The organism is Vibrio sp. 99-8-1, from assembly GCF_013114595.1.
Lineage (GTDB): Bacteria > Pseudomonadota > Gammaproteobacteria > Enterobacterales > Vibrionaceae > Vibrio.
On record NZ_VTXE01000009.1, the window covers coordinates 1 to 57671 of the forward strand.

Below are 57671 nucleotides of genomic sequence, written 5' to 3' on the forward strand. Positions count from 1 at the left end.
CACAAGGAGGTTTTAACAAATTGAAAGGGGTTTTATAACTGACTCATAGCTGTAAGCTTTACGGAACCCCCAGCCTAGCTGGGGGTTTTCTGCATACAAAAAAACACCCCATAAAATGGGGTGTTTAGATGTATTAGTTTTGGCAATAATTTAGCAACGCAACTAATCGTAATCGTCAGTCTTGTTTTTTATTCCAATCTTTTGATAGATATTTACGAGCTTCACAGCAAGGACAATAAGGCAATACTTTGCTGTCATCGTCAATCACAACAGCCAATCTGCAAGTTTCACATACGTATGAGCCTTTACCCGGCTTATCTCCTGTTGAAAACATTCATACCTCCCCTGTAGAACATTATCCCAGCCATATTTGCATCTGGTATCATATTTATTAAAGCTATTGCTAATACTGCCTAATTTTATAGAATTAAAAATGATCCAGATCAATTTTCACTCAGTGTAAACGTTAACTCACAATAATTTTACAATTGCATAAGTTTTCACACTTACTTCTGACAATAAGCTTAATGCCACCATTGGCAGCATAAAATGCGAATAGTTATTCGCGCTAGATTAAAGGCAACACAACACCGGTTAACATTTCATTCACCAGAAAAAAGTGAAGACATTTTACTGTCTTCACTTTTTCACTAAGTTAAATCAATTAATTACGTGGCTTATTCTTGATACTCAAACTCATTAACGGTTACTTCTACACGACGATTTTCCATTCGACCTTCAGGGGTATCATTGGACGCTTTAGGGTTCATTTCCCCTTCGCCTGAAGAACTGATTCGTGACGATTCAACGCCTTGTGAAATGAGGTAATCAGCAACAGACTGAGCACGTTGCTCCGATAAGGTTTGATTATAGGCTTCAGAACCATTGGAATCGGTATGACCAACTATTTCCACGGTTGCTTGAGGGTATTTCTTCATGACCCCAATTAGCCAATCAAAATATTGTTCGCTATTTGCCGCTAATTGAGCACTGTCATTGTCAAATAACTCCACTCCGTACTCTTTAAAGAGCTTCATCGGTTTTTTCTGCGGCACTGGTTTCACAGGTTCAGGTTCTGCTTTAACCACTGGTTCTGGTTTAGGCTCTTCCTTCACTACCATTGGGACTGGCTTAGGCTCACTGCCACCAAACTTATAACTTAAACCAAGAAATACAGAATTGACATCCAAACTGCTAATAAAATCATCGGTAATATTATTGATACGTTGATACTCTAAACGAGCTGCCCAGTTGTCAGTAAATTCATACTCAACGCCGAGTGCCGCGAGTAGCGCGATATCATTGTTGTCATCGTAATCCACCCATGCTCCACCTACTTTGGCAAACAGGTCCCACGACCCCATAGGAATAGATAACTTAGGAGCCAAAGTAAAAGCTTTTAAAGTGTCATCAACGACATAGTTATTGCCAACATGAGTAAAGTTTGATTTAAAGTCACCAAAAATATCGTAACCCGCTTCTAATGCAAAAATGTCATTAAAGTCGTACCCTGCATAAAGACCACCACCAAACGCATCATCATCACACGAGCTGCTCGCACTCACAGAGCAAGAGTCATTTAACCACGTTTGTCCTAACTTGCCTCCTAAATACACTTCGGCAGACACCACTTGGGGCATCAATACCATAAGGCTTGACGTAAGCACTGCTAACTTTTTCATAAATAATCCTTTATAATTTTTACGTTGCTACAAATGCATAAAGAAGGTCACAACCAGTACCTTACAACTTGCTTTGTATTTTTTACGATAAACACCGTGGGCGAAATCAATACAATTAAAGAATCCGTCTGCACATAACTTATTGTAGGTTAGCATGTTAGCAATGCCACAATTGGCATTAATAAATTTTTTGGTTCAGTAATTTAGGTTATACAAAATGGCAAAACTAAGCTTACAAGAGCAGATGTTAAAAGCAGGGCTCGTTAACGAGAAAAAACTTAAAAAAGCAAAGAAAGGCTCTAAGAAATCTCGGGTTCAAGCCAGAGAAGCAAAAGAAGCTGTTGAACAAAAAAAGGCTGAGCAGCGCGAGCGAGATATTGAGCTCAATAAACAGAGAGCTGAAGAGCAGTTAAGTAAAGAACTTAAGGCTCAAGTAAAACAGTTAATTGAAATGAATAAAGTTGATACTAAAGATGGTGACATTAAATACAACTTTACTGATGATAAATTTGTTAAGTCTCTTTATGTTAGCCAACAAGTACAAGATCAATTAAGCAAAGGGATTCTTTCTATTGCTCGCAGCGAAGAGAGCTATGTTGTTATTCCGTCTTCAGCTGCCAATAAGATTGCAGAGCGCGACCCAGACTCAATTATTGAAAACAATACTGCTTCTGATGACGTTATGGATGAAGACGATCCTTACGCACAGTTTGTCGTGCCTGATGACTTAATGTGGTAAAAGCGTAAAAAGCCCTCTTAAAAAGAGGGCTATCTATCACCAGATTAGAGATGAGTTAAGCTAAAATCACGACTAACCTTTCTGACTAATGGCATACAGTCGTTGAGCTTGATCCATCGATTCTGAGCTAACGCTGCTAAACACTTCCGCATCCTCTACATTTTTATTAGAAATATGTCGTATACGTTCAGCCAGTTCATCAACACTGTCAGTAACTTTGGCTTGTTGTTCAGTCGCCGCCGCTATACTGGTTGCTCTATCACGAATATCATTGAATGCGATAACAATCTCTTCGTATTGAATTCGAGTCTCTTCAGAACGCTCATTGACTTTTTCTGACAATTCTCGACAGCCATCAATCACGCTGACACCATCTTTCGCCGCTTCCTGCAGCTTCTTAATCATACTTTCAATTTCAACCGCTGATTTTTGTGTACGGCTTGCTAACGTACGAACTTCATCAGCAACAACGGCAAAACCTCGGCCAGACTCCCCTGCTCTAGCAGCTTCAATGGCCGCATTAAGAGCCAATAAGTTGGTCTGTTCTGAAATATTCATAATGACATCCAGAACCGAACCCACTTCCTGAGAATCTTGAGAAAGCTTTTCTACAGCCCCAGAAGCATCACTCAAATTGGTGAATAACTGATTAATTGACTGACCACTGCTCTCTATCAACTTAAATCCACTATTCACCATTTCAGCCGACTGTTCAGTTATATTCGCGACAGAAATAACATTTTGGGAGACATCTGTTGCTGTCGCGGCCATTTCATTAATCGCGGTAGCAAGTGTATGGTTTTCATCCATCAATAAGCTTGCACGGCTGGAAGAAGAAGAGCTTAGTTGATTGATAGACTCAGCGTTATTTTTTACTTTCTCAGCTTCATTTTGAACTTTAAATAAAATATCGACAAGGTTATCACCATAATCGTTAATGGCAGAACAGAGTTCTCCCATCTCATCTTTACTTCTCACTTCCAACTTATTATCGATATTGCCATCCACTAACTTACGCACCTGTTTTGTTGTCGACTGAAGCTGAGCAATTAATCGATTTCCAGCAAACAGTAAGACAATAACAAACACCACAATGAGAGTGACTAACGAGCTATATAATGCTTTTGTTAACGAGTACACCGAGGCCATAGCAACAGAAGCGGGCAAAATAATCCCCGTACGCCAGCCTTGTTCTGGCAAAGTATATGTAACTAGAATGGATGAATCATCTGCAATCACCCCTTCTTCTAACTCAATAGGTTGGTTGTCTTTTTTGTTTAATGCATTAACGAAAGGTTGTAATGTTCGATCACTTTGAGCTACTTGATCAAGAGTTTGCATGGATAGGTTTTCAGAACGAAGCATCGGCATAGAGATCAACTGCTGCGACTGGTCAACAATAAAGCCAAAAGAGCTAGAAGCTTTATTCTCTTCCGTCAACAAACCATCCAGCCCGGCCAACTCAACATCAATGGTAGCGACGCCCCAAAACTGGCTGTCTCTTTCTATCTCTACAGAACAAGTCACCATCTGAATGTTAGAGACAGGGTCTGTATATACCGCTGACCAAACACACTCTCCAGGAGCCGTTCCTTTCGCATCTTGATACCAACTTTCCTGCTGATACGGACTGCTTGAGGCGGAGTTATAATCATCCAATAACTCAAATCGGTTTGGCCCAGCTTTTGCCCAAAATAGTGACGCTTTGTCTTGTCCTGCTATCAGCTTATTTGGCTCTGGCCAAATTCCACCACCGGCTACTCCCGTACCACTGGCAATAAGGGGTTCCAACTGGCTAATAAATTGTGACGTATCAATGGGTAATATTTGTGCTAATGAAGCCAAGTTTTTGGTTAATACTGCGGTTTTAGCTAGCTCTTTAGCAATACTTTCGCCTGTGGTTTGCGCTTGTAGTTCAGCATTTCGTATCGACTGTTGACGAATAACAGGGGTTGCAAAGTACTGGATAACCACAAACAGTATCAACAACGCTGCGACCAATAAGGAGAGACCTCCTGCTAACAATTTATGACGAATTAACACAATTATTTCCCTCTGGTTAAAGTATTCAATGAGTCCGGCTTCAATTATTACTTCAGTTTGAACTTCTTAAATAATTCTAGTTTTATCAGTTCAAGTACAGCAACAAGCTTTATATGCATCGGAGACTCTTCTATTCCACATTGAATAACTACTGAATTCAGAAGTAGATAGCGTAAAACGCCACCCCAAACAGCCAATGATGTATATATTTACCTGCATGTATAAATCGAAGTTATATTACCCAGTTAAAAAGAAAAAAAACTTGATGAGCACCTCTTTTAGCTTATTACGCAACCAGATAAAGTGAAATCAATTGAGTACATTGTCAATATAATCACTCTCTCTTTATTTTATAAATGAATCAAAAATGAGTTCTATGATCTATTTTTTAGCTATTGATTTATGTACCAAATATCGTTTAAGGAATGTATAATCACGATAAAATACAAAGAGTTAATAACATATAGCTCAATAATAATATTCTAATAAATTCATTCAGATAGGCCCTATAACAATGTCAATAAAAAAAATGCTCGTAACGATAATGGCTATTATCGTGCTAGGGATGCTTGCTCTAATGTTTAGCACCCAACAACTAGTACAAAAAATTGAATCCTCTATTGAAGCGTCTCGATATGTCGCCGATGTTAAGGCCGATATGCTCATACTGAGAAAAGATGAAAAAGACTTTCTCTCCCGAAAATCAATTAAATACACAACACAGTTCGACAGCCACTTTCAAGATCTAAACAATAACCTCAAATTACTGGAGTCTAAGTTAGCCGACGCTGAGATAAATTTTTCAGAAAAAGAAGATCTGGTAAATGCCTTTAATCAATACAAAGAAGGCTTTGAAGAGCTTACCAAAATACAACAGCAAATCGGGCTAGATGAAAACAGTGGCGCATATGGTAAGTTAAGAAATGCCGCTCACAACTTTCAAGTAATAACACAAGAAAGCAATGAACCAGAACTTGAGCGTCAACTGTTGCTACTTCGTAAATATGAAAAAGACTTCATGCTCCGCTATGATATCAAGTATGCAGAGCAGTTTTCTCAACAAGTCTCAAGCACATTATCTACATTAAAAAGCAGCCAGTACGCTGCCATCAGTGCAGATTTATCCTCCATGCTAAATGCATACCATGCATCATTCGAACAGTTTGTTTCTCTCTCTGAACAAAAAGGACTAAATGACAATCAAGGAGTGATTGGCAAGTTAAGAGCAACCATAAAGCAGACTGAAACTTTGCTGGCATTAGAGGCGGAAAAGCTACAACAAGAGGTGGCAGCGGTCAGAGACGAGACTAAATATACGCTAACAAGTCTAAGTATTGGTTTAGCCCTCCTCATCTCAGTATTGGTGTTGTTTATTGCAAATAGAATTACATCACGACTAAAACAAGTCACCGATACGATGAATGACATCGCGCAAGGAGAAGGAGATCTTCGCGTCAAACTGGATGAGTCAGGCAAAGATGAAATTGCCGAATTAGGCCAAGCATTTAATATCTTTGTTGGTAAAATTCATGGCACTGTAACCACAGTGGCTCATTCCGCAGAACAACTTGCAACGACTTCTGAAGAGATGTCCGTCGTAATGACACAAGCGCAAGAAGGGGCTTATAAACAGCAACACGACATCAGTCAAATCTCCGCTTCAATGGAAGAGATGAACGTGACAGTTCAAGACATCACGTTAAACTCAACACAAGCGGAAGAAGCGGCAACCAATGCCAGAAAAGAAGTTTACCAAGGCTGTGAAGTGTCTGATATCAGTATTAACAATGTCACTGAACTGGCAAATGATGTAGGTAGCACTACCGGAGTCATTAAGAAATTGGTGACCCACAGTCAGGATATTGGTGGCGTGCTTAAAGTGATTCAGGAAATTGCCGACCAGACTAACTTACTGGCGTTGAACGCCGCAATTGAAGCGGCTAGAGCTGGAGAGTCAGGAAGAGGATTCGCAGTGGTTGCTGATGAAGTCCGAACATTGGCGATGAGAACGCAGGAAGCGACCAAAGAGATCCTCACCATTACCGATGGAATTCAAGCGGATGCAGAAACCGCAACCAAAGTGATGGTCAGTAATGAGAAACAGGCCATGAGCACGGTAGCTCAAGCCAAACTTGCAAATGATGCGCTCATTAGTATTACTAGCTCAGTAGAAATTGTTACAGACATGAATAACCAAATAGCCGTTGCTACCGAACAACAGAGCCAAACCAGTAACGAAATTAGTCACCATATGGCCGATATTAGTCAAATATGTGAAGAGTCGGCAGCTGGCATTGAACAGCTTTCTACCGCCAACAAAGAACTGGTCGCAATGACCATGAACCTTAAGGCGCTAGTTGGACAATTTAAGCTATAGAGTATCTTTATAAGAACATAGAGTTACTATTCAATCTCACAAACCCAGCTATGCTGGGTTTTTTATTGGCTCCACCTATCCCCTCAGCTTATCGGCCTCAATTAACTCAACCAAGCCTTATTCGTCATTCTGTCTAAAACCAAGAATACCTCACAGTATAATTTATACTAAAAAGTATACTCCGTACTACCAAGTATCGAAAAGTGATCAGAAAATGACCGATAAAATCAAAAAAACAGACACACCTATAGTGCTTAATCAGCATGATATTGACGCACTTACTGCGCAATTAAACGTAACAGAGTTAATGGAGAGCTTATTTTTATCTCTAGCTGAAGGTAATGCCATTCAGCCAAGCCAAACTCTAACGCCATTTCCTGACAACAAAGGCGACTTCATTACCTATCTTGGTGTACTCGCAGATAAACAGGTTTTCGGTGCCAAATTGTCACCATATATTGTTACCGAGCAAGCACCTATCATCACGGCATGGACTCAACTCATGTCAATGCAGACAGGACTTCCTTTATTACTATGTGATTCAGGACAATTAACCGTTGAACGAACCGCCGGAACAACAGCATTAGCGATTGATTACCTAGCTAAACATGACAGTACACATCTCACCCTAATTGGAGCCGGTAATGTTGCCATGGCACATTTAAAGCATGTACTACCATTGAGGGAATGGCAGCAAATAAGAATATATGCACCTGAATTGCAACAAGACATACAACGAAAACAAGATATTTCGGCAATGGATGATCGAATCACTATTGTTACCTCATCAAGCGAAGCGACAGAAAACGCCGATGTCATTATGCTATGTACGTCATCGGCTAATCCCGTCGTCACTGAGCAGCAAATACCATCGTCTGCGCTCGTTACTTCGATTAGCACCAATGCCGTTAATGCCCATGAAGTACCACCAGCCATGCTAACCACTGCTGATGTTTATTGTGACTACAAGCTAACCACTCCGGATAGTGCAGGTGAAATGCGCCTAGCAGCAGAACAACATCAGTGGGATCAAACTGCAATTATTGGCGATCTTGCGGATCTAGTAGCAAAACGTTGCCCATTACCCGATTATGATAAACCTGTATTTTTCCGTTCTATTGGTTTGGGCCTTGAAGATGTTGCCATTGCCCATGGGATTTGGCAGTTAGCAACAAAAAATAACAAATAATATTTAAGGAACCACGATGAAAATTAAAGAATTTGGCGTTGAAATTTGGATGAATGAGTACGAAAACACCTGTCTCTATAATTTAGCAGAGACTTGCGTTGAATCATTAACCGTTGAGCAGTTGTTAGATATGGCAGGTAAACGAGACGTGATTCTCGATGAACTGCTACCAATGAAGCTCACCTATGGCGCAATTGAAGGTTCGGACAGACTAAGAGATAACATTACCCAAATTTACCGTCAGCAAAAAAGAGACAACATTCTTATCACTCACGGAGCGATTGGTGCCAATGCGCTCATACACGAAACCTTGGTGGAACCGGGAGATAGAGTGGTATCCGTTCTACCCACCTATCAACAACATTACTCAATTCCAGAAAGCTATGGTGCAGACGTACAAATAGTAAAACTGAAAGAAGAAAATCAGTTTCTGCCTGACTTAGAAGAGTTGCAGCAGGCCACAAACAGCAATACAAAATTAATTACCATCAACAACCCTAACAATCCTACAGGGGCGTTAATGGAAGAAGAGTTTTTACTGAAAGTGGTCGATATAGCACGCGCTTGTGATGCTTATCTGCTTTGTGATGAAGTGTACAGAGGTACCGATGCCGAAGGTGACGGATTCACAGCGTCTATTGCTGACTTATATGAAAAAGGCATCAGTACTGCCAGTATGTCAAAAAGTTTCTCCCTTGCAGGTCTTCGACTAGGCTGGATCGCCGCTCCTGTAGATGTTATCCATGCAGTAACCATTCACCGAGATTACAACACCATAAGTGTTGGTATGTTGGATGACCACTTTGCCTCTATCGCACTAGAGTGTCGCGATAAAATTCTGCAAAGAGGCCGTGATATTTGTAATACCAACCGTGAGGTATTAGACAAATGGATCGAAAATGAGCCATTAATCAGCTACGTTAAACCGAAATCGGGTACTGTTGCTCTACTCAAATATCATCTCCCTATGACTAGCCGAGAGTTTTGCGTCCAGTTACTTGAGTCAAAAGGCGTAATGTTTACCCCAGGTAGCGTATTAGAAATGGAAGGCTATGTTCGAATTGGCTACGCCAACAACCCTAAAGTATTGGTTGAAGGATTAGAGAAAGTCTCCGAGTTCCTTGCAGAACAACAGTCATAGATTCAACCTGACTGGCTAGGGTCTGTTGACCTTTCGCGACTATTTTTGCAGCAGTTTGTTGGTGTTTTATACAAGGCAGCACCTGTGCAGTGTAGTCAACTACACAAATCAGGTGATAACGCAGTAGAAAGTGCCAACAAACGCTGCCCGAAGGGTTCATCTGAAAACACCTTGAGCTGTGTTATGAGTCGCTTACATAGAATAACTATGCTGCTCTCCTCATGCCTTGCTCAAACCGCTTTCAGATTGAACAAAATCTGCTCTCGAAAGTTCAACAGACCCTAGATAGTTTAGTGGAATGAATATAATAAAATCCCCAAGTGACGTGCCATGTTACTTGGGGATTGTTTACTTTACCGAAACCGATAGAAAAACTCGTTGTTGCTAACGGCCACCACCACGAGACTGTTTTATTTCTCGCAGATAATTAAACACAGTTGCACGTCCCATACTTAATACACTAGCAATATAATCCGCCGAGCTTTTGCCATTAAACGCGCCTTTATCATATAGAGCTTCGACTAACTCTCTCTTCTCTTGACGAGACAAGGATGCAATGGTTAATTTCTTAGACGTTAACCAACTATGAGTAAAACTATTTACTTTGTCTTGCCAATCATCATGGAAGAGTTTTTCAGGTTGCGGGATCAACTTTTTAATAGGGAGCAATAATGCCAGTGCATCCTGAGCTGCTTGAATGGGCCCTGTACTCATATTGATACACAACATGCCAATGGGAATATCATCATCATTACGCAGTACTATACTGGTAGAACAGATTGTTTTTCCATCCCAATTTAGCTTTTCATATGGTCCAATAACCGTTTCAGTCTGCTCAAAATTCACATCGTCTAACGAAGAAGGATCACCAATTTTTCGTTTTGATATGTTATTGGCTATATGCACAACACTCTGACTGTGTAAATCATGAATAATCACTTCCACATAATCGGAAAATAGCAGAGCAACACCATCCGCTACCGAGGCATACCGCTGCAATAAAAGAGTCTTGTTTGCTGTAATTTCATTATCCATACTGGCGAGGCTATTGTCTGACTGTAGTAAGAGCTCGCATACTACCTAGCTCGATTAATCTTGTATAGCGGCAAATATCATCTAAATGATCGATGTTAAAACAATCCTCTACTACTGAGGTGAGAGTGTGATTTATAAACAAAAACCAGCGTAAAAACTACCCACGCTGGTTTGCAATTGATGAACGCTAGAGTGTTACTTGTCAGCTAAAAACTTGACTGCTTTATCGGTGAAATCGGTAAAGACACCGTCTACACCCACTTTGTAATAAAACACATTCAACATATCGTCGAAGTCCTTAGCATAGGGGGCGATGCGTCCTTTATCGCTACGGAAAGTATATGGATGAACCTGTAACCCAGCAGCCTTGGCTTCTGTCATCAATGGTTTAACAATAATATTGTCATAGCTTGACTTATCATCCACTAACATAGGCTTCCATGGACCGATACCATCAGCATATTTTGCAACTTCAGCCATCGCTCCTGTTTTGAACATCCAGTCATAATTATATGGTGTTACGTTACCCTTATCGTCGACAACCATGGTTTCATTCCAACTGGTCTCAGCCAGTAACTGCACAACTTTAAGGTCAATATTCATAGCAGGCATCAATACTTGAGCAATACGCTTAGTTTCAATAGGATCAAAACATTGCACATACACTTTGTCATCTTTATCGTCATAGCCATACGCTTTTAACGTTTCTAATACCGCTTTAGATATATCTTTGCCTTCTTTTCTATGTAACCAAGGCGCTTTAATTTCAGGATAGATACCGACATTGCCTTTTGTCGACTTATTCAACCCTTGAATTAACTCAATGGCTTCTTCAAACGTAGCCACTTCAAAGTTAGATTTCCATAGAGGGAATCGCTCAGGGTAACCAGCTTTAGAAAGATCCTGAACCTGATCGGCATCTGAGTTATCCGGAATTTTAAAGCCTTCAGTGACGCGCAGAGTCTTGATTTCATCTAAAGTAAAATCGATAGCAAACCAACGTTTTACTCCATCAATTACTCGGTAGCGATCTGGATATCTCTTCATCACATCAGTGGTTCTATCTAAAGTGTGGTCGTGTAATACCACCAGCCTGTTGTCTTTCGTCATGACAACATCTTGTTCAATATAATCTGCCCCCATAAAATATGCAGCTGAGTAAGCTTCTAAAGTATGTTCCGGCAAATACCCGCTCGCACCACGATGAGCAATCACAAGTTTGTCTTCATTTGCCAATGCTGGAGCGGCCAATGTTGCTAAAATAAGTGTAGTAAGAAGTTGCTTTTTCATTGTTATCCCTTTTAATTCGCACACAAAATAGATTTCACTGATTAAAATCTCATCCATTATTTCTCTGCCAATCACTAAACAAGCTGGCGTATTACCACCAGAAAACTCAAATACGAGCCAACATTACCAAAACCATCTCTACTAAAAATCACGATCTAAACAGCAAAAATAATAGCCATTTCTAGGTTGATTAACCCTAGATATCCTCTTTTTCGAGAGCCAAAAAACACTCACTCGAAAACAAAACCGAACATATAATGCTCATACGAAAATAAAGTTACTGTGATGTGCTTCTAACAAACATCTAAAGACTAAAGTTACACCCTTAGTTGCGAGCAACATCACCATAGGTACCATGTTGTTTTATATAGAAGTTATTCAGAATAAGATAAGTGAGAAGGGGAGATTAATGAGTACGGGTAACAAGAATACTTCAGACAGAGAAAGAGAATGGTGCGCGTTTTAAAAGTGTCGAACATTAAAGCCACTCTCTCGCAAATAGATCGTTCTACGCTCTAATTTACCAAAGCTTTCTACCTACAGTTCTACTTTTTATAAAACGTCGACATGCTCCAGATGGTAATTAGGTTAAACAGCATAACTCCAGACATAATAAGCGACATCCTTAACCAAGGATCCCCCATTGATATTCTAAACTGAGCAATATTTATGGTCGTTGGAATCCAGACTGCAATTACAGCAACAAGTAATCCCGCCTGCAATAGATAGACAACCATCCTGTGGCGAATAATGATTAACAGAGGTATCGAGGCAACAATTGCGGTCGGGAAAATACCGTCGTAGCGCAAAAAATGAGCCGCTAATATCCAATAAGAAAGAAACAGTAACACAGTCCGCCAGATCATAAGTAACTCACCGTCATATTGAAAAGTGCCGCTATGATAACAAGTTTATCTCGCGGCCACTAATTCACTATTGCGCTGCAATCACGGATAATTCAACCAATATCGAATCCCTAGCCATTCTAGCTTCAACACAAGCTCTGGCGGGTTTTTCTCCGCGAGCAACCCATGCATCCCATACTTGATTCATTGATGCAAAATCTTTGATATCTCGAATATAAATGGTCACCGACAAGATTTTATCTTTATCACTGCCCGCTTGCTCTAATAACGCTTCAACTTTATCCAAACAACGCTGAGTCTGCTCTGCGATATCCCACTTTTCATCACCCGCGGTTTGTCCGCACAAATATATGGTGTTGTTATGTTTTACAATGCGGCTCATACGTTCTGTAGAGTCCATTCGCTCAATATTCATAATGCTTTAATATCCTCTTATTACTAATAGTTACAGTACTTTTCGTTCAAACCGATCGACGCGAAAAGCGTGTAAGTTAAACTCACTCTTGCCATGAACAATCAGTTCACTCATTACCTGTCCGACGATAGGCCCCATTTGAAAACCATGTGCAGAAAAACCGAACGCATGATAAGCATTGCTGCTACGAACACTTTTACCAATAACCGGTAAATTGTCAGGCATATAAGCTTCTAACCCTGCCCACATTCGGTTTATGGAGGCTGATTTCATAATGGGGAAAAACTCAATGGCATTTTTGGCTCCAACAGCTAACTTACTGTAATCCAAGCGTGTTTTGTTCGCTTCTCGGTCGGCGAAACCTTTCGCTCCTCCCCCAATAAGTACTGTGCCATTTTCAAACTGTTTAAAAGAGAGAGGGCGACTCACTGCCCCCACTACAGGCCCGGCAAAATGTGGCATCCTTGAGGTAATCATCAACATAGGAGCGCTGTACGACATAGGCGCATTATCACCAATCATAACCGCCATCTTATCCGCCCAGGCACCAGCACAATTAACGATATGTCCCGCCTCAAATTGACCATTATGAGTATTGATTAACCAAGTTTCTCCAACTTGACGTATCTGTTTAACCGTTTGTCCTTCATAAAACACAGCCCCATACCGGTGCGCAGCGGTTCGAAATGAGAATGTCGCTTTATACGGTATGGCATAACCATCATTTTCAGAAAGAACACCCCCAACACAATCACGATTTACATGAGGCAGCCTTTCTCTTAATTCTGATTGATTCAATACCACTTCATGCTTAAAACCGAGTGGACTTAGTTCTCTCTGTCGCTGAAAGATCGTCTCCATGTCGCTTTCATCTGCCGCAATATTAATTAAACCACGACGTCGATAGCCTGTATCACCATCCAGCTCTTCATCTAAATTCTGCCAACGCTCCATCGATGCTAAGCTAAGAGGAATCTCCGCTTGATGTCGCCCGAGAACACGAACACCACCAGCATTAACACCCGATGCATGTCTAGAAACATGATCTTTTTCGATAACCGCGACTTTCACCCCTTGTTTTGCTAAATGGTACGCAGTCGAGCATCCTTGAATGCCAGCCCCTATTACAATGACATCAACCTTCATAGCTTGAATCCTGATCGTTTGAGTTGTGAGTTAACGGCAGGGATTGAGGTTCCCTTTGATGAAAGTGGCTTAACTCTTCTAGTGTCAACAGGCGCATAGGTGAACGAAGGCGATAATAACCAATATCCGAGACTGATTTTTGTTGCCATTTTGCCAATAATTCACTGACGGTATGACCGCATTGACGACCTTGGCAAGGCCCCATACCACAACGAGTAATACCTTTGAGTGCATTGGGCTCTATCGCACCTTGCTGAAAACCAATACGCAAGTGTGCGACCGTGCGCTCTTCACAGCGGCATACCACGACATCGTCGTCAGTAGGAATGCGATTTTGTTCTGCAGGTCGATAAAGTACATCAATAAATCGTCTAAAACGATTTAATCTCTCTAAACGAGCAATGGGTTCTTTTGCTAAACGATCCCTTTCAGTAACAGAGACCCGTTGCAATCGACACAACAAATTGAGCGCCGTAATCACGCCATTTTGTTCTGCACCATCCGCACCAACGATGCCACGACCATCACCGACAACGGAGATATTATGGATAGAACTTTGTCCCCATCCATCTATAAGTGGTTTCCAGCATAACTGTTGTTCGCACCACTCATGTTCGACCCCTAGCGCTCGGGTAAGATTTAAATTTGGTATCACACCTTGATGGAGAAATAGGTGCTGAACAGAGAGTTCAACACGCTTTGTTCCTTGATAGAATTGAAGTGACTGAGCTTTATTTTCCCCCGAAATAGACAACTTATCGGCAAACCGATAAAAAGGGGTACCAGAACGGCGAATTTCATTCAGTAACCCTAAACCTTTAAATATCATATCTAGTTGAGACAAACTGTCGGTTATCCGCACACCCGCTTGCAAGTAGTGTGCTTTCGGCGTGGTATCTACAACAGCATCAACCTTAACCCCTAGTCGCAAGTACTGAGCAACGATCACATACAATAAAGGGCCACTGCCGACAAACACAGCATGATCTTTTACTAAGCCATCTGTTTTAAGCATCACTTGCGCACTACCCGCAGACATCACTCCCGGTAAATGCCAGCCAGTAACCGGAAATGGACGCTCCATTGCACCAGTAGCAACAATGATCTCTTTCGCTTGTAAGCGATGAGTTTGATTATTCATTGAGAATAATACTTCACCATCATCACCAACATGCCATGCTGACGCGTTATAAATCACTTCCGCACTACATTGCACAAATTGCTCGACTAGAGTTTGCCCCTTAAGGTAATCAGTACCTAATGCCTTAATATCGGGTAACGAACTGTCGCTAACATTGCGATAAATCTGCCCACCAGCCGTCGCTTTATCATGAATAACCACCACCGACGCCCCATAAGAACTTGCCGTGATAGCCGCTTGCATTCCCGATGGTCCCGCCCCAATAATGGCAATATCATAACTTTTCATTCTCTTTGCCTCATTACTCGCATTTATCACTGACGGAGACCTCAGTAATTTGTTGCCGACAAATGACCATTCCGGGAGAAACAGTCGCAAGACACGCTTGCTGGTTTGGCATTCCATCAATCACGACTAAACATTCGTAGCAAACTCCCATCGCACAATAGGCGGAACGATTTTGCTCAGTGACCGGTGCTAATCGGGTCACAGTTTGATCATGCAAAGCCAAAGCAGTCCATACTGATATCCCTTGTGGCACCTGATAAAAAACATCGTTTATGCTGATCTCTACATAATCCGATTTAGGTGACGAAAGAACCCGAAACATGTCACTCTCCAAAGCTAACTTTTCTAAAAAATGCGCGTGCGAAACCGGTAGAGAATGTAGCTAGACTCTCTACTGGCTATCACAGCGCAGGTTTATTAGTGGTAAAAATTGATCACAGGTTTACTGATCAATTTGATTTAGGATCTGCTGTCCCCAGTCGGAACCAACATCATTTAGAATTTGCGGCCATACATCTGTACGTACTTTCTGTGCAACGTCTGCCAGTTGTGCATCAGACAGTTTCACGATGGTTGCGCCATAGTCAGCAAGCTTTTGCTCATATGCAGCCTGATCTGCTTCTGCTTTACCCCAACGTTTTTGCTCAAACTTTTCAGCTTGTTTTTGTAACGCCATTCGATCCGCTTCATCTAAATCTGCTAACGTCTCACTATTGACGATCATGTACCATACTTCAAAATGAGTGTTTACTGGGATATAGGTTTTCGTTACATCTCTAAATGAAGCATAATAACCTTCAGCTCCAGAACCTATAACACCATCCACAACACCAGTTTGTACCGCTGTAAATGCCTCAGAGAAAGGGATTGGTGAGCTGATATAACCCAGTGCATCACTTGTCAGCTGAAAACTTTTAATGCCAGGCACACGTACTTTTATTCCTTTAGAAACCGAAGGATCCCCCGGAGAAACCGCCTCTCTGTTTAGTGCAACACCACCAAAGTAAACAGGATAAGCAGCCAGCATTGTGATGTCTTGCTTGCTATAAAGATCTTTCATTGCGCTATAAATAGCGCCTCCTGGACCGTAAATTTTACGAGCTTGCTGCCAGTTTTCAGCAACATAAGGGAAAGCACTGATCTGCATTTTTCGGGATGCGGCAGTTGCGGCTGGCTGCACCGCCATGTCCACGGCCCCTACAGAAATTCTCTCTTGTACCGTTGTATAGTCGCCCAATGCACTCGCAGCGAAAATCTTCACTTTAACATCACCATCCGTTGCCGATTTCACATCCGCAGCAAACTCTTTAAGTTCTAAATCGATGATGGCGCCTTGTGGACGAATGTGGCTAATTTTTAATGTCTTGGCTTGAGCGATTCCACTCAACCCCATCGCACCAGCAATCACACTCGCTATTACTGCTCTCTTTATTGTTACACCTTGCATAAGGTTCTCCTTGCATTACCGTTGTGTTTCACGTGTTGGCAGCAATCCTGCTGCTATTTCTATTATTTTTGTAATTACTTTTGTACTGTGTATCTCTTTTATAATTGGCTTTAAATAACCAATGATTAGTTGCTAATTTCCCTTCACCACTTAATGGCATTAATAGCCAAAGAACGCCGGAAGAAAGAGTGATAAGTCCGACCAAAAAGAGGTCAAGAACACCACTGGAAGATAACCTGTTACGATGAGAAGAAGCGCTGGTTTAATCACTTTAGTCACTTCAACATTACCCACTCTCGCACCCAGATAAAGAATGGATGCGTATGGTGGCGTTACACCTCCCATAGCGGTATTCACTCCCATAATGGCTGCAAATTGAATTGGGCTAACGCCAATAGCTTGCATTAGAGGCAGCAGCAGCGGTGCAATCAAAATAATAGCGGTGACATCATTCACTACCATGCCGACAAAAAAGAGCAGGAAGTTAATAAGAATAAGTAAAATAACTTTGTTATCGGTGATTGAGAAAATCGCCTCAACTAACTCCTGAGGAACACTTTCTAATACAAACATTTGAGACAAAATCATGCTGAACAAAATCATTAGCATTATTGCCCCTACCGATGTTGATGCTTCTTTTCCCGCCCCTAAAAAGGTCTTAACATCGAGCCCCTTATATATTAGAAATCCGACAGGGATGGCATAGATAACTGCGACAGCAGCGGCCTCTGTTGGTGTCATCACACCACCATATATGCCACCTAAAATGATGATTGGCATTAACAACGCAGGGGTTGCTTTCAAACCGCGTTGACTTGCCTCAGCAACAAAATCAGCGCCTTTAAGTGGCTCTTCTAGTACCAAGGGAAACTTACGAGCCTGCCAAATATTAACAATTGAAAAGTTGGTCATGATTAATAAACCAGGCCCCAACGTTGCTAAAAAACAGGCTAAAATGGAGGTGTCAGTCACCCAGCCATAAACGATCATTGTCACACTGGGTGGAATGAGTAGCCCAAGCAACGAAGAATTAGCAATCAATGCTGTGGCATAAGCCCTCGGGTAGCCTTGTTTCTCCATTTCAGGAATCAACAATGGACCAATTGCCGCAACTCCTGTTAGACCAGAACCAGAGATTGCACCGATCAAAGCACAGCTAATCGTAGCCACAACACCGAGCCCGCCTCTAAGGTGGCCGACAAATATATTCACAAAGCGCAATAAACTGGCAGCAATGCCACTGACACTCATTATGGTTCCTGCAAGCACGAACAGTGGAATGGCGAGCAATACAGGGTTCCCCAGTTGTTGAAATCCCCACAACATATTTCCCTTCATAGTGACATCACCAAGAAAATACATCACCGCTAATCCCCCGCCAAAACAGTACGGTAAAGGGATACCCAATGTCAGTAAAATGACTAAAACAGCCACAGCTAATAATGCTATTTCTACCATTGTAAAATCGTCCTTAAGATGCGTTAGAAGTAGATAAACTACGGATGTGTTTAATCAAATGAATGGCTGTATAGAACATCATCAGCACTAATCCAACCAGCAAGGCAATATCAACGTAGAATGTCGGAATATATAAAGTTGGACTCTCTTTCCAAACTCGAAGTGAATATTTTGTAAAATCCCATGCCCAGTAAATTAACCACGAACAGACGATCAAACTGATCGTTTCTCCCACTATTGCCAGTACAGTTTTATGTTTTTCATTGTGTAGAAAAATATCCAGTACATTGGCACGAATATGGGAGTTTTCTCTCGATGCATTTGCAGCTCCTAGCACGTACAGCCATAGCGTTGGGTATAACAAAGTTTCATCCAACCCCATAACAGGAATCTCTAACACATATCGCGTTATTACCTGTACAAATTGCCCGACAGCAACCAAACAAATTAGTCCTGTAAGCAGCAGGCTCACAAATCGATTCATGGTTCCACATTGCCTTTTTGTTATTACGTTGTTAACAATGTTACAATTCGAAAATATAAAATCAAAACAATAATAATGATTAAACTATAAATAAATCTTATGGGTTACTGGCATAAATAACCTAACTTGAGGAAATGTAATGAATTTGAGTATTCGTCAGCTGCAAGCTTTTCGAGAAGTTATGAGAACGGGATCTATTTCTGACGCAGCTCGCGCTCTGAACCGAACACAACCTGCGGTAAGCGCAATGATATCAAGCCTTGAGGAAGAGTTAGGACTTGCTCTTTTTGAACGACAAAGAGGCCGATTGGCACGCACACCGGAAGCATCTTATTTCTTAGTGGAGACCGAAGCGATACTAGAACGTTTGGTACGAACATCCCGCACAATGCAAGAGCTTAGCAATTTACAAGAAGGTCAATTACGCATTGCATGTATGCCAGCTTCGTCACAATTTTTGATTCCTAAATTGGTCGCCGACTTTGTGAAAGACAAACCTAAGGTCAAAGTCTCTATTATGATGAGAGCATCATCAGTGATCGAAGAGTGGGTCGCTTCTCAACAGTACGATCTTGGCCTTGCTGAGATGCCAGCTCCTAATAGCGCGATTAATACTATTCCATTGGATATGAGTTGTGTGTGCGCTTTACGAGTGGATGATCCTCTCGCAAAGAAAAAACAGATAACCCCAAAGGATCTATGCGGCAAACCATTGGCAACATTACAAGAAGAGCACCCTAACTTATTGGCGACGAGAAAAGTATTTGAAAAACATGGTGCAAAGTTTAATGCGCGATTCGAATTGAGAAATTTTCAACCTGCGTTGAAACTGGTTGAAGAAGGGTTATGTTACTCAATCTGTGATCCTATGACAGCAGATAGCTATTTTGAGTATAAAATGACTAACCCAGAGTTAACCTTCCGTCCATTTACCCCAAAGGTGATGCTATCTGTCGGTATTCTCACCCCTTCTCAACGACCAGCATCACTGCTAACTAACGCGTTCATTGAAATTTTACATCAACACTTATTAAACATTGATAATAAATTTAGTAAGTAAGTCATTTCCGTTTTTCATAGCTAAAACTCATTGCCTTGTGGCTTCTCACTAAGGTAACTCAAGAGCTCGGCGTCAGGTAATGGTTTGGCAAAGTAAAAGCCTTGAATATAAGTAAAACCGATTCTTTGTAGAATTTGCAGTTGATATTGCTCTTCTACACCTTCAACAATAACCTTCATATTAAGATTATTAGCAATTATTAACATTGATTCCAACAGAGGAATGACATTTGAATCGTTATATAAACTCTTAATAAATACCCGATCTATTTTGACAAACTGAAATGGGTATTGACGGATAAAATCTAACCCTGAATAACCCGTTCCAAAATCATCAACAGCAATTTTAATTCCATGGCTCGATATGGCATCGAGATGCTGTTTCAACACCACCAATTCTTGAGTAGAAAAATTATTATCTTCTGTGATTTCAAAAACAAGATGCGGAGTTAAATGCGGAACCCGTTCTAAAAACACCAGCAATTTTTGCATAAATGAGTGTTTCAAAATGACCGAGCGACTAATATTGACACTAATATATTTATCGCTGAATAAGGCGTGATTTTTATCAATAAACGAGCAGGTTTTAGCGATAACCAGATTACTAAGCTGTTCGATTAATCCTACCTTTTCCGCCAATGGAATGAATATATTGGGCGCAATTGTACCTTGTACAGGATCATTCCAACGCAACAACGCCTCACAGCCTATCGTTTGCTGATCAAGAACGTTAGTAATAGGTTGATAATGAATATCAAAATAGTCGTTTTTTATCGCCTCTTGCAATGAAGCTTCTAAACTATTCTGTGTGAACTTATCTTGTCTTCGGTAGAGTAAGATAACCGACAAGACACTTGCGACTACAATACCGATCCAAGCTAAGCTTAAAAAATAATGGATATAATAATCTAAGCTAGTATTTGCAACGACTTCTAAAGGGTATCTCTCCGATCGAAAGCGGTAACTCTGTAACCACTTCTGTTGATTCTCTTCTACTAAATGTCGAGAAATAATACTAACGTTATAATTCAATGATGGTTGATTTAAGGTCGATTCAACTATTCTAAGAATATAACGAGGAGGGATAACTACACTAATGCCATTTCCTGAAGCGCCAGTAAACAGCAATACAACACTTTTTTGCTGACTTAATTTGGTTTTGGTATAGGAAAGAGTTACGTTATCGAGCTGCAATCTATCCAAAATTGTTTGGTACAAATAAAAAGAAACGACCCCTCTATTGCTATTGCAATATACGTTTCCGCGATCGTCAAAAAGTCCAATTTCTTTTAGGGTATCTGAACGAAAAACATACTGCCTTAACTCAGTCAGAACATTCGAACAATAAACTCTCTGTTCTGATGGCAACAGTAAAGGAGACAATTCATCAATGACAGCATCAAAGTGTGACTCTATATTCTCCAGCGCTTTCTTTGCACCAACTTCCGCATGACGTTTTGCCGAAAATAATGCACCTAACCACGCCATCAGCATGACAAGAATAAAGATCAACGCGATCTGAACTATCACCTTACTTCTATAGCTAACAATATTTGTTTTAAACAAATTAACACCTAGACATTGCACATATTATTATAAGCAATCACTGACACATACCAATACATATGACCTTAAATCGCTTCTTATTAACCAGCAGTCAAAATTGCTAGAATAACAAACTAATCACGATCATTTATTTAAATATAATTATTCTAAAAACAACCTATTATTAAAGGCTCTGTAAGGCAACCCCCTGAAGTAAGTTACATTTAACTATTTGATAGATCTCAAATTTACAAACAATAATAACTACATATCCTTAACTTTATGCTAAGCCATACGCAACCACCAGCTTTGCAAAAAACAGCCAAAAAACTGCATGATTATTCGAGCTATTGTTCAATTAAGTAGATTAATACAGAACATCATACTAGCGAATTCTAAAAGAGAGCTTCAAACAGATATTTTCATCTAAATATAAATTTAGTTAAAAAACAATATAACTTACAACAAGTTAATTATCAGCCAATTGTGCATTCAAACAGTAAGATAGAGTGAACTCCATAAAAGTAACGCCACCTGCTACTTTAGTAATCACTAATATCAATCGCTATACCTAACTAATTCGCTATTAACAATATCAACGACCACCATCTGTTCTAATATCCTCTTCCTATTTGATATTTTGTGTACAGAGTCACGCAATGCCGATCTAAATGATACTTTTAATTAACATTTGCATTACAAACCAGATAACATGCCGCCTACAAAGTAATCATTACATTCATACAAACAGGGAAAATTACATGCAGTCTATAGTTGATTTTTTGAATGGGATTATCTGGAGCCCGGTACTTATCTATTTGTGCCTTGGCGCTGGTCTGTTCTACTCGATTCTTACTCGTTTTGTCCAAGTTCGTCATTTCTTTGAAATGTGGCGCTTGCTACTTTCAGGAAAAAGTTCCGCAAAAGGGATCTCCTCATTCCAAGCATTAGCCGTTTCATTATCAGGCCGTGTAGGTACGGGTAACATCGCTGGTGTAGCAGCCGCGATTGGGTTTGGTGGTCCTGGCGCAGTATTTTGGATGTGGGTGGTCGCCTTCTTTGGTGCCGCAACAGCATATGCAGAATCTACACTGGCACAAATATATAAAGAAGAAGATGAAGGCGAATTCCGCGGTGGCCCTGCTTACTATATTGAAAAAGCGATGGGACAGAAGTGGTACGCATGGATCTTTGCTATCTCCACTATTTTCGCTTGCGGTATCCTTCTTCCGGGTGTTCAGTCAAACAGTATCGGTAATGCTGTTGAGGCTGCATTTGGTTCGGGCGCAATGATAGAAACAGCCATCGGTACATTCAGTTTCGCTAAAATTTTCACTGGTACAGTTGTTTCCATTATTCTTGGCTTTATCATTTTTGGTGGTGTTAAGCGTATTGCTAACTTCACTCAGATTGTTGTGCCATTTATGGCTCTTGCCTATATCATCACAGCTTTCGTTATTATCTTACTTAACATTGGTGAAGTACCACGTATCTTCTCCATGATCCTATCTGATGCATTTACTCCAATGGCGGGTTTTGGTGCAGCAATCGGTTGGGGTGTTAAGCGTGGTGTTTACTCTAATGAAGCAGGTCAAGGTACAGGCCCACACGCTGCCGCTGCAGCAAGTGTTGATCACCCTGCACAGCAAGGTCTAGTACAGTCATTCTCAATTTATATTGATACGCTACTCGTTTGTTCTGCAACCGCCTTCATGATCTTAATTACTGGTGCATACAATGTACACGGTGGTGCCGAAGGTGCATTCTTAGTTCAGAACTTATCAGCAGATATTGGCGCAAATGGTCCAGTATTTACTCAGCTTGCAATTGAGAGCGCGCTACCGGGCATTGGTAAACCGTTTATCGCTGTTGCGCTATTCTTCTTTGCGTTTACTACCATTCTGGCTTACTACTATATTGCAGAAACAAACATTGCCTACATTCGCCGTACATTTAAAGTTAACGGTCTCATGTTTATACTCAAGTTAGTCCTTATGACAGCGGTATTTTATGGCACCGTTAAGACGGCTAACCTTGCTTGGGCAATGGGTGATGTGGGTGTAGGTTTGATGGCTTGGTTGAACATTACAGGTATCATCATTATCTTCTTTATGTCTAAGCCAGCGATTAAAGCTCTTAAAGATTACGAAGAACAACAAAAGCAAGGTGTGACTGACTTTACTTTCAACCCCATTAAACTAGGCATTAAAGGTGCTGATTACTGGGAAGAAAAATACAAACGTAAAACGGGCAAAACACCGACAGCGGATAAAGATGAAACAACAGCGGTGGAGCAACCGTCGACTTAACTAATCTTTAAAACGTATCCAACTAGGGTTAGCCACAATGGCTAGCCCTTTTTTGTTTTCCTCTATATTTAAACTAGGGTCTGTTGAGCCGAATAGAAACTCATCAAGTTGACTAATTATCTGGTCAGATAAAGAGAGCAAAAGTATACTCATAGCACTAAGTGGTTGATCGGCCGGATTAACGTCAATGTGATGAGTAAAACGTCACAATAACTGTGATTACCTCAGAGAGAACTATGTCAAAACGCATGCTGAAAAATGATAGAAGAGAACAGCTACTCTCTGTTGCTGTTTCAATAATAAAGAACAAAGGAGCAGACGCACTCACTTTAGCTATGGTGGCAGAAGAAGCAGGGGTCACTAAACCTGTAGCTTACAATCATTTTAAAACCAAAGAGAACCTTCTTAAACAGATCTATCAAAATATTGATAACCGCTTAATTGAGTCCATTCAATTGGCTAGAGAGTCCGGTAAGCAATCATTAACTGAGGTGGTCTCTTTATTATGTAACTCCTATCTTGATTGCATGCTCATCAATGCGGAGATCTATGATCTAACAGTAGCGGCATTAAAAGGTTACCCTCATAATTCAGAACTATCTAAAGAGATTCAAGATTTCTTTGTTAATGCGTATTCTGACATTTTCCAGCTTCCAGTCACTGGCAGCAGTAATCAAAACCGGCTTAAGCTAATCGCAGTTTACGGTATCATCGAATCCATCGGAGCAGCCGTCGTCTCTCAACAAATACCGCGTGATCTAGCACTACCTTATTTAGAACAACAAGTTATACAGATCATTCAGCGCTAATATCTATAGCCAGCCTCCCCCAAGATACGGAATTGAGCGCCTTGCTCAATAGACTACTATTAACCTCATTCCTGTCTTATTTCGCTACTATTTATTGCTCATGTCTAATGATTTACTCATGCACTCTTAGATCGCACAAATGATCTAAAGTAAAAGTTTCAATCATGATTAAAATCAAAGAATACCTCATTATAAAATAGTCAATACAGAGACTCGCAAGTCATATTTTCAAAACATTGCTCACTTCACAAAATGCTAAAGTTACTAGTGGTAACCTTTGACGAAATACATGTTACCACTAGTAACTTATGGGAATTAATATTTCTATCAAGTTTTAATTTGACATATTTAAAAGTAGTGAAGGTTTAATATGAATCAATCCTCTTTATGGTTAGATATATTATCTAGCCATACCCTCTTACCATGGTTGTTAATTGCCAGTGTCGTATTAGTAGCAATAGTTATGGGGCTATTTGTACTAATCAATGGTAGCTCAAAACTAGATGACGGCTTTAGTGGCATTGAGATACAACGTTGGTCTATAAAGAGTGTCATCATACACTGGCTAGGAGCGATACCATGTATCACTCTAATCTTAAGCGGTATTTTCATTGGCTCTTCAAAGGTAATATTTTCACCAGGAAGTGACAGTTGGAGTAGTGCTGTTCACATCGCATCTACACTTCATGAAATAGCAGCCTTTCCATTTATCATTGGTGCCTTATTAATGATTGCTTTATGGTGGAAAAACCAAACATTTAAATCATACGATATAGATTGGTTTAAAAAGGCAGGTGGTTACATTAATTTTGGCACCAAACAACATCCTGATGCTGGATTTGCAAATGGTGGCGAGAAACTTTGGTTTTGGGTATTTGCCATTAATGTCGTTCTACTTTCTTTTACGGGAGTAATGTTATTTTTTCCTGAGTTATCCCCCTCTTTTAATAATGCTCCTTTTGTTATTTCTGTACACATTCTTTCCGCCATAGTCATTGGCGCTTTTGCCGTTGTTCATATTTTTATGGCAACCATAATTTCTGAAGGTGGCTTAAGCAATATGCTTTCTGGAAAGTGCGATAAAAACTGGGCAAAACAGCACCATAACCGCTGGTACAAAACACTAAACAACGATAAATAAGGGCGAATATCAGATGGATAGACGTAAAGCGATTCAGCTCCTAGCTGGCGGAACCACAGTATCACTGGTATCTGCATCTACTGTATTAGCATCGGTAATGGCAGACAAATCCAAAAAAGAGAAAAAACGATTGGCTATGGTTATAGACCTTCGCCGCTGCAATGGCTGCAAAGCTTGTGTGACGGCATGTGGTCGAGAGAATGGTACAGAACCTGATGAGAATAGAACCCAAGTATTGCAAAGCAGCACGGCGATTAATGGTAAGGAATATACTTTAAATATTCCTCTACTGTGCAATCAATGTGAAAACCCAGTATGCACAAAAGTATGCCCGACAGGGGCAACCTTTAAGCGTGAAGAAGATGGCATTGTCGTTGTTGACTCCACTGGTTGTATCAATTGCAGTTTCTGTGTTTATACCTGCCCTTATGAAGGGGTTCGATTTACCAACAGTAAAACCGATACCGTTGATAAGTGTAACTTTTGTATTCAACGTACCTCGAAAGGCTTTTTGCCTGCATGTGTTGAAACATGCACCGGTGGCGCACGCACTTTTGGCGATTTAAATGATGCAAGTAGCGACATATCGAAATTACTGACAGAACATGAAGCCTTGGTATTGCAGTCAGACAAGAATACGCAACCCAATGTTTTTTATATTGGTTTAACCCAACAGCAGAGTGACCTCCCTTATAACCTTAATTCAGCACTAACATGGCAGCGTTAATTATGGACCGTAGACAATTTTTAAAATCGGGTGTAGCAGCGACCATATCTGGCGGAGTAAGCTCTGCTGTTTCTGCATCTACTAACAGCAACGATCACAACATCAGTCGATATGCCCCATTAAGTGCTGAACCAGAGTTTCTTATCGGGCCAGACAACAGGCTGGTTAATAACCCCAAGCAACGTTTTGCATTTACTAAATGTTTTGGCTGTTACAACGTGTGTGGTGCACGCATCCGTATTGATAACGAGACAGATGAAATTATACGGGTATGTGGAAATCCTTATGCCCTATCTACTCAAGCTGGCAACCCAACCCCAATGGAGGTGCCACCACAACAAGCCATGTCACAACTTATGGCTGAAAATGGCAACCAGAACCGATCAACGCTTTGCGGTAGAGGGAATGCGGTTCCCGATGCGGTCACCGATTCTCGTCGAGTAACCCAATGCTTAAAGCGTGTTGGTAAACGTGGTGACAATCAGTGGAAATCGATCCCTTACGAACAATTAATAGATGAAGTCGTTAATGGCGGAGACCTATTTGGTGAGGGCAATGTAGAAGGTTTAGCGGACATTTACCGCAACGAAAATCTTGCGAACTCAGCCTACCCTGATTTCGGTCCAAGCAAAAATCAGTTATTAATGACGGGCTGTTCAGAAGATCCTGCCCGATGGAATTTTTACAAACGCTTCTCTGAAGCCGCTTGGGGCACACCCAATGTAGGAAATAAAGATTCATATTGCGGCCACCAACAAGTTGCTGGATGTGCGCTTGGTGTTGAAGACGGCGCCAATAGCGGCGCTCTGCCAACAACGGATTTCGAACATTGTGAGTTTGCTATCTTTATCGGCACAAATCCGGGACTAAGCGGAATTAGTCTCAACTCTGCGTCCAGACGCTTAGCCGATGCTAGAACTGAAAATCCAAATTTTAGCTATGTGGTCATTGATCCGATTTTACGTTCATTAACCAGCTCATCCACCCCAGAACAGGGAGAATGGATTCCAATTCGTCCAAGCGGTGATACCGCATTGATGCATGCAATGATGCAGCACATCATCAACAGTAAACGATACAACAAACGCTATTTATCGTCGTGCAGCCAACAAGGCGCAGAGAAGTCTGGTGAAATTAACTACACCAATGCCCCTTATCTGGTCGTTACAGACAGCAAGCATCCGCTCTATCGAAAGTTTCTTACGGCTGAAAGCTGTGGTGTTGGAGATAGTGAGACAAAAATGGTCATTGATGAGAGCAGTCAGACGTTACTCACCTCGAACCATGATGGCGCTTGCGATATTAACTTTAAAGGCCAAGTTATCGACAAAGATGGTAAAAAGATCGACGTTGCAACGGCTTTTTCTCTATTAACACAACGAGTCAATGAGCACTCTTTAGATGACTATTCACAAGAGTGTCAAATACCCGTGGATAAAATTATCCAATTGGCCAATGAGTTCAGTGCTCATGGCCGACGTGTCTCCATTGAAACCAATACAGGGTGCAACGCCAGTGATGGCGGACAGTTTGCTTTCGCCATGATAATGCTGGCAACCTTAGTTGGTGCCCACAATGCGAAAGGGGGAATGCTTCATACCGGTAGCATGGGTTACGAAAATACCTCCCCACTTTACGATTTAATGGCGTTTGAACATGCCCATATAGACGGTTTTAATGCAGAGCGCTCTGGTGATTATCGCCAAAGTCATGAATACAAAGAAAAAGTTAAGCAAGGCAAAAATCCATTTCCATCCGATATGCCATGGAACGAAACCTTTATTCAGGACAATGCCGGAGAGCTACTGCTCGCTCATGCTAATGCCAATCCATTTCAGTTCAAAGCATGGATTGCTTGGGCAAATAACCCTCTTTACGCCTGCTCTGGATTAAAAGATCAAGTAGAAGAGTCCATAAAAGATCCTAAACAGTTAGGACTGATTATCGCCTCTGATCCTTATTTTAATGAAACCAATATTTACGCAGACTACTTTGTACCTGACTTGGCTCAATACGAGCAGTGGGGAGCCTCCCGCCAGTGGGGAAGCGAACTAATGGGTGATGTGGTCTCTTTTCCTATCATCACACCAAGAACCCCGTTAAATGCTGAAGGTAACCGAGTTTGCATGGAGCAATTTTTAATTGATATCGCTAAACAGGTCGAACTTAATGGCTTTGGTGAAAACGCGTTTAAAGATGCTCAAGGAGAGAAACAGTCATTACATACCCCAGAAGACTATTACATTCCTGTGCTAGCGAACTTAGCCCACAGCGATGGTGCACTACCAACACCAACAGAAGAAGATGTCAGCTTTACCAGTGTCGACCGTATCTACCCGCTTTTAAAGTCGCGGCTAAAGAGCGAGGAAATTGGGCCAACCATGTTCCTCTTTACACGAGGTGGCCGACATTACTCTGTTGAAAGTCGCTATGAAGGAGAGTTCTTTAATGAAATGATGCGTTGGGATGCTCAATTTCAGGTATACAACGAAGGCTTAGCACATGTAACCAACTTCCATTCAGGCGAATATTTAGATGGATTACCCGTGTTCGATAAACAACGCTTCTGGGATGGTACTGCTATTCGCGATCTTTGGAGTGAAGAAGAGTATCCATTCTACTTTTCAACGTTTAAGCATCAACTTCGCAGCCCCTACTCGGTAAACCTAAAAAGTATTACGGCTTTAGGTGCTGAAAATTATATCCAAATGCATGAAAAAGATGCTCAAAAGTACGGATTGAAAAGCGGCGACATAGCAAGAGTGACGTCACCAAAAGGTAAATATATACAAGGCGTGGTTCAAGCAGACAAAACCGTAGCGGAGGGAGCCATTGTGGTGCCACTTGGTTTTGGTCATACCGCATTTGGTGCCAGCGATATCACGATTGATGGGAAGACTTTGTCTGCTATATCACAACGAAGAGGTGGAATGGCGGTGAATGAGTTTAATGCTGTTGACCCAACAAGAAAGGGGGCAAGTTTGTATCGAGACTCTACATTTGGTTCCACTGCTCGTCATGGTACACCTGTAAAAATCGAAAAGGTGTAACCACTAATGTTGTTGATTTAAGGTCACTGAGTCAGTGACCTTTTTTATTGTTAACTTTTATCACCGCACTCCAACATGCTTAATGGCCGTACCATTAACACTGCACTAATAAAGTGAACATTAATATTTCATTCACCATTGAGCTATAACGTGTTGTCACTCTTCTCTTCGGTAATAATATTCACCGTGTCGTCCAACATGTTGACCACTGCATAGTAGTGGAACATAGGATCACCATAATGCTTAAAACTGAATCGATACTCAGAAGCTGGGGCCAAAATATCACTCTGTTCAACTTTAGCTAAGTCATAACCGTCCTGTTGATACAGCTCAGTTTCTTTGACTTTTTTTTCTGCATTTTTCCACTGAGAATCTCGGCTTAACTTAGGTTCGATAGAGGGGTTGCTCGGATAGTGAGTACCATTGAACTGCATACGTCTATAGGAGCCATTACTCCAAACGATAAGATCTTTCCAATCATTAGTTACTTTGTTGTCGACCAGTATTGGAGTGCGCACTACCGTCATTCTTGACAGCACATTTCCTTGCGCACTTAACAGGTAAGCGGTACATCCGCCACTGCCACAAAACCAGGAACTATCTAGTAACACCAACAGCTCTTTGCTGCCATCACCATTGAGGTCGGCTTGTCCATATAGATACTGAATATTATCCTTCTCAAGCGATAAACCTTCAGGAGCTAAGATTACCCTATCAACAAGCTGAGCGACATCTGCTTCTATATATGAAGCCGTCTCTTCACCCACTATACTTGGAGAGGTTTGGCAGCCCCACATGAAGATAGAACAAGTCAGCAGTAAAACCGTATTCAATCTCATTTTTAATCCCTCATTCTTTTAGCATACATCGATACTGATCTAAATTTCGCCTAAACCAGATAATGGCATCAGATAATAGTACATAAGTCATTAAATCTCAGCTTAAGATAATTTAACTTTCTTTGTACATTCCTATTGTGTAAAAACGATTTAAGCCACTCAAAACAAAGTTTTGAGTGGCTATTAGTATCAACATCGTCATGGGATAACCAGATCTAAATTCGATCTCAACAATCCCAATCTTGTTAATTTAGCAAAACTTATGCGTCTGGTGGTGTACCTTCACCGTTTGAAACTACAGCATCAATTTGTACTAACGCATCCATAGCAATCGCCGACACTCCAACTACCGTTCTTGCAGGAAGTTCACCTTCAAAGAAAGAGGCATAAACATCATTAACGGCCTCAAGGTCATCAATGTTTTTAAGCTGAATATTTACTTTTACGATATCGTCCATTACATGGCCGATACTTTCTACTATCGCTTTGATATTGCTTAAACACTGTCTTGCTTGCTCATTTATTGCAGTTGAAACCACTTGATTACTTTCTGCATCAATAGGTAACTGTCCCGCAATATGGTTGTAATGAGAGAAAGCGACGGTTTGAGTATGTAAGGCATTTAAAGGCGCTTTATCGGTATTATTAGCTTTGATTACGATACCGTGTCTATCTTCAATTTCTTGCGGTGGAGTACCATCACCATGCGACACAACGGCATCTATTTGAACCGATGCCCCCATTGGTAATGCCTCCGCAGCAATAATCGTTCTTGCTGGAACATACGCAACGGTTCTCGCTATCGCTGAATCAGGGAAGAAGGTGCTATAAACTTCGTTAACAGCATCAAGATTAGAGAGATCATCAAGATAGACATTAATCTTCACGATATCGTCAAAAGGTACATCAATACTTTCCAAAATAGACTTTATGTTACGTAAACACTGTTTAGTTTGCTCTTTCACTCCACCAGCAACAATGGTGTCTGAATTCGGCTCTACAGGTAGCTGAGCAGAGATGTTGTTGTAGTGAGAAAAAGCGACGGTTTGGGTGTATAAACCTGTTGGTGCGTTGTCGCTATTTTTGGCTACTTTTACCAATGGGCAAGGATCTTGTGGTGCAGTGCCTTCACCATTAGAGATAAGCGCATCCATTTGTACCAAAGCACCAGTTAAAGGTAAAGCAGCAACAGCAACAGTAGTTCGAGTAGGGAGGTATTCTTGGAAGAAGGTTGAATAGACTTCGTTAATCGCCTCGATATCTGAAATGTTTTTTGCAAACACATTGATTTTAACAACATCGTCCATGACATGATCAATACTTTCTACGATGGCTTTAATGTTACGCAAACATTGATCAGCCTGCTCTTTTATCCCACCCGCAACTATCTCGTTTGTTTTAGGATCTACCGGCAACTGCGCTGAGATATTATTGTAGTGAGAGAAAGCAACTGTCTGTGTTGATAGAGAGCTTGTAGGTGCATTTGTTGTGTTTCTTGAAAGTTTAATGATACCGCCAGTCATACCTAGTATCTCCTGTTTGATATGAATTTATATGATGTCTGTATATCTACGCTTAGCCTTTGGCCAGTTAAAAATGTTCACCTAACAAAGCAGAATTATTTTTAACATTTAAGCGGCAACAGCTTGGCAGGTAACATTAAAATAAATCATAAAAAGCATGTTGATTAGAACCAAGTATCGGTGTGGGTATGATTATTTATGAAATAATTTAGCCACTGGTCAAACTAATCACTGGCTCAAATACACTAAATTCGATACATGGTTTTATCCTAGTAGCAACACTCAAAAAGAACGGTGTTTTCTTTATCATCCAAAAACCAGTTATCAATTAATCAAGAAATCAATTCCATCAACAAGCTATTGCAGATAGAAATGGGGATATCTCTCTGCATATATATTCAGTAACTAATTTTGATCGCATTATAGTAAAAAACATATTAGTAAAATTCGAATGAATTTATTAACAAAAAAACACAAACAGCTCACTTATACCTATCAGTAAATTTAACAACTTATCATTAAGTTCATAAAAATAATTAATGATGAATTTTCCTCATGATGATGTGGATAATTTATCAATATAAATATTTATTATCATGAGGTAGTTTTATCACCAGAAACATTAAGCACCAGCAACACTCAGTTATTAATAAACAGACAGGCGAAGGAATATCATCCTTCAATAAATTCTAGGAAAGATACCCTATGAAGATCGAAGTCGATTTAAACATTTTAGCCAAGTTTCTAGCTGGCGTGATGGGATCACATTGTGAAATTGTTATTCATGATCTAACCGACTTATCAAATTCAGTTGTCATTATCGAAAATGGACATCTCACAAATAGAGAAGTTGGCTCTCCTGCCACCGATCTAGCTCTAAAGAAGATAAAAAACATACAAAATGGCAGCGAAGATCCATACTCGTTAAATTATGTAGGCAGAGTACAAAGTGGCGTAAAGCTTCGTTCATCGACTCTCATTATCTCCAAAGGAGAGAAACCTACCTACATGCTGTGCATCAATATCGATGATAGCAAAATAGAAAATGCCCTAAGCTCAATCAAAGCAATCCTGCCACACAATAACGTTGAGCAATATAAAAATGAAACCTTTCATAACTCTGTTGAAGATGTCACTAACAACATCATCCAGAAAACCATGAACAACATGAAAATCAATAACCTATCTAGACTATTACTCGATGAAAAAATAAATTTCGTCAAGAACATTGATGAAACAGGATTATTTACAATTAAAGGTAACGTTCAAAAAATATCCAAAATGATTGGAATTTCCGAACAAACTTTATATCGATATTTAAAATAAGGAATCAACATGAAAGTTGACGTTGTATTTGCAGATTCGGCACCAAAAGCTGTTGGCTGCTATTGTCATATGGCCGTAATCGGCAATACAGGCTACATTTCCGGCCAGTTACCACTTGACCCAATATCAATGAAAATTGAAGGAGAAACAGCCAAAGAACAAGCCATTCAGTCTCTGAATAACCTGCAAGCTATTTTAAATGAAAATGGTTTATCAAAAGAATCTGTCGCTAAAACGGTTATCTATCTTAAATATATTTCCGACTTTTCAGAAGTTAATGAAATATATAGCTCCTTTTTTGGTTCACACACACCAGCACGATCTTGCTTCTCAGTTCAAGCATTACCCATGAATGCACTCGTTGAAATAGAAGCGATTGTAGCTATTTAACCAATAAAATAAATACATCTTAACCCTATAAACAAACTTTTTATTTAAACTTAAAATAACGGAAATAATTATGTGGAAAAAACTCGAACCTTATAAGTCATCAATAATATTGTTAATGGCATTATTTATAGGTGGCACTTTCGGAATTATTGCACCAGAAGTAGCATTAAATTTAAAGCCTCTAGGTAAAATTTTTCTTAACTTACTATTTATGATCATCGTCCCACTAGTGGGTATTAGTGTAATGTCATCCATTGCAGGCATGAGTGATCTAAAGAAACTGGGCAAAATATTAGCCATTATATTTATTGTCTCAATTGCTATGTCGATCATCCCTGCACTAGGCATTATCGGTCTTGCTAACATTTACGATCCTGCTCAAGGAGTGACAATTGACCTAAGCCAAGAGTTCTCTGGTGGCAACGGTAATATGGACTTTGTTAGTATGTTTACCACTAACGATTTCTCCGGCCTTCTTTCAAAATCAAACATCTTAGCATTAATCGTCATGTGTATTCTGGCAGGTATTGCTATTGGTCAATCAGGCGAGAAAGGAAAGCACATTGCATATTTACTAGAATGTGCAAACGAAGTAGTGATGAAAATCGTTTCAATTATTATGACCGTTGCTCCTATTGGTCTAGGTGCTTTCTTCGCGGCAACAATGGCAGAGCAAGATACCGAACTATTAGGTACATTTGCACGAGCGATTGGCTTATTTTTTGTTGCATCAGCAATCTACTACGTTGTAGGCTCCACCATATACTCTTACATTGGTGGTGGTTCAAAAGGGGTGAAGGCGTTTTGGACCAATGCAGTGGAGCCAAGTATCACCTCATTAGGTACTTGCTCATCCCTCGGAACTCTGCCAGTAAACATTCGCGCCGCAAAGAAAATGGGCATCAGAGAAGATATTGTAGACATTTGCCTACCGCTACTTGTTAACTTAAACAAAGGTGGGGTAGCAATGATTGCAGCGCTTAAAATCGTGTTTATTTACTCTGTTCTAGGTCTGCCTTTTACACCTGACGTGTTCTTTATGGCTATGGCCATCGCCGTACTTTCTGCAATTATTGTCGGCGGGGTACCTGGCGGCGCTTTCTTAGGTGAAATTTTCATAGTTACAACCCTAGGTCTACCTTTAGAAACCATCCCTATGCTAGTGGTTATTGGAACAATTACCGATGCACCAGCAACACTCATCAATGTCATCCACGACTTAAACGCCACTCAAATTGTGGAGCGTTTTATGAGTAAAGATAAACAACACGATGTTTCTGTTGAAACTCAAATTGCATAACGGTGAATAAAATGACGTCAAATAAAATGGACACAAAATTGGTAACGGCTGGACGTACAACACGATTTCAGCAAGGCTCTGTAAACCCTGTCATTCAACGGGCATCATCTTTGGTCTTTGACTCGGTTAAAGCCAAAAAAGCGGCAACAGCAAAACGTGGCGAAGGTGAGTTGTTTTACGGCCGACGCGGTACACTAACTCATTTCTCTTTTCAACAAGCAATGTGTGAACTAGAAGGAGGAGCAGGTTGTGCCTTGTACCCATGCGGAGCAGCGGCTATCTCCAACGCCATCTTATCGTTTGTAAAAAATGGCGATCACGTTTTAATGACGGGAGGCGCCTACGAGCCGACTCAAGACTTCTGTAATGTCATTCTCAAAGATATGGGGGTATCTACAACCTATTACGATCCAATGGTTGGTTTTGGTATCGCCGAATTAATACAGGAAAATACCAAAGTTGTTTTCTTAGAGTCCCCAAGCTCGATAACAATGGAGGTACAAGATATTCCGGCAATGGTTGCCGCTATTCGCAAAGTAAATCCTGAAATAATCATAATGATCGATAATACCTGGGCTGCGGGTATTTTGTTCCCGGCACTTGAGTACGATATTGATATTTCAATTCAAGCGGGAACCAAATACATTGTTGGTCATTCTGATGCCATGCTAGGTACCGCAGTATCGAATCAACGCTGCTGGGAGCAATTACGTGAACGCTCATATTTGATGGGGCAGATGGTTGATGCCGATACTGCCTATGTTGCCTCCCGTGGTCTACGCACTATGGGCATTCGATTAAAACAACATGCTGAGAACAGTATTAAAGTTGCGCAATGGTTAAGTGAACGTCCAGAAGTTGCTTATGTCAATCACCCAGCACTACCTAGCTGCAAAGGTCATGAGTTTTACGTTCGAGATTTTAACGGTTGTAACGGCCTATTTTCTTTCGTATTAAACCAACGTTTATCAGATCAACAACTGGCACATTATTTAGATAATTTTCAACATTTCAGCATGGCCTACTCATGGGGAGGTTATGAATCACTGGTATTAGCGAATCAGCCAGATGAGCTAAATGCCATTCGTCCTGCTGGTAAAGTTGAGTTCACAGGAACATTGGTTCGACTGCATATTGGCCTAGAGGACTGTGACGACTTAATTGAAGATTTACATCAAGGATTTTGTCGTATAACGAGTTAGTAAAATAGGACTATTAAATGTAAAACCGATATTCCTAGCAAACAGAAACCCTATTTAGGGTTTCTGTTTTAGTTACGAAGTAAGAAAAATATCACTAAATACAATCTAGAAGACAATAATCAATAGACCTCATTTACAGCAAACGGTGGTCACGCTACATTACCGTTAAATAGGCGGATTCAGGTTAAGTTGAAAATATTATATGATTGAGATTAAACATTTGCGTACTCTTTCAACTCTCCGAGATACCGGTTCTTTGACAGCAACAGCTAATATTCTCTGTCTAACCCAGTCCGCTCTTTCTCATCAACTTAAAGATCTTGAACAAAGATTAGGCTGCCCTCTTTTTCTTCGAAAAACTCGCCCTGTTCGATTTACTCCAGAAGGTAATATTTTACTAAAACTTGCTGATGAGTTTATTCCTAAAATTGCGGCTACCGAACATCAATTAGCCAACCTAAAAGAAGATACAAATGGACGTTTACATATGGCGATCGATTGCCATTCGTGCTTCCAATGGCTAATGCCTGCACTCAAGGAGTACCAAAGCCATTGGCCCGACGTAACTCTCGATTTTTCATCCGGTTTTGGTTTTGAACCCCTACCTGCCATTGTGTCTGGCGAACTGGATTTAGTAATAACATCTGATGTGCAGATAAAGAGTGAAATCCATTACGAACCTCTATTTGATTTTGAGATGAAACTGCTCGTCTCTCCAAGCCACCCACTAGCGAACAAAGACATTATTACAGCACAAGACTTAGCTGATGAAACTATCCTTATTTACCCGGTACAAAAGCAGCGATTAGATATCGTAAAACACTTCTTACAACCAGAAGGAGTAGAACCAAAAGTATGGAAACAAGCTGACAATACTCTAATGCTAGTTCAGATGGTTTCTGCCGGATTGGGGGTTGCTGCCCTGCCCAATTGGGCTGTGCATGATTTTGCTAGACAAAAATTAGTGGTAAGCAAATCTCTTGGTGAAGGGCTATGGCTAAGGTTATTTGCAGCAATTAGAGCGTCGGAGCTTGAGCGTCAATATCTTCAGTCTTTTTTTGCTATCGCTAAACAGCAATGTCAGAGCTATTTACAAGGTATAAAAGCGCCGTAACAAAAGATCCCCATCTAAAACGAGGCTCATTTATTAAAGTACTGCGACCTGAGTTCTAATACCGATGACGATCGTTCAAAGCATTGCATCCTCAAAATAAAAGCAATACCATTTTTCAAAAATAACCATAAAAACCCCAAATAAAACAATACTTTCGCACAATGTCATGAGCTTTCATGCAACAAGATTTCAGACGACTATTAAAAACCCAAACCTTGTCGAATTTTTTTCAGTCTCACCTCTCCTGCTGTCGATTCCATATTTCTGTTCAAGTATAAACGGAGCACTACTCACTCACCTATGGACAATAAATGCAGACAATAAAACAGCAACAAGTTGCCACCCTTTTATGTCAGGGGTTGTCTAACAAACAGATTGCTCGCCAACTCTACATATCGGAAAACACGGTCAAATACCACTGCAAACAGCTTTTTAAAACCCATAACGTACAGTGTCGTACCCAACTTACTGCACATCTCTTAACTTGCTCCAAAAACACAAAAATGGAGCCTTGTAAGTGACGAAATCTCTATTTAGAAAGCAAGCTTTGGATAAACAGCAAATTCGCTTAGAGGGAGAGGTACTGCTTCTGCAGCCTATCTCCCAACCACTGCTTGTGGGTGGCCTGACATCCATTGTACTTATTACGTTGCTTTTCCTTTTCAACGCTCAGTTTGCTCGGCAGGAGAGTGCTATTGGCATTATTACTCCTAATGGCGGTGTAATACATGTCTATGCGCAACAATCAGGTGTCGTTAAAGAGTTACTTGTAAGCGAAGGAGACACTGTTGAACAAGGTGACCCCATCGCAGTACTTAGTACCTCTAAAATCATGAGCACAGGAGAAGAAGCACAGCAACTCAGTATTAAATCGCTACAACAACAAATCAAATTACTCAACAACAAATTGCAACGACAACACACATTGTTTGCAAATGAAAAGCAGCAATTAGAAATTCAAAAAAAAGCACAGCAACTTGAAATTGAGCACCTAACGCGGCGTTCAGAACATAATAAAGAAAAGTTATTCCTTCAAATAAAGCAGCTTACTGCGGTCAAGAAGCTTGCACAAAAGGATTATATTAACGCCACTCAAGTAGACGAAACACACCGCCAATATCTTGAATTGGCTTCAGCGCAAGAATCAGTATTGCAATCACGCTCACAAAGCCAACAACAGTACTATTTATTAGAAGGTAAAATTGACGCTCTTCCGGTAAAACAGCAAGAAGAGATAGACTCGTTAGAAATGCAGATATTACAGTTAGAGCAGCAACTTATTGACGCTAAAGCTAATTATGAATTTGTACTTAGAGCGGAGCAGGCAGGAACAATCAGCAGCTTACAGTTCCAACTTGGTCAAATTGTCTCAGGAAATACGCCTCTTGCCAGTATTCTTCCCAAAGATAGTGAATTGCATGCAGAGCTGTTAATTCCCACTCAGGCAATAGGTTTTGTACAACAAGACCAAAAAGTCTCACTGCAATACGGCGCATTCCCTTACCAAAAATTTGGTTTATATCAGGGAAAAGTAAAACAGATCAGCCGTACGGCCTTACTACCAAATGAACTACACAACTTACCAATATCGATTGACGTCCCTGTCTACCGAGTCACTGTTAGTCTCGATACACAAAGCGTTTTTGCTTACGGCGAAGAGTTCCCGTTGCAATCGGGAATGCAGTTACAAGCCAATATCCGACTCGATGAACGCAGCCTATTTGAATGGCTACTTGAACCAATCTTTAGTCTACGAGGACGTTTCTCCTAATGTCACAGTCAAACCATACCTTACTTAAACTTAACTCTCGTCCATATCTGCCTGTCATTCATCAAACCGAAGCTGCTGAGTGTGGCTTAGCCTGCCTTGCTATGGTGGCGCATTATCATGGCTATCGCTCAGATCTGAACCAACTGAGACGTCGATTCTCTATCTCTAACCATGGTATCAACTTAAAACAATTGATCGCTATGGCTGGCAAGCTCAACCTTATTGGCAGAGCGCTACAACTTGATCTTGAGCATCTGCCCCAGTTACAGCTTCCATGTATTATTCACTGGGATATGAACCATTTTGTGGTACTAAAATCCGTTTCAGCAAATAAAGCCGTTATTCATGATCCCGCCTCTGGTGAAAAAACCATGTCGCTGGAGGAGTTTGCGAACCACTTTACGGGTATTGCGCTTGAACTAACGCCATCTGAAGAGTTTGTACAAAAAGAAGAGAAACAGCGTCTGAGATTCCGCCAGTTGTGGAGCAAAATCATTGGCCTTAAGCGCTACCTCATTCAGATTTTAGTACTGTCTGTGCTGCTGCAACTTTTCACTGTTGCCGCCCCCTTTTATCTGCAAACGATAGTGGATGACGTTCTACTCAGAAACGACTACCAATTGCTGATGGTGTTGGCGGTTGGGTTTGGCTTAGTCATGCTAATTAAAGCCATGACAGAGTGGTTAAGAGACATTCTGGTACTTCACCTTTCCAGTAAAATAAGTATTCAAATGGCCGCCAACATCTTCCGTCATCTTATTCGTCTTCCTCTAGACTATTTTGAAAAACGTCATATGGGTGACATCGTTTCTCGATTTGGTTCCCTAAATGAGATCAAAGAGTTACTCAGCTCAGGTATCGTAGCGGTGATCGTCGATGGTGCACTGACCATCGTCACCTTAGTAGTGATGTTTTATTACAGCAAGTTGCTGGCCAGTGTCGTGCTGTTGTTTGTTGCAATATACAGCTTGTTGCGAGTGGCATTCTATCGCCCAGTTCGAACAATTACGGAAGCGAGCATCGTTTCAAGAGCCAAAGAGAACTCCAACTTTATGGAGACCTTAAGAGCGATTCAGAGCATTAAAGTATTCAGTAAAGAGCATGACAGACAAAATCTATGGCAAAACCGTTATGCGGAGGCAATGAACAAAGAAATACAGCTGGGCCGCTGGGTAATCGGCATTAATTTCATCAACAACTTACTGTTTGGTTTAGAAAATATTATCGTCATCTATTTAGCCGCAGATGCGGTTATGGGTAACATTATCTCTTTAGGCATGCTATATGCCTTTATGAGTTATAAATCTCAATTTACCACAAGTGTCGACTCGCTGATTACAAAAGCCATTGAAATCAAAATGCTTAGTTTACACTTAGAAAGGCTCTCCGATATCGCCCTGACACCTACCGATCCCTCTCACGAATTGTCAATTCACAGCTCGATTGAAGGAACGCTAAGTGTTAAATCGTTATGCTATCGATATTCAGAAGAAGAACCCGAAGTCTTTAAGAACTTAAATTTCACCATAAATGATGGCGAATCAGTGGTTATAGTTGGCCCTTCAGGATGTGGAAAATCAACACTGTTAAAGTGCTTAATGGGGCTATTCTCTTCTTACAAAGGAAGTGTATTGATTGGCGACACTCCCATTGAGCAGAGTGGAAGCTATCGCAGCCAAATAGCCGCCGTTATGCAAGATGATCAACTTATCTCCGGCTCTATTGCGGACAATATCGCATTCTCAGAAACCGACATTGATTTTGAATGGCTGCACCAATGCGCATCCATAGCCAATATTCATAATGAAATCATGGCGATGCCAATGAATTACAACACCTTTATCGGAGATATGGGCTCATCTCTTTCAGGAGGTCAAAAACAACGCCTGCTATTAGCCAGAGCTCTCTATCGAAAACCCAAAATACTATTTTTAGATGAAGCGACGTCTCATCTCGATATTGATAATGAAAATATTGTTAACGACAATATTAAAAAATTAGATATCACTAGAATTATTGTGGCTCACCGAAAGGAAACCATTAACTCTGCTGAACGTATAATTCGGTTGTAATGTCATCGTTATAACTACCCATTTGAGTAGTGTATTTATTATCTTTAATGGTTGATCATGGTTTTCCTAAATGAAAATTCAATTAAAGAATATAGATTAAATAAGATTCATAAAGGATATAAATTATGAGAGAAGTTAGCTCAGAAGAACAAAATCATATCTGCGGCGGGTGGGTGACCTATTTCGATGTTATCAAAGCAGTAAATTTGGGATATGCTGCGGCATTAACTGTAGCTCTATTTGCTACTGCTCTCGGCTATATTTTAGGTAGTCAACGCTAAAAAATACCACTCAGAATGTATAAGGGTTCATCCATGAAAGAACTGACACTTCAACAAGCCGAGAAAATAAATGGTGGCGTAGTAATTACCGTATCACTAGCTTTAATTTTTGGAATCAACTACTTATTAGGTCGGCAATTTAGAAACTTATTCATAACCTCACAATAATTGGAGAACGATAATGAAAGAACTCACTAGCAATGAAACAGAACTTGTTTCTGCTGGACTCTTCTCATCCTACTTTGTGTACAGTGGAATGGTAGAACTAACACTAGGAATTACCGTCGCAGTTAGCATCGCAGGGGCCGCTATCAGCACAATACTAAGGGCTGTTGAAAGAAACCGTAATAATAACGCTTAGTCATAACATTAGTACGATTGAAAAGATTTTATCTATATTTATTAAGGAGGTAAGTCATGAAAGAAATTGGAATCAAAGATCAAGAAAAAATTTGTGGTGGGACACTTTTCTCTGCATATATTGGGTACATGATTGGTGTTCACGTTCTTTATGTTGCATATTCAGCGGCAGTAATAACGGGTCACGTAGCCGCAATAGGAGCCACAGCAACAGCAGCTGTTGCGGGCTTTATTACCGGAACACAAAGCGATTAGGGAGGGATTATGCAAGAACTCACAATCAAAGAAACAGAAACCATAACTGGTGGCGTTTTCATTACTACAATTGCATTTTCTTTACTATTTGCCGCTGGCTACATTTTTGGTCAAAAACTTTAACTATTAAATTAAAGGAAAAGCAGATGAAAACGTTAACTGAAGATCAGGTTGAGCTTGTTTCTGGTGGGGTTGAGCTTGTTTCTGGTAGTTTTATACTCAATATAATATTTTTTACTACTGGATATATCAGTCTTTTAACCATGTTAACCGCAGGTATTGGCTCTGCAGCCATAATATGGAGTAATCAAAAGTAATAGCCATATATTTTCACAAGGTCTGACAATTAAAAATAGAAGACTCGCGAAAAAAATAATAGTCAATACTACCTTTTTGGGTAGTGTACTTACCAACATTATTTAACGATGATGAACACCGCAAGTAAAAACATACAGATATTATATATTTTTTAATTGTTTTCAAAGAAAGCAATTAAAAATAAACCCAATAAAACCATTCAATGGAGAATCTATATGAAAGAACTAAACAACAAAGAAACCGAACTTGTTTGTGGCGGATTTTACAACAACTTATTTTCATGGGCAGAAAAAGCACTTACAAACCTTACCTCATTAATATCTAATATTATCAGCTTCGTGCCGAAATTTAACTTATGGTAATTAATCCATAGATTGAACTACGCTACATCTGTTCATCATACTTCCAGATAAGACACGATGTAGAAGGTTCTTTCTCGGTACAATGTCCATCATGGCCTTCAGCTACTCTGAGTACCATACAGCTGAAGGCCTTGCTATATAAAAAGTTTAATAAAACTGTCCATTCAATTTCTCATCATTATCCATGCTTATCACTCAGATAAGTTCTTTCAGAACCCGTCATGGATAACGAATTAATCAAATGTATTAATGCAAATAACAATACTTTTATAAAACAATACTGCTATAAAATAATACAGCGATGAAAAGAAGATCGAGCTGGCCTTTTGATTACTCTAGAAACAACAAAGCCCCGACTTTCGTCGAGGCTTTGTTGTATAAATATGGTACCGGTGGGCGGACTTGAACCGCCACGCCCGAAGGCAACGGATTTTGAATCCGTCGTGTATACCAATTTCACCACACCGGCATCTTAAGGCAGAAGCCTTTTGATGTCTGGCATTATACGGATGAAACTAACGCGTGCAAGAGGAAATTCCTTAGTTGTGAGTTAGTTGTTGAATAATTCACCATAAACACTTCAATGAGAAGCCAATACACATAAAAGCGCCACGACAAATCGTGGCGCTTTCTTCAAAAGTCATCAATTAGTACTGACTCTACCAATTCCAACCATTTTCTAACCAACCCCAGTAAACTGGCGGATATGGCGCTTTCAATGGCGGTGGCCCAACAAGAGCAAATGACAATATTAAGTTACCAACAATCAAGAACAATACCGCATAAAAAGTGAATGTTTGTAAGTTATTGAGTACTCGACCTGTAGCCGGAACATTTTTACAGAAATCAAATACTTTTGGCATCATCGTCATTAGTAAACCCACAACGAGTACCACTGCTGTTTGAAGTAAGTAACCCCAAAAATACATATGAACACCCATAAATCGGCCTTCAGTACCTTCAAACACAAACCAGTGGAAAGTCGAGTGGCGAATACTCATATAAATATCGATGGACGCCAGAATTAATACGAAACCAACAAATTGTGGTCTAGGTCCATATCGTAATACTAAACATGAAACCAACATGACCAATAATATAAGTTGTCTTGTAATTAAGCAGCTCGCGCAAGGCATATCACCTAGATATAGTTGTTCATAAAATGTTGCGGTGAATATTCCAAATCCTAAAATAAGAGTAGCAATTGCAACTATGTTATAAAAACTATTCTCACTAATATCTAATTTAAACATAATATCGTCTCCTTATACTGGACCATAGATAAATGGGTGCTTCCAGATATAAGCAATGATATATCCTACAAGCGTAACTAAAGAGATTACAAACCAACGAATTGAAGACTGTTCTTTTTCTGGGCTTTTTATAAGCCACCAACAAACTAATGTCATAAAAACATATATTAATGTATTCATAATAGTTTCCTTAATAAAACTAAAATCAGTAAATTCGAAACTATTATTAAATAGAAAAAAACACAGAATGATGATGCAAGGCAAGTGCGTTAGAAAACAAACAAATTAAAAACGATCTGATATCGTCGCAATAGGCAGCATATCAACGGCACCCGTTGAGTTCACACATGTTAAGGCTCTTCAGCTCTACTCCTTTAGGATAGGTTTGGAAAGGTTTGGATTTTGTAAATACTCCTGAATCTCTCTTACTTGGCCGATACCAGCCTTGTTAAGTTCTGAAAATCGTTGATAGTTGTACTCCGCTCCTCTTTGGTTATCTACTTGCTCATCCGCTACACCAAGTAAGTAATAGTTAACAGGACTAGGAGAACTTTCTGCGGCGAAAAACAGATATGGGTACGCTTTTTCAACCTCATTATTTAATAACAATGCCATTCCGAGGGTGGTATTGGCGATATTGCACCTTGGGTTTTGTTCAAATGCTTCTTCTGCTTGTAATAAAGCGAGTTGTCTATTGCTCTCATCTCTATCATTTAAAAATTTCATTGTGGAGATATAAGAGCTTAATGAATCTAATAAATAATAAGAACGACCTGAGTTCTTAAGTTTTTTCAGTTCATTCTCCATTACCTCTAACTCTGTGGCACCTTTTCCTTGATAAAATAGAGAAATAGCTCTTGCAATAATTTCCCAGTCTTGATAATTCTTTATTGAGGTAATTCTGTGATTATCTACATTATAATCGGTCTGTTCAGGCACCATATATGTTTTAATTTCCAGAATTAAATCACCAATTGACGAAAAAAACTCATCTTTTGTAAAGTACTTTTCAAACTTAACTGTTTGTATCTCTTTATTCCTAAAAAACTGAAGCATTAAGTTAATGACATAACCATCGCCATCTCGTCTCATCCATGACTTTAATTCATAATCACTTTCCAGCACAGTGAGCGTTTCTATGTCTTTAAGATGCTCACCACGATATCCAACAATGTTCTTTGAAGAGTTAAGCCCGAAATATATATATTCATAGACACTTTTGGCAATACTATAGTCGGCACTATTATCTAGAACGATATTATGAAAGACTAATGGCACGACACCTTGTTCCAACAAGACACTATTTTCAATAGTGTCTTGTTTATCCGTTTTTATCGCTTCATAAGCGGAGATTCCAGCCACCATTATTACCAAAAACAGTAGAGCTCCAACCAGCCTTCCTTTATTAGGGCTTTTGCTATTGTTGTTACTTACGGGTTTTGTCTCTTTAGTCTCTATTTCCGATACTTCGATATCCAGTAAGTAGCCCTGTTTTGGTATGGTTTTTATTATTTGATAGGGTCTCGTTCTATCATTTAGCTGAGTCCTTAATAGGCTGATCACCTGACGGACTAAATTCTCAGAGACCTCTTTCCTTTTCCAAACACAATCCGCAAGCTCTTGAGCACTGATAACTTCTTTTCGTTTATCTATAAAAAACATCAACATTCGTGATTGAAGAGGCTCTAAATGGTGCTTCTCTCCATCCACGATGAGATAGCTCTCTGCGGCATTAAAAGTCATTTCAGAGGAAGCGTGGAGGCGATAAGATTTGGATAGTGACATGACAATTACATTTAGGAAAAGCGCGATTAAGCCATACTAAAAGTTTTCTTATTGTTATAGCAAGTTATCAATAGGCACAACGATAACTCGATCGGTTAAAGGAGACATTAAATCCTCAATTACGCATCAAATCTGGCAAAACGCTCCGATGCAGCAACGTAGCCTTCATCACACTCTGACCATTTAACTGGCGATTATCAGAAAATATTATCGTGTTTTTTATCAACAACATTAAATGACAACAAACTAACTAAGAAGATTAGTAAATAAAACACACCAATATTTATTCATCTATAGAAAATATATAACCAGTTAATTTGAAAAATTAAATTTGACACAATTAACCTTCCAGTCGCAAATAGAAGAAAATAACAAAACTATCAATAACCAAATATGAACGACGCTATCTGACTATCGTTATGAACAGCACATATAGTCTAATATTATAATTTACTTATTATAAATTCAGCTCGCGAATATTGACCCATTACTATTATTGAAATTCACTTATTACTCAAACACTTAAGTTCGGGGTACTCCCACTATGGTAAAACTTAGTTTCAAAGGTGCTTTGCTCGTCTCTATTTCAGTTTTAATAGCGGTGTCCGTTGGTAGCGCAAACTATTTGGCTTATATAAATGAAAGAGATGCGTTGCAATCCAACATTTTTATAAATGCTGAACAACGAGTAGAGGTAGAAGCAAAACGCATTCAAGATTTTATGAATGGTAAAGCTACCGCCGTCAATAACCTCGCCGATGATTATAAAACTTTCCAGTACACCTCTGATCACGCACAACGCATGCGTGTTGCAGGCATTACTGCCGATGTTGGAAATATGATGATCGGTTTTAAAAATGGCGATGCCTATGCTTCTTATAATTATGAAGGCTGGGTCGATCACAAAAACCCCAGCAGTTACGATCCAAGACAGAGACCATGGTATCAGGCTGCGCAACAGACAGGACAACTGATATATACCGATGCCTATACCGATGCAACATCAGGCAATTTAATGGTAAGCATCGGGAAGTCGTTTAACGAAGGGGTGGTATTAGCTGATGTATCTCTGGATGTTTTAAACAAAAGCGTAAAAGAGATCAACATGCTCGGGGCGCTGTCCGTCATCATGTCAGAAGATACCACGGCTCTAGCAAGCACATCTAATGTTGTAAAAAACGGCAATAAGCTGACAGATTTCGCCTCTTTAAAAAATGCCGTTCAAACCGTTGTTGGGCAAACACATGCTATGGTTGAGTACCAGTTAAAGGGCGCAGACAAGATCATGTTTTCACGTCAAATCATACTTGGTGATAAAACATGGTATCTACTGGTAGCTTTAGATAAAAAAATCGTTTTTGCTCCGATAGATCAAGCCAAACAGGCGGCGATTTACTCTTCATTTATTTATGTATTAATCAGTATTGTGCTCTCTCTTTTGATTATTAATTACTTATATCGCCCAATACTGGCGCTAAAGGCAACGATACAGAGTTTATCAAGTGGTGATGGCGACCTTACTCAGCGCCTTGAGGTGAAATCGAATGATGATCTTGGCCAAATTGCCACTGGTGTTAATGAGTTTATCGAAAGCCTACAATCTATGATGCAAGAGATTGAGACATCGACATTAACCCTCAAAACTGACGTTGATGCATTAATGGTGCAAAGCCAAAACAATTCGGAGATCCTAGCAAAGCACGTCGTTGAAACTGAGCAAATCGTTGCCGCAATCGAACAGATGAATGCTACTGCAGAGACCGTTGCACATCATGCCGCAGAGACCGCACAATTTACCTCTGAAGCAGCGGTAATGGGAGGAGACTCATTAACCGTCGTTGGAGAAGCTCAGACCAAAGTGACCTCTCTTGTCGATGTGGTTGACAGGACCTCCACTAGCATTCGAGAGATGAGTGAAGAAACTAAAGGAATAAACTCAATACTAACGGTAATAGGCGAAATTGCGGAACAGACCAACCTACTGGCTTTAAATGCCGCTATTGAGGCCGCAAGAGCGGGAGAACAAGGACGAGGATTTGCAGTCGTTGCCGATGAGGTACGAGCGCTCGCTAGCCGGACTCAGACCAGCACTGGTGAAATTGAAAAAGCGCTAGGCAGTCTAATCCATGGTAGTGAGTCTGTCAGCAACTCCATGGACACAACCAAAACAACCTGCAATGAAACATTCCAAAGTACTGAAATGGTAGGTAAACGAATTAATGGCCTGACTACGCATATATCAGAGATCAATGATCTCAGTACTCAGATCGCCACAGCAGCAGAGGAACAAAGTAGTGTCACTCATGAAGTCAGTCGCAATATGGCCTCAATAAATGAAATGGTTAATCAATTGAACAGCAACGGACAAGAGTCAGCGATGCAAACTCAAAGCATTTCTGAGGTTAATTCGCAGATAACCCAGCTAGTCAGCCGGTTCAAGTTGCGCTAATGGCGATCAGTTGTACTCGTAATCATAATCGTCGTCACGGGCTAAAATAAGCCGTTTGGCTAACAAAAAACCTCTAGAGGTGATATCACTTCTAGAGGTTTATCTATTGGCTTAAGCCGCTATCGCGACCTCTGTTTAACTCGCTTCTCTCTCAAGTTTCTCCAAGTTACTTACGACCTCTTTCGATAATGGCTCGACTTCTTTATATAAGTTTTCTGCTTGCTCAATATTGCCTTTCTCTGACTCAATTAAAATCAACTTGATCACTTCATGCAACCTAGCGTGAGGAGGCTCAATGTTTTTAAATGCCGTCAAATGCGCGTAGTTTTGCTTTCCTTCGCTGTAATACCATTTACCCAATATGCATTCATGATGAGAACAGGCTTGATCGTGAGTTATCGCGCTGGTGTCACCATTTAAGTAAGATCGCACTCGAGTTTTCCAAGCTAAATGAGCTTGTTTTGCATTGCTAAAGTCAATGGTCTTGCTTTTACCCAGATCAAAGTCACTAAGCAAACTTTGCAAATGGATAGCGTTAGAGTTAATACGGTTGGCTTTTTCTTGTAATTGATTCGCCTCGCCTTGAGTCATGGAGGCTTGTTCACTGATAGTTTCAATGCTTTGGCTCATCTCCACTGCCACCAAGCTCTGCTCTTCCGCTGCTGTTGCAATTTGAGTACTCATGTCGTTAATTAAATTCATACCATCAGCAACTTTGGCAAAAATTTCACGAGAAGAAGCCACTTTAGATAGGGCATCTTGTGCCTCTTGATTATTTACTTCAATGGTTTTCGCCGAATCCACGATGCCTTCGGATAAACTGTCGAGCATCGAGCGTATCTCTTGAGTCGCCTCCTGTGTTCGAACCGCGAGTCCACGTACCTCGTCGGCAACAACTGCAAAGCCGCGCCCCTGTTCCCCGGCCCTAGCCGCTTCAATAGCCGCATTTAACGCCAACAAATTGGTTTGATCTGCGATACCACTTATTACATCGGTGATTTTACTGATCTGTTCACTATCAGCAGATAAGGTGTTGATTTTTTCAGTTGTCGCAGACAGCTCCGCCGAAAAAGCTTCCATTGAATGCAGCGTATTTCTAACCACATCATCCCCTTCAGACACCGTTGCATTCGCTTCGTTTGTAGTATCTGACGAATTAACGGCATTCTTTGATACCTCTTCAACCGTTGCACTCATTTCATTCATGGCAGTGGCCACTTGAGCCGTATGACCCGCCTGATGCTCCATATTTCTCAACATACTAAAACTTGCTGCAGACAATTGATCTGCCGATACAATCAAGTCCTGAGTAGATGAAACAACTTGTCCGAGGATAGTTTTACTTCTTGCTTGCAGTAGTTTTACTGCCGCTATCGTTCTACCCACTTCATTCATTGTCCCTATTTCAATTTTTTGATTGTAATCACCGCTGGTCATCTCTCTTAATCGAGCACGAATGTCATTTAGCGGATAGAGAAGTCCTTTTATAGAGCGCCACCATGCAAATGCGGTCGCTAAAATAGAGATAGATAACAACACTGTCAGTACTGGGTGCGCATCTTTTAAACTAAAATAAAGAGCAATAGAAAGGGCGACAATATTGAAACTGAAGATTGAGTTGAATTGAGTTTTAAATGAGAGTTGACGAAGAATACTGGGTCTAGGCAGCTTCAAACTGCCATCACTGTTCATTTTCGAGTATAGGGTTTCTGCTTTCGCTATTTGTTCCCTAGATGGCTCGGAACGTACCGATTGATAACCCGTAATTGAACCGTCTTTAAATACTGGTGTTACAAAAGCTTCTACCCAATAATGGTCACCATTTTTGCATCTATTTTTTACGATCCCTCGCCATGCAGAGCCTTCACGAACCGTTTCCCATAAGCTTTCAAAAGCGGCTTTAGGCATATCTGGATGACGTACAATATTATGATCTTGGCCAATGAGCTCATCTAAACTAAAACCACTAATGGATAAAAACGCATCATTTACATAGCGAATTTTCCCATCAAGGTCCGTAACAGAAACAAGATCCTCTGAAGAGATAAATTTCTGCTCTTTTGATGTAATTGGTTGGTTGTTACGCATTCAGTCCCCTTATCTATACAATTTAGGTATCCACTCCAATGACCTTAAGATGTCGTATTCAGTCCCGCATTGATGATGCTTATCTTAAAAAACAACGGAAAAAAACTGCATGCTCAAACCAATGCCTTGCTCAAAAGCCAATAAAATCAGGCTGAGCACGTAATCTAAAATCACTAAAGTACAATTTAATAATAGAAAACAACAATGCGTTATCAACTTGTTACATCACATATTACTGATAACAATACCTTTAATAGATGGAAATCAATTTATCATCGCTATATCCTGTGCAAACTTCTCAAGTTCATTTATTTTTCTTTCTCAAAACATCAAGGTTACTCAAAACATGAACCCTCCAGCCAGTTTATTTAGGCGTTTAGCCGCATTAATGTATGACGGATTAATCATCTTAGCGATTGAAATGCTAGCTGGCGGACTGGTTGTCGCCATTTTAGAAGCTTTTGTCGCTGGCGGATTGATGACCTATGGCCCTTATCAAGATGTGAGTGACTTATTAGCTCATCACCCTATTTGGAGCTACGTATATACCGCTTATCTCGGCATTGTCTGGATTGGATTCTTTGTTTTCTTTTGGACCAAAGCTGGGCAAACGTTGGGGATGCGAGCATGGAAATTACGCGTACAAAGCCTTGATGGCCGCTTAATTAGTAAGCGACAAGCTTTGATAAGAGTAGGAACATCCTGCTTTGGCTTAGCCAATTTACTGGTACCTTTTCACCCTAAAAAAAGAGGTTTTCACGACCTTTGGGCAAAAACGGAAGTAGTGGTACTGAGCAGAGTTTAATGGCCAAGGTTAAGTTAAAAGAGAAATGTATTGGCAAAGTTATTCGCCAATGAATAACACGCTTAAACGCAATTTGACGACCTAATTACTGCGATTAGAATAGGTCATATAAAATAGAAAAGGAGGCATTTGGCCTCCTTTTTCAGTCAAACAGTGAATCTTTATTATACGTTTCGCCGCAGCAATAAAATTGCCACCCCTAAAAAGAGAATACTCGGCGCCACAGCCCCAACAATGGCCGGGATCTCGTACACTAAGCTAAGAGGTCCAAAAAACTCACTGGAAATATAGAAAGAAAACCCAACCACGATACCCGATATTATCCTTGCGCCCATCGTCACACTTCGCAGAGGACCAAAAACAAACGACAACGACAATAGCATCATCACTGCAATCGCCAATGGCTGCGTCAACTTGCGCCAAAATGCTAATTCATAGCGAGAAGCATCTTGCTCCGACGCCTTCAGATAATTTACATAATCGTAAATACCGGTAAGTGTCAATTCCTCAGGTTTCACCGTCACAATTGACAACTTGTCTGGCTCTAAGTTGGTCTTCCACTGATAGTTAGGTGAGACTTCTTTATATAGCTGAATAGAACCATCCATGTAAGTCTTTTGCACATCTTGTAAGTTCCATACCTGATCACCCATATATTGCGCTGATGCTGCATAAATGATGGTATTAAGCGTGTTACTTCTGTCAAAGCTCCAAATATTAATGCCATTTAATTCTTCATCGTCAACTCTGGCAATAAATACGTAATCATTAGCATCACGAGCCCATACCCCACTTCTCACCGAGACAATATTGCCACCAGACAGAGCAAAAGCACGAACTTCCCTTGCCAACTTAGCAGACTGAGGAGCGCCCCACTCGCCAATGGCGATAATTATAAGCATAAGGGGAAGCGCTGTTTTTAAGACAGAAACACCAATATCCAGTTTAGAAAAACCGGCCGCCTGCATAACTGTCAATTCAGAGCTAGAAGCTAACATGCCAAGAGCGATAAGAGAGCCTAGTAGTGTTGCCATTGGGAAGAACATACTGATGTCCCACGGCACCTCCAGCAGAACATAATACAATGCATGCATCATGTCATAGGTACCTTTGCCTACTTTTCTTAACTGCTCTACATATTTAATGATGCCAGACAAACCAACCAAAGTAGCCAATGTGAGCGATGTCGTCGCAATAATGGTTTTACCAATATAAAGATCGAATATCTTAAACACGTTTAACTAACCTTTTTTGTCTAAATTTATCTTTAATTCGTCTCACCGCAACACTGTCCATATAGTTCAGAGTTAGCCCAGCGATAAATAAGGCGATATTGACCGGCCACATACCAATAACCACGGGGATATTTCCCTCTTCAATAGCAGACTTACAAGCACTGAGCGCCAAGAAATAGGTCATATAAATCAAAAGAGCAGGCCCCATTTTGGCGAATCGACCCTGTCTTGGGTTTACTGACGACAAGGGCACAACGATTAATGTTAGTAGTGGAATACATACAATTAATGAAATCCGCCATTGAAGTTCTGCGTGTGCTTGCCTTTCAGAAGAAGCCAATAGTTCAATGGTTGGCATATCTTCCCAGTCTCGCCCACCTTTTTTTACTTCTCGCTGACCAATCAAAGCATCGTATTGATCATATTTTGTCACCATATAATCGAGGCGAGTTGGAACCCCTTCGTAACGGGTACCTTCAATAAGAGATAGGATCTGTCGACCATCGGCCAACTCTTTTACCACACCAGACTTTGCCATCATCACACTAGGTAAAATGGAGTCTCTAGGTAATATTTGTGCAACGAAAACATCGGTTAACTGTTTATTTTTCACATCATCAATAAACACAACTGCCGATCCATCCGGTGTTCGCTGAAATTGCCCCTTCTGTAACAGCTCAACACTGGTATCCGCTTGCAGCTGTTCCATGGTTTCAGCCCGCTTATCTAAAGCCCAAGGTGTTAACCATAAAGAGTTAAAAGCGGACGCACCTGCGGTAATCAAAGCAAGATAAAATGCAGCTTGTATCAAGAACTTATTCCCGATTCCTGTGGCATTCATTACAGTTATCTCGCTTTCAGCGTAAAGACGCCCAAAAGTGATTAATATTCCCACATATATACTTAAGGGCAGCATCATAGCTCCCATGGCGGGCATATTTAAACCAACAAACGTCAGTATCAAATTGGCGGGAATATCACCGTCTGACGCCTGTGCCAAAATACTGATGAATTTTTGACTTAAAAAAATCAGAAACAGTATAAAAAAGATGGCCAATTGGCTTTTGATTGTCTCGCGGATCAAATATCTAACAATAATCACGCTAAAAGTACCTATACAAAACTTGTTTTTTTGCTCTAATCACTATAATTTCTCGTTAAACCTTTTATTTTATAAATTTTTAACTGATTGTTGATGTCTAACTTGGATCGATTTTAAAAGGCTAAGTTCCGATTATCCAACATTTAGTTTGATTTGTCTTTAACATGTAGGAGTTTGCATGGAGTTCAGTGTAAAAAGTGGCAGCCCAGAGAAACAACGCAGCGCTTGTATCGTCGTAGGCGTATTCGAACCTCGTCGACTTTCTCCAGTGGCTGAACAACTAGATAAGATCAGTGACGGCTATATTAGTTCACTACTGCGTCGAGGTGATCTAGAAGGTAAACCCGGTCAAATGTTGCTATTGCATCAAGTTCCAGGGGTACTTTCAGAAAGAGTTCTTCTTGTCGGTTGTGGTAAAGAACGTGAACTCGGTGAACGTCAATACAAAGAGATTATCCAAAAAACCATCAGCACCCTAAACGAAACAGGCTCGATGGAGGCAGTATGCTTCTTAACAGAATTGCACGTTAAAGGACGCGATACCTATTGGAAAGTACGTCAAGCCGTTGAGTCAACCAACGATGGTCTCTACACTTTTGATCAATTTAAGAGTAATAAGCCAGAAACTCGCCGCCCTCTGCGTAAGTTGGTATTCAATGTCCCTACACGCCGCGAGCTAAATTTAGGTGAAAAGGCCATTGCTCACGGGCTAGCGGTTTCATCCGGTGTTAAAGCATCCAAAGATTTAGGCAACATGCCACCAAACGTTGCCAACCCTGCCTACTTAGCCTCTCAGGCCCGTCGTCTTGCTGATGACTATGAGTCCATCACCAGTAAAATTATCGGTGAAGAAGAGATGGAAAAGCTAGGAATGACCTCTTACCTTGCCGTTGGGCGTGGTTCTCACAATGAGTCCATGATGTCGGTAATGGAGTACAAAGGGAGCCCTGATCCAGAAGCCAAACCGATCGTCATCATTGGTAAGGGCCTCACATTTGACTCCGGCGGTATCTCATTAAAACCAGGCGAAGCCATGGATGAGATGAAATACGACATGTGCGGAGCAGCATCTGTTTTTGGTGCGATGAAAGCGTTAGCCAAATTGGACCTGCCGATTAATGTCATCATGATCTTAGCGGGTTGTGAAAACATGCCGGGCAGCAATGCATACCGTCCGGGAGACATTCTCACTACTATGTCAGGTCAAACGGTAGAAGTTCTTAATACCGATGCTGAAGGTCGCTTAGTTCTGTGTGATGCCCTCACCTATGCAGAGCGTTTTGAGCCTGAATGTGTGATTGATGTGGCAACCCTAACCGGCGCTTGTGTTATCGCACTAGGTCACCATATCAGTGGATTAGTATCGAACCACAATCCACTCGCGCATGAACTGGTTAATGCTTCTGAGCAAGCGGGTGATCGAGCATGGCGCATGCCTATGGCAGATGAGTACCAAGAACAGTTAGCCAGTCCATTTGCGGATATGGCAAATATTGGTGGACGCCCGGGAGGTACCATTACTGCTGGTTGCTTCCTGTCTAAGTTTGCTAAAAAATACAATTGGGCACATATTGATATTGCTGGAACAGCATGGAAATCAGGCAAAGCGAAAGGTTCTACCGGACGTCCCGTCTCAATGCTTGTCCAGTTCCTGCTAAATCGCAGTGGCCAAGAAATTGAAGAGTAAACATTCAATTTAGAAAAGGGCCACAAGGCCCTTTTCTTTTATCTAAATTATGAATACTGCAACTTTCTACATCATTCAAGCTGACTCTGTTCAATGCACCAAGGCGGGCTTTGAAGAGTATGTTCTGTTTCTCATTGAGCATTTCTCTTTGCAAGGTGCCAAGTTGTACCTCAATACCGAAGATAAACAGCAAGCAGAACATTGGGATAACTTGATTTGGCAACGGCCAACAGAGCGTTTTTTACCGCATCATTTAATTGGTGAAGGGCCCAAAAACGGCACAGGAATAGAAATTGGCTACAGCAAATTGAAGCCTAGCTGGAATAGGCAACTAGTAATAAATGTGGCGAATGATAAGACAAACTTTGCGGGATCCTTTAATCAAGTGGTAGACTTCGTTCCTTGTGATGAAAATGCAAAGCAACTTGCTCGAGAAAGATATAAAATCTACCGTCAAGCTGGCTATCAATTGCAGACGATCGACATAAACCATCAAAAGTAGTCAATCCTTATAGTTAAGCTCTCCCAATAGAGAGTTCACTTATAACGATTGACATAAATTAACTACATTCAGAACCCATCCTTAAACCGTTGGGCTTAGAGTAAGACGACAGGTAACGCTATATAAATATATAGGTTTATCAATCGGCTAAGCGATAAGTTCAATAGAAAAAAAAGGATAGAAGAGCGCTATGGAAAAGACATATAACCCAACATCGATTGAACAGTCTCTATACCAAACTTGGGAAGAGAAAGGCTATTTCAAACCACACGGTGATACATCAAAAGACGCATATAGCATCATGATCCCACCGCCAAATGTCACTGGCAGCCTGCATATGGGCCATGCGTTCCAAGACACCATCATGGATACGCTAATTCGTGCAGAGCGCATGAAAGGCAAAAACACTCTTTGGCAAGTAGGTACAGACCACGCAGGTATCGCAACACAAATGGTTGTTGAGCGTAAGATTGCGGCTGAAGAAGGCAAAACCAAGCACGATTATGGTCGTGATGCTTTTATTGACAAGATTTGGGAATGGAAAGGCGAATCGGGCGGCACCATCACAAAACAGCTTCGTCGTCTTGGCGCATCTGTCGATTGGGATCGTGAACGTTTTACCATGGATGATGGTTTATCAAATGCGGTTCAAGAAGTGTTTGTTCGTCTGTATGAAGATGACTTGATTTATCGCGGTAAGCGTCTCGTTAACTGGGATCCTAAATTACATACTGCTATTTCTGATCTAGAAGTTGAAAATAAAGACAAGAAAGGCCATATGTGGCACTTCCGCTATCCATTAGCAGATGGTGTAAAAACAACAGAAGGCAAAGACTACATTGTCGTCGCAACTACTCGTCCAGAAACCATGTTGGGTGACACAGGTGTTGCGGTTAACCCAGAAGATCCTCGCTATAAAGACCTTATTGGTAAAGAGATTCTGCTTCCTGTGGTTAATCGTCGTATTCCAATTGTTGGCGACGAACACGCAGACATGGAAAAAGGCACCGGTTGTGTAAAAATCACTCCTGCCCACGATTTCAATGACTACGAAGTAGGTAAGCGTCATCAATTGCCTATGATCAATATCTTAACTTTCAATGCAGATATTCGTCATAGCGCGGAAGTATTCACTACCAACGGTGAAGCAAGTGAAGCTTACTCAGCAGAACTTCCAGAAAAATACCAAGGTCTGGAGCGCTTTGCCGCTCGCAAAACCATTGTGGCTGAGTTTGATGAACTGGGCTTATTAGAAGAAATTAAAGATCACGATCTTACGGTACCTTATGGTGACCGTGGTGGTGTCGTTATTGAACCAATGCTAACGGATCAATGGTACGTTCGTGCTGCTCCTCTTGCTGAGACTGCAACCAAAGCAGTTGAAGATGGTGAGATTCAGTTCGTTCCTAAACAGTACGAGAACATGTATTTCTCTTGGATGCGTGATATTCAAGATTGGTGTATCTCTCGTCAACTTTGGTGGGGTCACCGTATCCCAGCATGGTACGACAATGATGGCAATGTATACGTAGGCAGAACAGAAGAAGAAGTTCGTGAGAAGCATGGTCTTGCACCTGTCGTGGTACTAAATCAAGACGATGATGTTCTTGATACTTGGTTCTCATCGGCTCTTTGGACATTCGGTACACAAGGCTGGCCAGAAAACACCGACGATTTAAAAACATTCCACCCATCTGATGTTTTGGTTACAGGCTTTGACATCATCTTCTTCTGGGTTGCTCGTATGATCATGATGACGATGCACTTCTGTAAAGATGAGAATGGCAAACCACAAGTACCATTTAAAACCGTTTACGTTACTGGCCTTATCCGTGACGAAAATGGCGACAAGATGTCTAAATCCAAAGGAAACGTTCTGGACCCAATCGATATGATTGATGGTATCGATCTTGAATCTTTGGTAGAAAAACGCTGTGGCAATATGATGCAACCAAAACTGGCTGCAAAAATTGAGAAAAACACTCGTAAAACATTTGAAAACGGTATCGAACCTTACGGAACCGATGCGCTGCGATTTACCCTTGCGGCAATGGCTTCAACAGGCCGTGACATCAACTGGGATATGAAACGCCTTGAAGGTTATCGTAACTTCTGTAACAAGCTATGGAATGCTAGCCGATATGTTCTAATGAACACTGAAGAGCATGACTGTGGCATGACCAAGGGTGCAGAGTTAGAGTTTTCTCTTGCGGATAAATGGATCGAGTCTCAGTTTGAGCTGACCGCTAAAGAGTTTAACGCTCATATCGA

The 57671-nt window shown here is 40.6% G+C and carries 49 protein-coding genes and 1 tRNA gene (1 of these 50 running past the window's edge); 26 read left to right on the top strand and 24 right to left on the bottom strand.

What is annotated here, in order from left to right:
- Positions 1 to 175: 175 nt before the first annotated feature.
- Both F0227_RS06250 and F0227_RS06255 read right to left on the bottom strand, forming a co-directional pair.
- The gene (locus F0227_RS06250; protein ID WP_171752333.1) at positions 176 to 334 is read right to left on the bottom strand and encodes a hypothetical protein; all 159 of its coding nucleotides are present in this window, start codon (positions 332 to 334) and stop codon (positions 176 to 178) included.
- A 343-nt stretch (positions 335 to 677) separates the two neighbouring features.
- The gene (locus tag F0227_RS06255) at positions 678 to 1682 is read right to left on the bottom strand and encodes a porin (protein WP_171752334.1); all 1005 of its coding nucleotides are present in this window, start codon (positions 1680 to 1682) and stop codon (positions 678 to 680) included.
- Between the two features lie 217 nt (positions 1683 to 1899).
- On the opposite strand from F0227_RS06255, the gene F0227_RS06260 reads away from it, so the two are divergent.
- On the top strand, positions 1900 to 2421 hold the full coding sequence (locus F0227_RS06260; protein ID WP_171752335.1) for a DUF2058 domain-containing protein: 522 nt from the start codon (positions 1900 to 1902) through the stop codon (positions 2419 to 2421).
- Positions 2422 to 2493: 72 nt separating this feature from the next.
- On the opposite strand, the gene F0227_RS22075 is transcribed toward F0227_RS06260, so the two are convergent.
- On the bottom strand, positions 2494 to 4464 hold the full coding sequence (locus F0227_RS22075; RefSeq protein ID WP_171752336.1) for a methyl-accepting chemotaxis protein: 1971 nt from the start codon (positions 4462 to 4464) through the stop codon (positions 2494 to 2496).
- Positions 4465 to 4978: 514 nt separating this feature from the next.
- Here F0227_RS22075 and F0227_RS06270 point away from each other — a divergent pair.
- The 3 genes from F0227_RS06270 to F0227_RS06280 all read left to right on the top strand — a co-directional run bounded on the left by F0227_RS06270 (position 4979) and on the right by F0227_RS06280 (position 9171).
- The gene (locus F0227_RS06270; protein ID WP_171752337.1) at positions 4979 to 6841 is read left to right on the top strand and encodes a methyl-accepting chemotaxis protein; all 1863 of its coding nucleotides are present in this window, start codon (positions 4979 to 4981) and stop codon (positions 6839 to 6841) included.
- A gap of 214 nt (positions 6842 to 7055) precedes the next feature.
- The gene (locus tag F0227_RS06275) at positions 7056 to 8030 is read left to right on the top strand and encodes an ornithine cyclodeaminase family protein (RefSeq protein WP_171752338.1); all 975 of its coding nucleotides are present in this window, start codon (positions 7056 to 7058) and stop codon (positions 8028 to 8030) included.
- 16 nt (positions 8031 to 8046) lie between these two features.
- On the top strand, positions 8047 to 9171 hold the full coding sequence (locus tag F0227_RS06280) for an aminotransferase (protein WP_171752339.1): 1125 nt from the start codon (positions 8047 to 8049) through the stop codon (positions 9169 to 9171).
- A gap of 384 nt (positions 9172 to 9555) precedes the next feature.
- Here the strand turns inward: F0227_RS06280 and F0227_RS06285 are convergent, their stop codons facing one another.
- The 10 genes from F0227_RS06285 to F0227_RS06330 form a co-directional block, all read right to left on the bottom strand.
- A complete protein-coding gene (locus tag F0227_RS06285; RefSeq protein WP_171752340.1) occupies positions 9556 to 10206 on the bottom strand; it encodes a PAS domain-containing protein in 651 nt (216 codons plus the stop codon).
- A 195-nt stretch (positions 10207 to 10401) separates the two neighbouring features.
- Positions 10402 to 11496, bottom strand: a complete 1095-nt coding sequence (gene glpQ / locus F0227_RS06290) for a glycerophosphodiester phosphodiesterase (RefSeq protein ID WP_171752341.1) — start codon at positions 11494 to 11496, stop codon at positions 10402 to 10404.
- Between the two features lie 545 nt (positions 11497 to 12041).
- Positions 12042 to 12362 carry a hypothetical protein gene (locus F0227_RS06295; RefSeq protein WP_171752342.1) on the bottom strand — a complete coding sequence of 107 codons (321 nt, stop codon included), beginning with the start codon at positions 12360 to 12362 and terminating at the stop codon, positions 12042 to 12044.
- Between the two features lie 67 nt (positions 12363 to 12429).
- Positions 12430 to 12777 (bottom strand): RidA family protein, encoded by a 348-nt coding sequence (locus F0227_RS06300; protein WP_171752343.1) that lies wholly within the window; start codon positions 12775 to 12777, stop codon positions 12430 to 12432.
- 30 nt (positions 12778 to 12807) lie between these two features.
- Entirely contained in the window at positions 12808 to 13923 is a 1116-nt protein-coding gene (locus F0227_RS06305) for an FAD-binding oxidoreductase (protein WP_171752344.1), read from the bottom strand.
- Positions 13913 to 15352: an NAD(P)/FAD-dependent oxidoreductase gene (locus tag F0227_RS06310; RefSeq protein WP_171752345.1), complete on the bottom strand. Its 1440-nt coding sequence runs from the start codon at positions 15350 to 15352 to the stop codon at positions 13913 to 13915. The genes F0227_RS06305 and F0227_RS06310 overlap by 11 nt, the downstream gene beginning before the upstream one ends.
- A gap of 13 nt (positions 15353 to 15365) precedes the next feature.
- Positions 15366 to 15674, bottom strand: coding sequence for a (2Fe-2S)-binding protein (locus F0227_RS06315; protein ID WP_171752346.1), 309 nt, complete (start codon positions 15672 to 15674; stop codon positions 15366 to 15368).
- Between the two features lie 120 nt (positions 15675 to 15794).
- A complete protein-coding gene (gene dctP, locus F0227_RS06320; protein ID WP_171752347.1) occupies positions 15795 to 16799 on the bottom strand; it encodes a TRAP transporter substrate-binding protein DctP in 1005 nt (334 codons plus the stop codon).
- A 159-nt stretch (positions 16800 to 16958) separates the two neighbouring features.
- On the bottom strand, positions 16959 to 18257 hold the full coding sequence (locus F0227_RS06325; RefSeq protein ID WP_171752348.1) for a TRAP transporter large permease: 1299 nt from the start codon (positions 18255 to 18257) through the stop codon (positions 16959 to 16961).
- A gap of 13 nt (positions 18258 to 18270) precedes the next feature.
- A complete protein-coding gene (locus F0227_RS06330; RefSeq protein ID WP_171752349.1) occupies positions 18271 to 18741 on the bottom strand; it encodes a TRAP transporter small permease subunit in 471 nt (156 codons plus the stop codon).
- A gap of 139 nt (positions 18742 to 18880) precedes the next feature.
- On the opposite strand from F0227_RS06330, the gene F0227_RS06335 reads away from it, so the two are divergent.
- Positions 18881 to 19801, top strand: a complete 921-nt coding sequence (locus tag F0227_RS06335; protein ID WP_171752350.1) for a LysR substrate-binding domain-containing protein — start codon at positions 18881 to 18883, stop codon at positions 19799 to 19801.
- Positions 19802 to 19821: 20 nt separating this feature from the next.
- On the opposite strand, the gene F0227_RS06340 is transcribed toward F0227_RS06335, so the two are convergent.
- Positions 19822 to 21330, bottom strand: a complete 1509-nt coding sequence (locus tag F0227_RS06340) for an EAL domain-containing protein (protein ID WP_171752351.1) — start codon at positions 21328 to 21330, stop codon at positions 19822 to 19824.
- A 776-nt stretch (positions 21331 to 22106) separates the two neighbouring features.
- On the opposite strand from F0227_RS06340, the gene F0227_RS06345 reads away from it, so the two are divergent.
- Positions 22107 to 23654, top strand: a complete 1548-nt coding sequence (locus F0227_RS06345; protein WP_171752352.1) for an alanine/glycine:cation symporter family protein — start codon at positions 22107 to 22109, stop codon at positions 23652 to 23654.
- On the opposite strand, the gene F0227_RS06350 is transcribed toward F0227_RS06345, so the two are convergent.
- Positions 23655 to 23807, bottom strand: coding sequence for a hypothetical protein (locus F0227_RS06350; protein WP_171752353.1), 153 nt, complete (start codon positions 23805 to 23807; stop codon positions 23655 to 23657). It lies immediately after the preceding gene.
- An 83-nt stretch (positions 23808 to 23890) separates the two neighbouring features.
- On the opposite strand from F0227_RS06350, the gene F0227_RS06355 reads away from it, so the two are divergent.
- The 4 genes from F0227_RS06355 to F0227_RS06370 all read left to right on the top strand — a co-directional run bounded on the left by F0227_RS06355 (position 23891) and on the right by F0227_RS06370 (position 29381).
- Positions 23891 to 24463: a TetR/AcrR family transcriptional regulator gene (locus F0227_RS06355; RefSeq protein ID WP_171752354.1), complete on the top strand. Its 573-nt coding sequence runs from the start codon at positions 23891 to 23893 to the stop codon at positions 24461 to 24463.
- Between the two features lie 370 nt (positions 24464 to 24833).
- Positions 24834 to 25604, top strand: a complete 771-nt coding sequence (locus tag F0227_RS06360; protein ID WP_171752355.1) for a formate dehydrogenase subunit gamma — start codon at positions 24834 to 24836, stop codon at positions 25602 to 25604.
- Between the two features lie 13 nt (positions 25605 to 25617).
- A complete protein-coding gene (locus tag F0227_RS06365) occupies positions 25618 to 26331 on the top strand; it encodes a 4Fe-4S dicluster domain-containing protein (RefSeq protein ID WP_171752356.1) in 714 nt (237 codons plus the stop codon).
- A gap of 2 nt (positions 26332 to 26333) precedes the next feature.
- Positions 26334 to 29381, top strand: a complete 3048-nt coding sequence (locus tag F0227_RS06370) for a tetrathionate reductase subunit A (protein ID WP_253822053.1) — start codon at positions 26334 to 26336, stop codon at positions 29379 to 29381.
- A gap of 143 nt (positions 29382 to 29524) precedes the next feature.
- Here F0227_RS06370 and F0227_RS06375 read toward each other — a convergent pair whose 3' ends face one another.
- A complete protein-coding gene (locus tag F0227_RS06375) occupies positions 29525 to 30220 on the bottom strand; it encodes a hypothetical protein (RefSeq protein ID WP_171752358.1) in 696 nt (231 codons plus the stop codon).
- A gap of 260 nt (positions 30221 to 30480) precedes the next feature.
- The gene (locus F0227_RS06380; protein WP_171752359.1) at positions 30481 to 31743 is read right to left on the bottom strand and encodes a RidA family protein; all 1263 of its coding nucleotides are present in this window, start codon (positions 31741 to 31743) and stop codon (positions 30481 to 30483) included.
- A gap of 705 nt (positions 31744 to 32448) precedes the next feature.
- On the opposite strand from F0227_RS06380, the gene F0227_RS06385 reads away from it, so the two are divergent.
- From F0227_RS06385 to F0227_RS06440, 11 genes are all read left to right on the top strand, one after another.
- On the top strand, positions 32449 to 33069 hold the full coding sequence (locus F0227_RS06385; RefSeq protein WP_171752360.1) for a PAS domain-containing protein: 621 nt from the start codon (positions 32449 to 32451) through the stop codon (positions 33067 to 33069).
- A 9-nt stretch (positions 33070 to 33078) separates the two neighbouring features.
- Positions 33079 to 33459: a Rid family detoxifying hydrolase gene (locus tag F0227_RS06390; RefSeq protein WP_171752361.1), complete on the top strand. Its 381-nt coding sequence runs from the start codon at positions 33079 to 33081 to the stop codon at positions 33457 to 33459.
- A 70-nt stretch (positions 33460 to 33529) separates the two neighbouring features.
- Positions 33530 to 34759: a dicarboxylate/amino acid:cation symporter gene (locus F0227_RS06395; RefSeq protein ID WP_171752362.1), complete on the top strand. Its 1230-nt coding sequence runs from the start codon at positions 33530 to 33532 to the stop codon at positions 34757 to 34759.
- An 11-nt stretch (positions 34760 to 34770) separates the two neighbouring features.
- Positions 34771 to 35961 carry a cystathionine beta-lyase gene (gene metC / locus F0227_RS06400; protein ID WP_171752363.1) on the top strand — a complete coding sequence of 397 codons (1191 nt, stop codon included), beginning with the start codon at positions 34771 to 34773 and terminating at the stop codon, positions 35959 to 35961.
- A gap of 202 nt (positions 35962 to 36163) precedes the next feature.
- A complete protein-coding gene (locus F0227_RS06405) occupies positions 36164 to 37075 on the top strand; it encodes a LysR substrate-binding domain-containing protein (protein ID WP_171752364.1) in 912 nt (303 codons plus the stop codon).
- A gap of 517 nt (positions 37076 to 37592) precedes the next feature.
- Positions 37593 to 38846, top strand: coding sequence for an HlyD family efflux transporter periplasmic adaptor subunit (locus tag F0227_RS06415; protein WP_171752366.1), 1254 nt, complete (start codon positions 37593 to 37595; stop codon positions 38844 to 38846).
- Positions 38846 to 40918, top strand: coding sequence for a peptidase domain-containing ABC transporter (locus tag F0227_RS06420; RefSeq protein ID WP_171752367.1), 2073 nt, complete (start codon positions 38846 to 38848; stop codon positions 40916 to 40918). The genes F0227_RS06415 and F0227_RS06420 overlap by 1 nt, the downstream gene beginning before the upstream one ends.
- Before the next feature lie 125 nt (positions 40919 to 41043).
- Positions 41044 to 41199 carry a hypothetical protein gene (locus tag F0227_RS06425; protein WP_171752368.1) on the top strand — a complete coding sequence of 52 codons (156 nt, stop codon included), beginning with the start codon at positions 41044 to 41046 and terminating at the stop codon, positions 41197 to 41199.
- Positions 41200 to 41380: 181 nt separating this feature from the next.
- Positions 41381 to 41560, top strand: coding sequence for a hypothetical protein (locus F0227_RS06430; RefSeq protein WP_171752369.1), 180 nt, complete (start codon positions 41381 to 41383; stop codon positions 41558 to 41560).
- A gap of 56 nt (positions 41561 to 41616) precedes the next feature.
- Positions 41617 to 41814, top strand: coding sequence for a hypothetical protein (locus tag F0227_RS06435; RefSeq protein WP_171752370.1), 198 nt, complete (start codon positions 41617 to 41619; stop codon positions 41812 to 41814).
- Positions 41815 to 41960: 146 nt separating this feature from the next.
- The gene (locus F0227_RS06440) at positions 41961 to 42131 is read left to right on the top strand and encodes a hypothetical protein (RefSeq protein ID WP_171752371.1); all 171 of its coding nucleotides are present in this window, start codon (positions 41961 to 41963) and stop codon (positions 42129 to 42131) included.
- A gap of 747 nt (positions 42132 to 42878) precedes the next feature.
- Here the strand turns inward: F0227_RS06440 and F0227_RS06445 are convergent.
- The 4 genes from F0227_RS06445 to F0227_RS06460 form a co-directional block, all read right to left on the bottom strand.
- Positions 42879 to 42963: transfer RNA gene (locus F0227_RS06445), tRNA-Leu, on the bottom strand.
- Between the two features lie 190 nt (positions 42964 to 43153).
- A complete protein-coding gene (locus tag F0227_RS06450) occupies positions 43154 to 43747 on the bottom strand; it encodes a disulfide bond formation protein B (protein WP_171752372.1) in 594 nt (197 codons plus the stop codon).
- Positions 43748 to 43759: 12 nt separating this feature from the next.
- On the bottom strand, positions 43760 to 43927 hold the full coding sequence (locus F0227_RS06455; protein WP_171752373.1) for a hypothetical protein: 168 nt from the start codon (positions 43925 to 43927) through the stop codon (positions 43760 to 43762).
- 186 nt (positions 43928 to 44113) lie between these two features.
- On the bottom strand, positions 44114 to 45532 hold the full coding sequence (locus F0227_RS06460; RefSeq protein ID WP_171752374.1) for a winged helix-turn-helix domain-containing protein: 1419 nt from the start codon (positions 45530 to 45532) through the stop codon (positions 44114 to 44116).
- Between the two features lie 544 nt (positions 45533 to 46076).
- On the opposite strand from F0227_RS06460, the gene F0227_RS06465 reads away from it, so the two are divergent.
- The gene (locus F0227_RS06465) at positions 46077 to 47981 is read left to right on the top strand and encodes a methyl-accepting chemotaxis protein (protein WP_171752375.1); all 1905 of its coding nucleotides are present in this window, start codon (positions 46077 to 46079) and stop codon (positions 47979 to 47981) included.
- Between the two features lie 135 nt (positions 47982 to 48116).
- On the opposite strand, the gene F0227_RS06470 is transcribed toward F0227_RS06465, so the two are convergent.
- Positions 48117 to 50069 (bottom strand): methyl-accepting chemotaxis protein, encoded by a 1953-nt coding sequence (locus tag F0227_RS06470; RefSeq protein WP_171752376.1) that lies wholly within the window; start codon positions 50067 to 50069, stop codon positions 48117 to 48119.
- 346 nt (positions 50070 to 50415) lie between these two features.
- Between F0227_RS06470 and F0227_RS06475 the strand changes: the two genes are divergently transcribed.
- Positions 50416 to 50874 (top strand): RDD family protein, encoded by a 459-nt coding sequence (locus tag F0227_RS06475; protein ID WP_171752377.1) that lies wholly within the window; start codon positions 50416 to 50418, stop codon positions 50872 to 50874.
- 164 nt (positions 50875 to 51038) lie between these two features.
- Here the strand turns inward: F0227_RS06475 and lptG are convergent, their stop codons facing one another.
- Together lptG and lptF are read right to left on the bottom strand one after the other, a co-directional pair.
- Complete coding sequence (gene lptG / locus F0227_RS06480; RefSeq protein WP_171752378.1) at positions 51039 to 52109, bottom strand: LPS export ABC transporter permease LptG; 1071 nt, start codon at positions 52107 to 52109, stop codon at positions 51039 to 51041.
- Positions 52102 to 53211, bottom strand: a complete 1110-nt coding sequence (gene lptF, locus F0227_RS06485; protein WP_171752379.1) for an LPS export ABC transporter permease LptF — start codon at positions 53209 to 53211, stop codon at positions 52102 to 52104. The genes lptG and lptF overlap by 8 nt, the downstream gene beginning before the upstream one ends.
- Positions 53212 to 53389: 178 nt before the next feature.
- Between lptF and pepA the strand changes: the two genes are divergently transcribed.
- The 3 genes from pepA to F0227_RS06500 all read left to right on the top strand — a co-directional run.
- Complete coding sequence (pepA, locus tag F0227_RS06490) at positions 53390 to 54898, top strand: leucyl aminopeptidase (RefSeq protein WP_171752380.1); 1509 nt, start codon at positions 53390 to 53392, stop codon at positions 54896 to 54898.
- 49 nt (positions 54899 to 54947) lie between these two features.
- Positions 54948 to 55400 carry a DNA polymerase III subunit chi gene (locus F0227_RS06495; protein ID WP_171752381.1) on the top strand — a complete coding sequence of 151 codons (453 nt, stop codon included), beginning with the start codon at positions 54948 to 54950 and terminating at the stop codon, positions 55398 to 55400.
- 190 nt (positions 55401 to 55590) lie between these two features.
- On the top strand, positions 55591 to 57671 hold the 5' portion of the coding sequence (locus F0227_RS06500) for a valine--tRNA ligase (protein ID WP_171752382.1). Its footprint extends 781 nt past the window's final position; 2081 of the gene's 2862 nt are visible here — the first part of the coding sequence; the start codon lies at positions 55591 to 55593; its stop codon lies off the right edge, out of view.

Excerpts from the sequence above, each read along its gene's own strand:
- F0227_RS06460 (WP_171752374.1), bottom strand. The coding sequence starts at position 45,532 with ATGTCACTATCCAAATCTTATCGCCTCCACGCTTCCTCTGAAATGACT.
- F0227_RS06395 (WP_171752362.1), top strand. The coding sequence starts at position 33,530 with ATGTGGAAAAAACTCGAACCTTATAAGTCATCAATAATATTGTTAATG.
- F0227_RS06405 (WP_171752364.1), top strand. The coding sequence starts at position 36,164 with ATGATTGAGATTAAACATTTGCGTACTCTTTCAACTCTCCGAGATACC.
- F0227_RS06355 (WP_171752354.1), top strand. The coding sequence starts at position 23,891 with ATGTCAAAACGCATGCTGAAAAATGATAGAAGAGAACAGCTACTCTCT.
- F0227_RS06255 (WP_171752334.1), bottom strand. The coding sequence starts at position 1,682 with ATGAAAAAGTTAGCAGTGCTTACGTCAAGCCTTATGGTATTGATGCCC.
- F0227_RS06250 (WP_171752333.1), bottom strand. The coding sequence starts at position 334 with ATGTTTTCAACAGGAGATAAGCCGGGTAAAGGCTCATACGTATGTGAA.
- dctP (WP_171752347.1), bottom strand. The coding sequence starts at position 16,799 with ATGCAAGGTGTAACAATAAAGAGAGCAGTAATAGCGAGTGTGATTGCT.
- F0227_RS06495 (WP_171752381.1), top strand. The coding sequence starts at position 54,948 with ATGAATACTGCAACTTTCTACATCATTCAAGCTGACTCTGTTCAATGC.
- F0227_RS06440 (WP_171752371.1), top strand. The coding sequence starts at position 41,961 with ATGAAAACGTTAACTGAAGATCAGGTTGAGCTTGTTTCTGGTGGGGTT.
- F0227_RS06430 (WP_171752369.1), top strand. The coding sequence starts at position 41,381 with ATGAAAGAACTCACTAGCAATGAAACAGAACTTGTTTCTGCTGGACTC.
- F0227_RS06295 (WP_171752342.1), bottom strand. The coding sequence starts at position 12,362 with ATGATCTGGCGGACTGTGTTACTGTTTCTTTCTTATTGGATATTAGCG.
- F0227_RS06275 (WP_171752338.1), top strand. The coding sequence starts at position 7,056 with ATGACCGATAAAATCAAAAAAACAGACACACCTATAGTGCTTAATCAG.
- F0227_RS06300 (WP_171752343.1), bottom strand. The coding sequence starts at position 12,777 with ATGAATATTGAGCGAATGGACTCTACAGAACGTATGAGCCGCATTGTA.
- F0227_RS06475 (WP_171752377.1), top strand. The coding sequence starts at position 50,416 with ATGAACCCTCCAGCCAGTTTATTTAGGCGTTTAGCCGCATTAATGTAT.
- F0227_RS06385 (WP_171752360.1), top strand. The coding sequence starts at position 32,449 with ATGAAGATCGAAGTCGATTTAAACATTTTAGCCAAGTTTCTAGCTGGC.
- F0227_RS06420 (WP_171752367.1), top strand. The coding sequence starts at position 38,846 with ATGTCACAGTCAAACCATACCTTACTTAAACTTAACTCTCGTCCATAT.
- F0227_RS06470 (WP_171752376.1), bottom strand. The coding sequence starts at position 50,069 with ATGCGTAACAACCAACCAATTACATCAAAAGAGCAGAAATTTATCTCT.
- F0227_RS06380 (WP_171752359.1), bottom strand. The coding sequence starts at position 31,743 with ATGACTGGCGGTATCATTAAACTTTCAAGAAACACAACAAATGCACCT.
- F0227_RS06350 (WP_171752353.1), bottom strand. The coding sequence starts at position 23,807 with ATGAGTATACTTTTGCTCTCTTTATCTGACCAGATAATTAGTCAACTT.
- F0227_RS06465 (WP_171752375.1), top strand. The coding sequence starts at position 46,077 with ATGGTAAAACTTAGTTTCAAAGGTGCTTTGCTCGTCTCTATTTCAGTT.
- F0227_RS06370 (WP_253822053.1), top strand. The coding sequence starts at position 26,334 with ATGGACCGTAGACAATTTTTAAAATCGGGTGTAGCAGCGACCATATCT.
- metC (WP_171752363.1), top strand. The coding sequence starts at position 34,771 with ATGACGTCAAATAAAATGGACACAAAATTGGTAACGGCTGGACGTACA.
- F0227_RS06365 (WP_171752356.1), top strand. The coding sequence starts at position 25,618 with ATGGATAGACGTAAAGCGATTCAGCTCCTAGCTGGCGGAACCACAGTA.
- F0227_RS06305 (WP_171752344.1), bottom strand. The coding sequence starts at position 13,923 with ATGAAGGTTGATGTCATTGTAATAGGGGCTGGCATTCAAGGATGCTCG.
- pepA (WP_171752380.1), top strand. The coding sequence starts at position 53,390 with ATGGAGTTCAGTGTAAAAAGTGGCAGCCCAGAGAAACAACGCAGCGCT.
- F0227_RS06285 (WP_171752340.1), bottom strand. The coding sequence starts at position 10,206 with ATGGATAATGAAATTACAGCAAACAAGACTCTTTTATTGCAGCGGTAT.
- F0227_RS06455 (WP_171752373.1), bottom strand. The coding sequence starts at position 43,927 with ATGAATACATTAATATATGTTTTTATGACATTAGTTTGTTGGTGGCTT.
- F0227_RS06280 (WP_171752339.1), top strand. The coding sequence starts at position 8,047 with ATGAAAATTAAAGAATTTGGCGTTGAAATTTGGATGAATGAGTACGAA.
- F0227_RS06450 (WP_171752372.1), bottom strand. The coding sequence starts at position 43,747 with ATGTTTAAATTAGATATTAGTGAGAATAGTTTTTATAACATAGTTGCA.
- F0227_RS06330 (WP_171752349.1), bottom strand. The coding sequence starts at position 18,741 with ATGAATCGATTTGTGAGCCTGCTGCTTACAGGACTAATTTGTTTGGTT.
- F0227_RS06435 (WP_171752370.1), top strand. The coding sequence starts at position 41,617 with ATGAAAGAAATTGGAATCAAAGATCAAGAAAAAATTTGTGGTGGGACA.
- F0227_RS06425 (WP_171752368.1), top strand. The coding sequence starts at position 41,044 with ATGAGAGAAGTTAGCTCAGAAGAACAAAATCATATCTGCGGCGGGTGG.
- F0227_RS06360 (WP_171752355.1), top strand. The coding sequence starts at position 24,834 with ATGAATCAATCCTCTTTATGGTTAGATATATTATCTAGCCATACCCTC.
- glpQ (WP_171752341.1), bottom strand. The coding sequence starts at position 11,496 with ATGAAAAAGCAACTTCTTACTACACTTATTTTAGCAACATTGGCCGCT.
- F0227_RS06390 (WP_171752361.1), top strand. The coding sequence starts at position 33,079 with ATGAAAGTTGACGTTGTATTTGCAGATTCGGCACCAAAAGCTGTTGGC.
- F0227_RS06310 (WP_171752345.1), bottom strand. The coding sequence starts at position 15,352 with ATGAAAAGTTATGATATTGCCATTATTGGGGCGGGACCATCGGGAATG.
- F0227_RS06260 (WP_171752335.1), top strand. The coding sequence starts at position 1,900 with ATGGCAAAACTAAGCTTACAAGAGCAGATGTTAAAAGCAGGGCTCGTT.
- F0227_RS06325 (WP_171752348.1), bottom strand. The coding sequence starts at position 18,257 with ATGGTAGAAATAGCATTATTAGCTGTGGCTGTTTTAGTCATTTTACTG.
- F0227_RS06345 (WP_171752352.1), top strand. The coding sequence starts at position 22,107 with ATGCAGTCTATAGTTGATTTTTTGAATGGGATTATCTGGAGCCCGGTA.
- F0227_RS06375 (WP_171752358.1), bottom strand. The coding sequence starts at position 30,220 with ATGAGATTGAATACGGTTTTACTGCTGACTTGTTCTATCTTCATGTGG.
- F0227_RS06270 (WP_171752337.1), top strand. The coding sequence starts at position 4,979 with ATGTCAATAAAAAAAATGCTCGTAACGATAATGGCTATTATCGTGCTA.
- F0227_RS06315 (WP_171752346.1), bottom strand. The coding sequence starts at position 15,674 with ATGTTTCGGGTTCTTTCGTCACCTAAATCGGATTATGTAGAGATCAGC.
- F0227_RS06335 (WP_171752350.1), top strand. The coding sequence starts at position 18,881 with ATGAATTTGAGTATTCGTCAGCTGCAAGCTTTTCGAGAAGTTATGAGA.